The sequence below is a fragment of the Nonomuraea sp. NPDC003214 genome, from assembly GCF_053590035.1.
In genome coordinates this window covers 778,743-833,271 of sequence record NZ_JBSFSX010000002.1, presented here as the reverse complement: position 1 = coordinate 833,271, position 54,529 = coordinate 778,743, and the positions used below count along the sequence as shown (strand labels likewise).

Annotated in this window: 55 protein-coding genes and 1 pseudogene (2 of these 56 only partly in view); 29 read left to right on the top strand and 27 right to left on the bottom strand. The window is 73.9% G+C overall.

Annotated elements, in window-relative coordinates:
- The 8 genes in view from ACWDXC_RS08935 to menC are tightly spaced (at most 54 nt apart) and all read left to right on the top strand, a layout consistent with a single transcriptional unit that may run on beyond the window.
- Nucleotides 1-276: the final stretch of an ABC transporter substrate-binding protein gene (locus ACWDXC_RS08935; RefSeq protein WP_449979740.1), read on the top strand. It extends 1,272 nt beyond the left edge of the window; only the last 276 of its 1,548 coding nucleotides appear in the window; its start codon lies off the left edge, out of view; it ends in the stop codon at nt 274-276.
- A 1-nt stretch (nt 277) separates the two neighbouring features.
- Nucleotides 278-1,231 carry an ABC transporter permease gene (locus tag ACWDXC_RS08930; RefSeq protein ID WP_219503696.1) on the top strand — a complete coding sequence of 318 codons (954 nt, stop codon included), beginning with the start codon at nt 278-280 and terminating at the stop codon, nt 1,229-1,231.
- Complete coding sequence (locus ACWDXC_RS08925) at nt 1,228-2,022, top strand: ABC transporter permease (protein ID WP_364178372.1); 795 nt, start codon at nt 1,228-1,230, stop codon at nt 2,020-2,022. The genes ACWDXC_RS08930 and ACWDXC_RS08925 overlap by 4 nt, the downstream gene beginning before the upstream one ends.
- Nucleotides 2,019-3,707 carry an oligopeptide/dipeptide ABC transporter ATP-binding protein gene (locus ACWDXC_RS08920; RefSeq protein WP_449979737.1) on the top strand — a complete coding sequence of 563 codons (1,689 nt, stop codon included), beginning with the start codon at nt 2,019-2,021 and terminating at the stop codon, nt 3,705-3,707. The genes ACWDXC_RS08925 and ACWDXC_RS08920 overlap by 4 nt, the downstream gene beginning before the upstream one ends.
- 14 nt (nt 3,708-3,721) lie before the next feature.
- A complete protein-coding gene (locus tag ACWDXC_RS08915; RefSeq protein ID WP_449979734.1) occupies nt 3,722-5,266 on the top strand; it encodes an N-acyl-D-amino-acid deacylase family protein in 1,545 nt (514 codons plus the stop codon).
- Nucleotides 5,263-6,831 (top strand): PucR family transcriptional regulator, encoded by a 1,569-nt coding sequence (locus ACWDXC_RS08910; protein ID WP_449979731.1) that lies wholly within the window; start codon nt 5,263-5,265, stop codon nt 6,829-6,831. Before ACWDXC_RS08915 ends, ACWDXC_RS08910 begins: the two co-directional genes overlap by 4 nt.
- Before the next feature lie 54 nt (nt 6,832-6,885).
- Nucleotides 6,886-7,668 carry a GNAT family N-acetyltransferase gene (locus ACWDXC_RS08905; protein WP_449979729.1) on the top strand — a complete coding sequence of 261 codons (783 nt, stop codon included), beginning with the start codon at nt 6,886-6,888 and terminating at the stop codon, nt 7,666-7,668.
- Nucleotides 7,665-8,777: an o-succinylbenzoate synthase gene (gene menC, locus ACWDXC_RS08900; RefSeq protein ID WP_449979727.1), complete on the top strand. Its 1,113-nt coding sequence runs from the start codon at nt 7,665-7,667 to the stop codon at nt 8,775-8,777. The genes ACWDXC_RS08905 and menC overlap by 4 nt, the downstream gene beginning before the upstream one ends.
- 27 nt (nt 8,778-8,804) lie before the next feature.
- Here the strand turns inward: menC and ACWDXC_RS08895 are convergent, their stop codons facing one another.
- From ACWDXC_RS08895 to ACWDXC_RS08885, 3 genes are read right to left on the bottom strand one after another with little or no spacing between them, the layout of a single operon-like run.
- Nucleotides 8,805-9,995 (bottom strand): cytochrome P450, encoded by a 1,191-nt coding sequence (locus tag ACWDXC_RS08895; RefSeq protein WP_449979724.1) that lies wholly within the window; start codon nt 9,993-9,995, stop codon nt 8,805-8,807.
- 34 nt (nt 9,996-10,029) lie between these two features.
- Entirely contained in the window at nt 10,030-10,785 is a 756-nt protein-coding gene (locus ACWDXC_RS08890) for an SDR family oxidoreductase (RefSeq protein WP_449979721.1), read from the bottom strand.
- A 14-nt stretch (nt 10,786-10,799) separates the two neighbouring features.
- Complete coding sequence (locus tag ACWDXC_RS08885; protein ID WP_449979718.1) at nt 10,800-11,297, bottom strand: carboxymuconolactone decarboxylase family protein; 498 nt, start codon at nt 11,295-11,297, stop codon at nt 10,800-10,802.
- Between the two features lie 205 nt (nt 11,298-11,502).
- Between ACWDXC_RS08885 and ACWDXC_RS08880 the strand changes: the two genes are divergently transcribed.
- Nucleotides 11,503-12,426, top strand: a complete 924-nt coding sequence (locus ACWDXC_RS08880; RefSeq protein WP_449979715.1) for an RNA polymerase sigma-70 factor — start codon at nt 11,503-11,505, stop codon at nt 12,424-12,426.
- A 15-nt stretch (nt 12,427-12,441) separates the two neighbouring features.
- On the opposite strand, the gene ACWDXC_RS08875 is transcribed toward ACWDXC_RS08880, so the two are convergent.
- Entirely contained in the window at nt 12,442-13,344 is a 903-nt protein-coding gene (locus ACWDXC_RS08875; RefSeq protein ID WP_449979712.1) for an aminoglycoside phosphotransferase family protein, read from the bottom strand.
- 123 nt (nt 13,345-13,467) lie between these two features.
- Nucleotides 13,468-14,211, bottom strand: coding sequence for a DUF4184 family protein (locus ACWDXC_RS08870; protein ID WP_449979709.1), 744 nt, complete (start codon nt 14,209-14,211; stop codon nt 13,468-13,470).
- Nucleotides 14,212-14,318: 107 nt separating this feature from the next.
- Between ACWDXC_RS08870 and ACWDXC_RS08865 the strand changes: the two genes are divergently transcribed.
- Together ACWDXC_RS08865 and ACWDXC_RS08860 are read left to right on the top strand one after the other, a co-directional pair.
- Entirely contained in the window at nt 14,319-16,037 is a 1,719-nt protein-coding gene (locus ACWDXC_RS08865; protein ID WP_449979706.1) for a SpoIIE family protein phosphatase, read from the top strand.
- 89 nt (nt 16,038-16,126) lie between these two features.
- Nucleotides 16,127-16,666 (top strand): DUF892 family protein, encoded by a 540-nt coding sequence (locus ACWDXC_RS08860; protein ID WP_219503665.1) that lies wholly within the window; start codon nt 16,127-16,129, stop codon nt 16,664-16,666.
- A gap of 10 nt (nt 16,667-16,676) precedes the next feature.
- Here the strand turns inward: ACWDXC_RS08860 and ACWDXC_RS08855 are convergent, their stop codons facing one another.
- A complete protein-coding gene (locus tag ACWDXC_RS08855; protein ID WP_449979703.1) occupies nt 16,677-17,294 on the bottom strand; it encodes a TetR/AcrR family transcriptional regulator in 618 nt (205 codons plus the stop codon).
- Between the two features lie 109 nt (nt 17,295-17,403).
- On the opposite strand from ACWDXC_RS08855, the gene ACWDXC_RS08850 reads away from it, so the two are divergent.
- Together ACWDXC_RS08850 and ACWDXC_RS08845 are read left to right on the top strand one after the other, a co-directional pair.
- The gene (locus ACWDXC_RS08850) at nt 17,404-18,006 is read left to right on the top strand and encodes an NADPH-dependent FMN reductase (RefSeq protein WP_449979701.1); all 603 of its coding nucleotides are present in this window, start codon (nt 17,404-17,406) and stop codon (nt 18,004-18,006) included.
- Between the two features lie 72 nt (nt 18,007-18,078).
- Nucleotides 18,079-18,345, top strand: a pseudogene (locus ACWDXC_RS08845) (LLM class flavin-dependent oxidoreductase); the annotation flags it as partial.
- A gap of 108 nt (nt 18,346-18,453) precedes the next feature.
- Here ACWDXC_RS08845 and ACWDXC_RS08840 read toward each other — a convergent pair.
- The 3 genes from ACWDXC_RS08840 to ACWDXC_RS08830 all read right to left on the bottom strand — a co-directional run bounded on the left by ACWDXC_RS08840 (nt 18,454) and on the right by ACWDXC_RS08830 (nt 21,241).
- Nucleotides 18,454-19,242, bottom strand: a complete 789-nt coding sequence (locus ACWDXC_RS08840) for a hypothetical protein (protein WP_449979699.1) — start codon at nt 19,240-19,242, stop codon at nt 18,454-18,456.
- A gap of 127 nt (nt 19,243-19,369) precedes the next feature.
- Nucleotides 19,370-19,942, bottom strand: coding sequence for a DUF6461 domain-containing protein (locus ACWDXC_RS08835; protein ID WP_449979697.1), 573 nt, complete (start codon nt 19,940-19,942; stop codon nt 19,370-19,372).
- Between the two features lie 39 nt (nt 19,943-19,981).
- Nucleotides 19,982-21,241, bottom strand: coding sequence for a 5'-nucleotidase C-terminal domain-containing protein (locus ACWDXC_RS08830; protein WP_449979694.1), 1,260 nt, complete (start codon nt 21,239-21,241; stop codon nt 19,982-19,984).
- Nucleotide 21,242: 1 nt separating this feature from the next.
- Between ACWDXC_RS08830 and ACWDXC_RS08825 the strand changes: the two genes are divergently transcribed.
- The 3 genes from ACWDXC_RS08825 to ACWDXC_RS08815 all read left to right on the top strand — a co-directional run bounded on the left by ACWDXC_RS08825 (nt 21,243) and on the right by ACWDXC_RS08815 (nt 24,202).
- Nucleotides 21,243-21,461, top strand: a complete 219-nt coding sequence (locus ACWDXC_RS08825; RefSeq protein ID WP_449979692.1) for a hypothetical protein — start codon at nt 21,243-21,245, stop codon at nt 21,459-21,461.
- Between the two features lie 176 nt (nt 21,462-21,637).
- Nucleotides 21,638-22,780: a serine hydrolase domain-containing protein gene (locus tag ACWDXC_RS08820; RefSeq protein ID WP_219503636.1), complete on the top strand. Its 1,143-nt coding sequence runs from the start codon at nt 21,638-21,640 to the stop codon at nt 22,778-22,780.
- Between the two features lie 12 nt (nt 22,781-22,792).
- Nucleotides 22,793-24,202, top strand: a complete 1,410-nt coding sequence (locus ACWDXC_RS08815; protein ID WP_449979688.1) for an MFS transporter — start codon at nt 22,793-22,795, stop codon at nt 24,200-24,202.
- A gap of 27 nt (nt 24,203-24,229) precedes the next feature.
- Here the strand turns inward: ACWDXC_RS08815 and ACWDXC_RS08810 are convergent, their stop codons facing one another.
- Nucleotides 24,230-24,511 (bottom strand): hypothetical protein, encoded by a 282-nt coding sequence (locus ACWDXC_RS08810; RefSeq protein WP_449979686.1) that lies wholly within the window; start codon nt 24,509-24,511, stop codon nt 24,230-24,232.
- Nucleotides 24,512-24,627: 116 nt separating this feature from the next.
- Between ACWDXC_RS08810 and ACWDXC_RS08805 the strand changes: the two genes are divergently transcribed.
- Nucleotides 24,628-24,912 (top strand): hypothetical protein, encoded by a 285-nt coding sequence (locus ACWDXC_RS08805; protein WP_449979683.1) that lies wholly within the window; start codon nt 24,628-24,630, stop codon nt 24,910-24,912.
- A gap of 5 nt (nt 24,913-24,917) precedes the next feature.
- Here the strand turns inward: ACWDXC_RS08805 and ACWDXC_RS08800 are convergent, their stop codons facing one another.
- Nucleotides 24,918-25,343: a MarR family winged helix-turn-helix transcriptional regulator gene (locus ACWDXC_RS08800; protein ID WP_449979680.1), complete on the bottom strand. Its 426-nt coding sequence runs from the start codon at nt 25,341-25,343 to the stop codon at nt 24,918-24,920.
- Between the two features lie 112 nt (nt 25,344-25,455).
- On the opposite strand from ACWDXC_RS08800, the gene ACWDXC_RS08795 reads away from it, so the two are divergent.
- Nucleotides 25,456-26,334 (top strand): MBL fold metallo-hydrolase, encoded by an 879-nt coding sequence (locus ACWDXC_RS08795; protein ID WP_449979677.1) that lies wholly within the window; start codon nt 25,456-25,458, stop codon nt 26,332-26,334.
- Nucleotides 26,335-26,351: 17 nt separating this feature from the next.
- Here ACWDXC_RS08795 and ACWDXC_RS08790 read toward each other — a convergent pair whose 3' ends face one another.
- Complete coding sequence (locus ACWDXC_RS08790; protein ID WP_449979674.1) at nt 26,352-26,729, bottom strand: hypothetical protein; 378 nt, start codon at nt 26,727-26,729, stop codon at nt 26,352-26,354.
- Between the two features lie 73 nt (nt 26,730-26,802).
- Nucleotides 26,803-27,174 (bottom strand): DUF1622 domain-containing protein, encoded by a 372-nt coding sequence (locus ACWDXC_RS08785; protein ID WP_308126223.1) that lies wholly within the window; start codon nt 27,172-27,174, stop codon nt 26,803-26,805.
- A 140-nt stretch (nt 27,175-27,314) separates the two neighbouring features.
- Between ACWDXC_RS08785 and ACWDXC_RS08780 the strand changes: the two genes are divergently transcribed.
- Entirely contained in the window at nt 27,315-27,947 is a 633-nt protein-coding gene (locus ACWDXC_RS08780) for a DUF1345 domain-containing protein (protein WP_449979670.1), read from the top strand.
- Between the two features lie 9 nt (nt 27,948-27,956).
- Here the strand turns inward: ACWDXC_RS08780 and ACWDXC_RS08775 are convergent, their stop codons facing one another.
- Complete coding sequence (locus ACWDXC_RS08775) at nt 27,957-28,523, bottom strand: TetR/AcrR family transcriptional regulator (RefSeq protein ID WP_357585884.1); 567 nt, start codon at nt 28,521-28,523, stop codon at nt 27,957-27,959.
- A 106-nt stretch (nt 28,524-28,629) separates the two neighbouring features.
- Here ACWDXC_RS08775 and ACWDXC_RS08770 point away from each other — a divergent pair, with 106 nt between their 5' ends.
- Nucleotides 28,630-29,460, top strand: a complete 831-nt coding sequence (locus ACWDXC_RS08770) for an SDR family NAD(P)-dependent oxidoreductase (RefSeq protein WP_449979667.1) — start codon at nt 28,630-28,632, stop codon at nt 29,458-29,460.
- Between the two features lie 25 nt (nt 29,461-29,485).
- Nucleotides 29,486-30,388, top strand: a complete 903-nt coding sequence (locus ACWDXC_RS08765) for an SDR family NAD(P)-dependent oxidoreductase (protein ID WP_449979665.1) — start codon at nt 29,486-29,488, stop codon at nt 30,386-30,388.
- 23 nt (nt 30,389-30,411) lie between these two features.
- On the opposite strand, the gene ACWDXC_RS08760 is transcribed toward ACWDXC_RS08765, so the two are convergent.
- Nucleotides 30,412-30,876 (bottom strand): MarR family winged helix-turn-helix transcriptional regulator, encoded by a 465-nt coding sequence (locus tag ACWDXC_RS08760; RefSeq protein WP_449979663.1) that lies wholly within the window; start codon nt 30,874-30,876, stop codon nt 30,412-30,414.
- An 85-nt stretch (nt 30,877-30,961) separates the two neighbouring features.
- On the opposite strand from ACWDXC_RS08760, the gene ACWDXC_RS08755 reads away from it, so the two are divergent.
- The 3 genes from ACWDXC_RS08755 (at nt 30,962) to ACWDXC_RS08745 (ending at nt 36,047) form a co-directional block, all read left to right on the top strand.
- Nucleotides 30,962-32,503: an amidohydrolase family protein gene (locus ACWDXC_RS08755; RefSeq protein WP_449979660.1), complete on the top strand. Its 1,542-nt coding sequence runs from the start codon at nt 30,962-30,964 to the stop codon at nt 32,501-32,503.
- 151 nt (nt 32,504-32,654) lie between these two features.
- Complete coding sequence (locus ACWDXC_RS08750) at nt 32,655-34,976, top strand: polysaccharide lyase 8 family protein (protein WP_449979658.1); 2,322 nt, start codon at nt 32,655-32,657, stop codon at nt 34,974-34,976.
- A 90-nt stretch (nt 34,977-35,066) separates the two neighbouring features.
- The gene (locus tag ACWDXC_RS08745; RefSeq protein WP_449979656.1) at nt 35,067-36,047 is read left to right on the top strand and encodes a glycosyltransferase family 2 protein; all 981 of its coding nucleotides are present in this window, start codon (nt 35,067-35,069) and stop codon (nt 36,045-36,047) included.
- Here the strand turns inward: ACWDXC_RS08745 and ACWDXC_RS08740 are convergent.
- From ACWDXC_RS08740 to ACWDXC_RS08705, 8 genes are all read right to left on the bottom strand, one after another.
- Nucleotides 36,028-37,272 carry a glycosyltransferase family 4 protein gene (locus ACWDXC_RS08740; RefSeq protein WP_449979653.1) on the bottom strand — a complete coding sequence of 415 codons (1,245 nt, stop codon included), beginning with the start codon at nt 37,270-37,272 and terminating at the stop codon, nt 36,028-36,030. The two genes, ACWDXC_RS08745 and ACWDXC_RS08740, sit on opposite strands and share 20 nt — an antisense overlap.
- Nucleotides 37,269-38,537, bottom strand: coding sequence for a hypothetical protein (locus ACWDXC_RS08735; RefSeq protein WP_449979651.1), 1,269 nt, complete (start codon nt 38,535-38,537; stop codon nt 37,269-37,271). The genes ACWDXC_RS08740 and ACWDXC_RS08735 overlap by 4 nt, the downstream gene beginning before the upstream one ends.
- Entirely contained in the window at nt 38,525-39,277 is a 753-nt protein-coding gene (locus tag ACWDXC_RS08730; RefSeq protein WP_449979649.1) for an NTP transferase domain-containing protein, read from the bottom strand. The genes ACWDXC_RS08735 and ACWDXC_RS08730 overlap by 13 nt, the downstream gene beginning before the upstream one ends.
- Nucleotides 39,270-39,992, bottom strand: a complete 723-nt coding sequence (locus tag ACWDXC_RS08725) for an HAD family hydrolase (RefSeq protein ID WP_449979646.1) — start codon at nt 39,990-39,992, stop codon at nt 39,270-39,272. Before ACWDXC_RS08725 ends, ACWDXC_RS08730 begins: the two co-directional genes overlap by 8 nt.
- A gap of 7 nt (nt 39,993-39,999) precedes the next feature.
- On the bottom strand, nt 40,000-41,154 hold the full coding sequence (locus ACWDXC_RS08720; protein ID WP_449979643.1) for a 2-phospho-L-lactate transferase CofD family protein: 1,155 nt from the start codon (nt 41,152-41,154) through the stop codon (nt 40,000-40,002).
- Nucleotides 41,154-41,909, bottom strand: coding sequence for a glycosyltransferase family 2 protein (locus ACWDXC_RS08715; RefSeq protein WP_449979641.1), 756 nt, complete (start codon nt 41,907-41,909; stop codon nt 41,154-41,156). Before ACWDXC_RS08715 ends, ACWDXC_RS08720 begins: the two co-directional genes overlap by 1 nt.
- Before the next feature lie 30 nt (nt 41,910-41,939).
- Nucleotides 41,940-42,548, bottom strand: a complete 609-nt coding sequence (locus ACWDXC_RS08710) for a hypothetical protein (RefSeq protein ID WP_308126123.1) — start codon at nt 42,546-42,548, stop codon at nt 41,940-41,942.
- A 246-nt stretch (nt 42,549-42,794) separates the two neighbouring features.
- A complete protein-coding gene (locus tag ACWDXC_RS08705) occupies nt 42,795-44,399 on the bottom strand; it encodes an ABC-F family ATP-binding cassette domain-containing protein (protein ID WP_449979638.1) in 1,605 nt (534 codons plus the stop codon).
- A 322-nt stretch (nt 44,400-44,721) separates the two neighbouring features.
- On the opposite strand from ACWDXC_RS08705, the gene ACWDXC_RS08700 reads away from it, so the two are divergent.
- The gene (locus tag ACWDXC_RS08700; RefSeq protein WP_449979635.1) at nt 44,722-47,721 is read left to right on the top strand and encodes an alpha-mannosidase; all 3,000 of its coding nucleotides are present in this window, start codon (nt 44,722-44,724) and stop codon (nt 47,719-47,721) included.
- Here ACWDXC_RS08700 and ACWDXC_RS08695 read toward each other — a convergent pair whose 3' ends face one another.
- The gene (locus ACWDXC_RS08695) at nt 47,722-48,303 is read right to left on the bottom strand and encodes a TetR/AcrR family transcriptional regulator (protein ID WP_449979632.1); all 582 of its coding nucleotides are present in this window, start codon (nt 48,301-48,303) and stop codon (nt 47,722-47,724) included.
- Nucleotides 48,304-48,403: 100 nt separating this feature from the next.
- Between ACWDXC_RS08695 and ACWDXC_RS08690 the strand changes: the two genes are divergently transcribed.
- Nucleotides 48,404-49,570, top strand: coding sequence for an MFS transporter (locus tag ACWDXC_RS08690; protein WP_449979630.1), 1,167 nt, complete (start codon nt 48,404-48,406; stop codon nt 49,568-49,570).
- A gap of 25 nt (nt 49,571-49,595) precedes the next feature.
- Here ACWDXC_RS08690 and ACWDXC_RS08685 read toward each other — a convergent pair whose 3' ends face one another.
- On the bottom strand, nt 49,596-50,432 hold the full coding sequence (locus tag ACWDXC_RS08685; protein ID WP_449979627.1) for an SDR family oxidoreductase: 837 nt from the start codon (nt 50,430-50,432) through the stop codon (nt 49,596-49,598).
- 480 nt (nt 50,433-50,912) lie between these two features.
- Here ACWDXC_RS08685 and ACWDXC_RS08680 point away from each other — a divergent pair, with 480 nt between their 5' ends.
- From ACWDXC_RS08680 to ACWDXC_RS08670, 3 genes are all read left to right on the top strand, one after another.
- On the top strand, nt 50,913-51,890 hold the full coding sequence (locus tag ACWDXC_RS08680; protein WP_449979624.1) for a hypothetical protein: 978 nt from the start codon (nt 50,913-50,915) through the stop codon (nt 51,888-51,890).
- Nucleotides 51,891-51,984: 94 nt separating this feature from the next.
- Nucleotides 51,985-52,506, top strand: a complete 522-nt coding sequence (locus ACWDXC_RS08675; protein ID WP_449979621.1) for a DUF6653 family protein — start codon at nt 51,985-51,987, stop codon at nt 52,504-52,506.
- Nucleotides 52,507-52,508: 2 nt separating this feature from the next.
- Nucleotides 52,509-53,126 carry a TetR/AcrR family transcriptional regulator gene (locus ACWDXC_RS08670; RefSeq protein ID WP_449979619.1) on the top strand — a complete coding sequence of 206 codons (618 nt, stop codon included), beginning with the start codon at nt 52,509-52,511 and terminating at the stop codon, nt 53,124-53,126.
- Between the two features lie 223 nt (nt 53,127-53,349).
- On the opposite strand, the gene egtD is transcribed toward ACWDXC_RS08670, so the two are convergent.
- Complete coding sequence (egtD, locus tag ACWDXC_RS08665) at nt 53,350-54,345, bottom strand: L-histidine N(alpha)-methyltransferase (protein ID WP_375074556.1); 996 nt, start codon at nt 54,343-54,345, stop codon at nt 53,350-53,352.
- Nucleotides 54,330-54,529 carry the end of an ergothioneine biosynthesis protein EgtC gene (gene egtC / locus ACWDXC_RS08660; RefSeq protein ID WP_449979615.1) on the bottom strand. The gene runs 556 nt beyond the window's last position, so the window shows 200 of its 756 coding nt (coding positions 557-756); the start codon falls outside the window, past its right edge; its stop codon occupies nt 54,330-54,332. The genes egtD and egtC overlap by 16 nt, the downstream gene beginning before the upstream one ends.

Genomic DNA, 54,529 nt, shown 5'->3' with positions numbered 1-54,529 from the left:
GACATGGTCAGCCGTGCCTCCGCCGAGCCGCAGGGCTTCAACTTCTCCGGCTACGGCTCGGCCGCCACCGACGAGAAGCTCGACGCGCTCGTCTCGGCCACCGGCGAGGCCCGCACGGCCCAGGTCACCGAGCTGCTGAAGGAGATCGCCGACCAGGTGCCGTACGTGCCGCTGTTCCACACCGACAACGCGGCGGCGCTGAACGAGAAGTACACCGCCTCGCTCCACACGTGGACCATGAACCTGTTCGCGGCGATCCGCCCGGCGGGCCGTTGACATGGCGCTGCTCAAGCTCCTCGGCCGCCGGCTCGGCGCCGCCGTCCTGCTGCTGGGCGTGCTGTCGACGCTCACGTACGGGCTGCTGCTGGCCTCGCCGGGCGGGCCGGAACAGGTGCTGCTCGGCGGGCGGCCGTCCACGCCGGAGACCCGGGCGGCCATCCGCGAGCAGTACCACCTGGACGACCCGTTCCCGGTCCGGTACGCGCGCTGGCTCGGCGACGCCCTCCAGGGCGACTTCGGCACGTCGATCTACTCCCGGGAGCCGGTGGTGAGCGTCATCGCCGACCGGCTGCCGGTCACCGCGAGCCTGGCCGCCTACGCGCTGGCGCTCACCGTCGCCGTCGGAGTCCCGGCCGGGCTGCTGGCCGCGATGCGCCGCGGCGGGCGGCTCGACCAGGGCATCACGCTCGGCGCGCTGGCCGCGCTGTCGATCCCGTCGTTCGCGCTGAGCATCCTGCTGCTGTACGGGTTCGCCGTCCAGCTCGGCTGGTTCCCGGTGTTCGGCGTGGGCGACACGTTCGCCGAGCGGATCACGCATCTCACGCTGCCCGCGATCGCGCTGGCGGCGGCGCAGGCCGCGCTGGTGGTCCGGCAGATGCGGGCGGCGGCGCTGGACCTGGCCGCCTCCGACTTCCTCACCTTCGCCCGCGCCCGCGGCCTGCCCAGGCGGCGCGTGTGGACGAGTTACGCGCTGCGCAACGCGGCCCTGCCGGTGCTGACCGTGGGCGGGCTGCTGCTGGCGGCCAACCTGACCGGGTCGGTCTTCGTGGAGCAGGCGTTCGGCCTGCACGGGCTGGGGTCGCTGCTGATCGGCGCCGTCGGCCAGAAGGACATCCCGGTGGTGCAGGCGCTGGTGCTGCTCGGCGGCGTCATCGTGGTCGTCGTCAACCTGCTGATCGACCTGGCCTACCTGGTGGTCGACCCGCGCGTGCGGCAGGGGGCCGCGTCATGAGGGCCGTGCTGGTGACGATTCTCGGCCTGGCGGCGGTGGCCGCGCTGGCCGGGCCTTGGCTGGCGCCGTACGACCCGGCCGCGCAGGACCTGGCGCTGAGCGCGGCCGGGCCGAGCGCCGCCCACTGGCTGGGCACCGACGACCTGGGCCGTGACGTGCTGTCGCGGCTGCTGACCGGGGCCCGCTCGGCGCTGTTCTGGCCGGTGCTGGTCGCGCTGTTCACCACCGTGCTCGGCACCGCGCTCGGGCTGGTGAGCGGCTACCACCGGGGCTGGGTGGACGCGGTGCTCATGCGGGTCGTGGACCTGGCGATCGCCATGCCGGGCCTGCTCGTGCTGATCGTGCTCGTGGGCGTGCTCGGCGGCGGCTACGGGTGGGCGGTGCTGGCCATGGCCGTGCTGTTCACGCCGGGCGACATCCGGGTGGTGCGCAGTCTGACGCTGGCCCAGCGGGAGCTGGCCTACGCCGAGGCGGCGCGCACGCTCGGGCTGCGGCCTGGCCGGATCATGTTCCGCCACCTGCTGCCCAACCTGGCGCCGACCGTGGTGGCCAACGCGCTGCTCAGCTTCACCGGGGCGCTGGTCGCGCTGGCCGGGCTGTCGTTCCTGGGCATCGGCCTGCCGGCCGGCACCCCGGACTGGGGGCTCATGGTCGAGGAGAACCGGCAGCTCCTGGACCTCAACCCGTGGGCCTCGATCGCCCCGGCCGCGCTCATCACCGTGGTCGCCTGCGCGGCGACGCTGCTGGGCGACCGGGCGTTCGAGTCGATGTCGAAAGGAGCCGGCCGATGAAGGTGACCGGCCTGCGCGTCTCCGGGACCGGGCTGATCGTCGACGGGGTGGACCTGGAGGTCTCGCCGGGCGAGACCGTGGGCCTGGTCGGCGAGTCCGGGAGCGGCAAGTCGCTGACCGCCCGCGCGATGGCCGGGCTGCTGCCCCGGGGGCTGCGGGCGACGGGCTCCATCACGCTCGACGGCAGGGAGCTGATCGGCGCGCCCGAGCGGGTGTGGCGCGCCGTGCGCGGGCGGCGGCTGTCGCTGCTCATGCAGGACCCGTTCGCCATGCTCAACCCGCTGCTGACGGCGGGCGCGCACATCGCCGAGTCGTCGCGCTCGCGCGTGCCGATCGCCGAACGGCTGGCCGAGGTCGGCATCGACGACCCGTCGGTGGCGCGGCGGCACCCGTTCCAGCTGTCGGGCGGCATGCGGCAGCGGGTGGCGCTGGCCGCCGCGCTGGCCGGCGACCCGGAGCTGCTGATCGCCGACGAGCCGACGACCGCGCTCGACGCCACCACCCAGCACGAGATCCTGCAGCTCGTCCGGCGGGTGCAGCGGGCGCGCGACATGGGCGTGCTGCTCATCACGCACGACCTGCGGGTGGCGTTCGAGCTGTGCGACCGGGTGGCCGTCATGTACGCCGGCCGCATCGTCGAGCACGGCCCGGCCGCCGAGCTGGGCCGGGCCGCGGCGCACCCGTACACGGCGCGGCTGCTGGCGGCGGTGCCGACGGTGGAGCGGCGGCTGGCCCGGCTGGAGGGCATCCCCGGCGGCGTGCCCCCGGCCGGGGAGGTGACCGGGGCGTGCGCGTTCGCCGCCCGGTGCGACCAGGCGGAGGCCGCCTGCGTGGAGGCCAGGCCGCCGCTGCGCGCGCTGCCGTCGGGGCGGCTGACCGCCTGCGTCACGCAGGTGCGCCCCCGGCCGGCCCCGCCCGGTACGGGCGCCCGCCGCCAGGCGGCCGGCCCGCCGGTGCTGCGGGTGTCCGGCCTGCGCAAGGCGTACGGCTCCCACGTGGCGCTCGGCGGCGTGAGCCTGGAGGTGCGCCAGGGCGAGACGGTCGGCGTCGTGGGCGGTTCGGGGTCGGGCAAGACCACGCTGGCGCGCTGCGTGCTGGGGCTGGTCACGCCCGACTCCGGCACGGTCGAGCTGGCCGGTGACGGGCCGCGCCACCGGCTGGTGCAGTGCGTGTTCCAGGACCCGTCCACGTCGCTGAACCCGGCGATGACCGTGGGCGCGGCGCTGGCCGAGGCGGCGGGGCAGGGCGCGCCGGAGACCCGGCCCACCGTGGCCGAACTGCTGGAGGAGGTCGGGCTGCCCGCCTCCTACGCCGGGCGGCGGCCCGCGGCGCTGTCGGGCGGCGAGCGGCAGCGGGTGGCCATCGCCCGCGCGCTGGCCGTGCGCCCGTCGCTGCTGATCTGCGACGAGCCCGTGGCGTCGCTGGACGTGTCGGTGCAGGCGCACGTGCTGGAGCTGCTGCGCCGGATCGGCACGGCCATGCTGTTCATCACCCACGACCTGGCCGTGGTGCGGCAGATGGCCGACCGGCTGGTGGTGCTCTCGCGGGGCGAGGTGGTGGAGGCCGGGGAGGCGGACGCGGTGCTGGACGCGCCCGCGCACGACTACACGCGCCGGCTTCTGCGATCGGTGCCCCTTCTTACGGATTCTCATACTTCGGTAGCTAGCGCCAGCGATGGTGGATAAGGGAGCCTTCGATCATGCATGACCTGCTGCTTCGCCACGGAACGGTCCACGACGGGCTCGGTGGCCGCGCCAGGACGGCGGACGTCGCCATCCACGACGGCCGCGTGGTCGCCGTCGGCACCGGCCTCGGGCCCGCCCGGCGGGAGCTCGACGTGACCGGGCTCGTCGTGGCCCCCGGCTTCGTCGACCCGCACAGCCACTCCGACACGGTGCCCTTCCTGTCCGAGCCGCAGCCGTTCAAGCTGCTCCAAGGGGTCACCACGGAGATCATCGGCAACTGCGGGTTCTCCTGCGCCCCGGTGCGCGGCGACGCGAGCGGCTTCACCCCGTCCGTGCTGGCCGGCGCGGCGTTCTCCACCATGCGCGAATACCTCGACGCCGCCGAGGCCGCCGGGACGGCCAACAACCTCGCCGTGCTGACCGGCCACAACACGCTGCGACTGGCCGCCGCCGGCATGTCCGCCGAGATCACCGCGACGCAGCTCGACCGGATGCGCGCGATGGCGGCCGAGGCGTTCGAGGCGGGCGCGTACGGCCTGTCGAGCGGCCTGGAGTACGTGCCCGGGGCCTACGCCGGGGTGGACGAGCTGGTCGCGCTCGCGCTGGTGGCCAAGCGGTGGGAGCTGACCTACGCCACGCACATGCGCAGCGAGAGCGAGGGGCTGGCCGACGCGCTCGACGAGGCGATCGCCGTGGCCGCCGGGGCGCGCATCCGGCTGCACGTCTCGCACTGCAAGGCGTCGGGCCGGGCCGTGCACGGCGCGTCCGCGCTGGTGCTGGAGAAGCTCACCCGGGCCCGCGCCGCCGGGGTGGACGTGCGCGCCGACGTCTACCCGTACCTGGCGTTCGGCACCGGGCTGGTGGCCGTGCTGCCGCCGGTCGCCTGCGAGGGCGGCGAGGACGCGCTGCTGGCGCGGCTGGCCGACCCGGGCGAGCGGGTCAGGCTGCGCGCGCTGGCCGAGAGCCCCGGCACCGGGATCGGCGTCGGCCTCTGGCGCGAGCTGCACCCGGCCGACGTGCAGATTCTCACCCACCGCGACCCGCGCGTGGCCGGGAAGCGGCTGGCCGACCTCGGCGGCGATCCGTGGAACGCGCTGTGTGACCTGCTGGCGGCCGACCCGGCGGCGGCCGGGGTCTTCCACACGATGCACGAGGGTGACCTGCGCGCCTTCCTGGCCGACCCGCTGGTGTCGATCGGCTCCGACGGCGGGCCGCCCGTCGGCCCCAACCACCCGCGCACGTTCGGCACGTTCCCCACCTTCCTCGGCCGCTACGTCCGCGAGGAGAAGGTCGTCCCCCTGGAGACCGCCGTGCGCAAGGTGACCTCCGCCGCGGCGGCGCAGTTCGGCCTGGTGGGACGCGGCTGGCTGGGCCCCGGCGCCGTCGCCGACGTGTGCGTGTTCGACCCGGAGACGATCGGCCACGCCGGCACCTACGAGCAGCCGGACGTGCGCCCCACCGGCGTCGTCCACGTGTTCCTGGCCGGGCGCCAGGCCGTCGCCGACGGCGAGCCGACCGGTGGCCGGCTCGGCCGCGTGCTGCGGCGGGGCCGGCCGTGACCGCCCGCGGCCGGGTCACCCTCGGCGTGCTGATCGACAGCCTCGGCCCGGACGTGATCCGGCCGCTCGTCCTGCCGAACGGGCGGCGGCCCCTGGCCGGGGCCCCGGTCATCTACGAGCCGGAGGAGCAGATGGCCGGCCTGGACGGGGCCGTCCTGCTGGTGACGGGCCGCCCGTCGGCCGAGACGGTGGCCCGCGCGGGCGAGAGCCGCGTGGCCGCCGTCGTCGTCAAGCCCGGCGGCGCCGACCTGGAGGCGCTGACCGCCGCCGCCTCCGCCTCGGGGGCCGCGCTGCTGGCCGCGCCGCCCGAGCTGTCGTGGGGGCAGCTCTACACGCTGGTCGACGCGCTGCTGGCCGTCGTCGCCCCGGCCGGCGACCCCGGCGGCGCGCGGGCCGGTGACCTGTTCGCGCTGGCCAACGAGGTGGCGATCCGGGTCGGCGGCGCGGTCGCCATCGAGGACGTGGCCATGCGCGTGCTCGCCTACTCCACCGTCGAGGGCCAGCCGATCGACGAGCTGCGCCGCGAGGGCATCCTCGGCCGCCGGGTGCCCGAGCACCCCACCAACACCGAGGAGTACGCCGCCGTCATGCGCGCCGACGGCGCCGTCTGGAGTTACGAGCCGCGCGAGTACTACCCCCGCCTGGCCATCGCGGTCCGCTCCCACGGCGAGGCGCTCGGCACGATCTGGGCCGTCCAGGCGGAGGAGCCGCTCACCTCCGACGCGGCGGCGGTGCTGGCCGAGGCCGCCACCGCCGCGGCCCCCCATCTGGCGCGCATCAACCTGGCCGCCGACGAGGCGCGGCGGCGGCGCGACGAGTGCCTGGGCTGGCTGCTGCGCGGCATGGGCGCGGTGGACGAGCTGGCCGCCTCCTTCGGGCTGTCGCCGGGCGAGCCGCTGACCGTGGTGTCGCTCGGCCCGGCCAACGGCACCGCCGACGTGTTCGCCGCCTCGCACGCCGCCGACCTGCTGCGCACCACGTACCTGGCGTACCGGATCCGGGCCGTCACCGGCGTCGTGGACGGGCGGGCGCACGCGGTGGTGGCCGCCGAGGCGTGCACGCCGCTGCTGCGCCGCATCACCGCCGACACGCTGGCCCGCGTCGGCGAGCGGCTGGGCGGCGGCTGGAAGGCCGGCATCGGCCGCACCTCCGACGGCGTCGCCACGCTGCGGACCAGCGCCCGTCAGGCCGAGGAGGCGCTGCGCGCGCTGTGCGGGCGCTTCGCCGACGAGCCGGTCGGCACCCACGAGGAGCTGTCGGCGGCGCTGTTCCTCACCGACCTCGACGGCGCGCTGCGCGCCAACGGCAGCCTGCGCGGCGAGCCCCTGGCGCTGATCGCCGCGCACGACGCCCGGCACGGCACCCGGTTCGTGCACAGCCTGTCGGTGTGGATCGGCGCCCACTACGACGTGCCCCGCGCGGCCGAACTGCTGTCGGTGCACCCCAACACGCTGCGGTACCGGCTGCGCCGCATCGGCGAGCTGGTCCCGCTCGACGAGCCCGACACCCGCCTGGTCCTGGCCCTGCAACTCCGGCTGAACGGCGACACAAAACCGGTGCCGTGAAGTTCGGCGTCAGCGCCAACGCCGCGCGCCCCGGCGGGCGCGATGCTGTGGGCCATGGCCGAACTTCTGACCACCGCCCCCACCGGGGTGCGGGTCCGCACCCTGCACGGCACCCCCGAGCTCCAGCGCGCCGCCAGCCTGCTGCGCGGCGTCTGGGAGACCCGTCCCGGCGACGACCCGCCGATCGCCCTCGACCTGCTGTGCGCCTTCTCCCACGCCGGCTGCTACGTGGGCGGCGCCTACCTCGACGGCGAGCTCGTGGGGGTGGCGGCCGGGTTCCTGGCCGCCGAGAGCAGCCTGCACTCCCACGTCGCCGGCGTGGCGGCCCCGGCGCGCGGGCACGGCGTCGGCCGGGCGCTGAAGGAGCACCAGCGCGCCTGGGCGGCCGACCGCGGCCTGACCACCGTCTCGTGGACCTTCGACCCGCTCGTGCGCCGCAACGCCTTCTTCAACCTGGCCCGGCTCGGCGCCCGCGTGACCACGTACCTGCCCGACTTCTACGGCCCGATGAGCGACGGGCTCAACGACGGCGGCCCGTCCCACCGGCTGTTCGTCACCTGGCCCGTCAGCGGGGGCGCGCCGCACGAGCCGCCCGGCGCGACGTTCCGGACGATCGTCGACGAGACGGGCGCCGTGCGCGAGCCCGGCGGTGCGCCGCTGCTGCGCTGCGCCACGCCGCCCGACATCGAACGGCTGCGCGCCGCCGACCCGGCCGGGGCGCGGCGCTGGCGCGAGGCCCTGCACGCGGGCCTCGGCGGCGCCCTCGACCTGGGCTACCGGGTCACCGGCTTCACCCGGACCGGCTGGTACCTGCTGGCGGAGGGGGAGACGCGATGAGGCTCGACGGCATCGAACTGCGCCAGGTCGCGCTGCCGCTCGTCACCCCGTTCCGCACCTCGCTCGGCACGCAGACCACCCGCAACGCGCTGGTGCTGCGGGTGGTGAGCGACGAGGGCGAGGGCTGGGGCGAGTGCGTGGCCGAGGACGACCCCACCTACTCCGCCGAACACCTGCACGGCGCGGCCGACTTCGTCCGGCGCTTCGTCGTCCCCGCCCTGGCCGGGGGCGACCTGCGACCGGCGGACGTGGCCGAGGCGCTCGCCCACCTGCGCGGCCACCCGATGGCCAAGTCCGCCGTGGAGATGGCGGTGCTCGACTGCTGGCTGCGCGCCCGGAACACCGCGCTCGCCGACCACCTGGGCGGGGTGCGCTCCCGGGTCGCCGTCGGCGTCTCCGTGGGCATCGTGGACGGCCTCGACACCCTGCTCGAAACCGTGGACAAGCACCTGACCAGCGGCTACGCCCGGATCAAGCTGAAGATCGAGCCCGGCTGGGACCTGGAGCCGGTCCGCGCGGTCCGCGAGACGTTCGGTCCGGCCACCATGCTCACGGTCGACGCCAACACCGCCTACTCCCCTGCCGACCTGCGGCACCTGGCCCGGCTGGACGCCTTCGAGCTCGCGCTCATCGAGCAGCCGTTCGCGCCCGGCGACCTGCGCGCGCACGCCGCGCTCGCCGCCCGCGTGGACACCCCGATCTGCCTGGACGAGAGCATCACCAGTGCCGCCGAGGCGGCCGAGGCCATCCGGCAGGGCGCCTGCTCGATCATCAACATCAAGCCCGGCCGGGTGGGCGGCTACCTGGAGGCGCGGCGGATCCACGACGTGGCCCGCGCGAGCGGGGTGCCCGTGTGGTGCGGCGGCATGCTGGAGACGGGGCTGGGCCGGGCGGGGAACCTGGCGCTGGCCTGCCTGCCGGGGTTCACGCTGCCGGGCGACATCTCGGCGACCGAGCGCTACTACCGGCGCGACATCACCGCGCCGTTCACGCTCGGCGACGACGGGACGATGGCGGTGCCGACCGGCCCCGGCCTGGGCGTCACGCCCGACCCGGACGACCTCGGCGCCGCCACCACGGCCTCGGAGTGGATCCCGGTGCCCGCCTGACTCACCCGGACGGCCCGCGCCGCCCGTTCACCAGGTCACCGGCAGCGCGTTCAGCCCGTACACGACGCTGAACGCCCGGAAGGACACCCCGTCGTACGGCCCGGCCAGGGCGAGGCCGGGGAAGCGGCGCAGCAGGGCCGGGAAGGCGATGCGCATCTCCATCCGCGCCAGCGGCGCCCCGAGGCAGTGGTGCACGCCGTGCCCGAAGGCGACGTGCCCGGCGGCCTCCCGGGTGACGTCGAGGGCGCCGGGGTCGCCGGCGAAGGCGGGGTCGCGGTTGGCGGCGGGCAGCGAGCAGATCACCAGCGAGCCCGCCGGGACGACCTGCCCGGCGATCTCCACGTCCGTCGTGGTCGTGCGCGGCGGCAGCGCCTGCACGATGGACAGCCAGCGCAGCAGCTCCTCGACGGCGGGCTCGACGTGCGCGGGATCGTCGCGGACCAGGGCGAGCTGGTCCGGGTGCCGCAGCAGGGCGAGGGTGCCCAGGGCGAGCATGTTCGAGGTCGTCTCGTGCCCGGCGACCAGCAGCAGCGAGGCGATGCCGACCAGCTCGTCGGTGCCGAGATCGCCGCCGTGCTCGCGCACCAGCATGCCGAGCAGGTCCTCGCCCGGGTCCGCCTGCGCGCGGGCCACCAGGGAGGCCATGTACGCGCGGTCCTCGCGCTGCGCCGCGACGCGCTCCTCCATCGGCAGAGACGTGTCCAGCATGCGCACGGACCGCTCCTGGAAGTCGGCGCGATCGGCGTACGGCACGCCCAGCAGCTCGCAGATCACCAGCGACGGCACCGGCAGCGCGAAGTGCGCCACCAGGTCGGCCGGTTTGCCGGCGTTCTCCAGGTCGTCCAGGGCCGCCTGGACGATCTCGGTGATCCGCGGCTCCAGCCTGCGCATGCGGCGCACCGTGAACTCGGGGGTGAGCATCCGCCGCAGCCGCGTGTGCTCCGGCGGGTCGAACCCGATGAGCTGCCCGGCCCGCATCCTGGCCGGCTCGTCGGCGTCCAGCTGCCCGGCGCCCGGGAACGGCGTCAGGGCGCTGCTGAACCGGGCCGGGTCCGACAGCACCCGGCGGACGTCGTCGTGGCGGCAGACCAGGTACGCGGGCGGGCCGAACGGCGTCTCGACCAGCGTCACGCCCTCGTCGCGGGCCTTGGCCAGCTCCTCGGCCGGGTCGAACCCGTTCCGCCGCATGTGCGGCGGCAGTTGTGGTGCTTGCGTCATCGTGTGTCCCTTCTTCGGATGATCGCCTGGCGGCTCAGGGCTGGGCGCCGAGCCATTCCTGGAAGGTGGGCCCGGCGAGCTTGGCGTGCGGGCCGGGCAGGAACGCGCCCTCGGCGGCGATCTCCGCGTCGGGCATGCCCGCGCCGTCGACGCCGACGACCTTGACGCCCCGGCGGGCGCCGAGGAGCGCGGCCGCCTCCGCCAGAACCTCCTTGCGGGGCCCGGCGATCTCGGGGATCGGCGCGCCCCGCTCCGGCTCGGGGCCGAGGGCGAGGCCGGCCAGCTCCTCGGCGACGGCGCGGCAGGCCACGAGCTGGGTGGGCAGGGCCGGTACGTAGGCGACGTCGCCCTGCCGCCAGTCCAGGAGCTGGCCGACGAACTCGTGGAACTGCGCCGCGCGCAGGATCCGGACGGGGAGCGGGCCGGACAGCAGCAGCTCCTCGTGCGTCTTCTTGGCGGCGAGGAAGCCGGCGGTGGCCCTGTCGACGCCGATGATGGACGCCACGGCGATCCGGGCGACCCCCGCCTGCCGCCCGTACTCGTGCAGGTTGCGGGCCGAGACGCGGAAGAACTCCGTCGCCGCCTCCTCGTCGGAGGCGTGCCACGAGGCGACGTCGACGACGACCTCCACCCCGGTGAGCGCGTCGGCCAGACCGGCGCCGGTGATCACGTCGACGCCGGTGGCCCGGGACATCGGCACGACCTCGTGCCCCCGTTCGGTGAGCACGTCGACGACGTGGCGGCCCAGCCGCCCGGTCGCCCCCGCCACCGCGATCCTGGTGATGCTCATGCTGTACGCCTCTCTCACACGTGGTAGTTCTGGCCGGGGGGCATGCCGGGGATCGGCTTGGCGATCAGGGCGGCGGGGGTGAAGAAGCCGATGTGGGCGATCGCCATGACGAGCGTCCACAGCGCCTTGTCGTCATAGAGGGCCGCCGCCCTGGCGTACAGCTCGTCGGGGACGCGCTCGCCCGACGGGTTCGGCGTGAGCACGGCCTCGACCAGCTCCAGCGCGACCCGCTCGGCGTCGGTGAAGCAGGTGGCGTCCCGCCAGGTGGCCACGGCGGTGATGCGCTCCTCCGGCTCCCCCTCCCGGCGCAGGTTCCCGGTCTCCCTGATCGTGAAGTACGTGCTGCCGAGCAGCTGCCCGGCGCGCAGTTGCAGCAGGTGGACGGTGACCTGCGGGATCGACCCGTTCTTGATGACCTTGTGCAGGGCTCCGCCGACCTCCGCCATCTCGGGGACGAACGGCAGCGGGTTGGGCATGCGCGACCGGAGATCGGTCGTCGTGGGTTCGGACATGGTGAGGCTTTCCCTTCGCGGACTCGGCTCGCGTGCCGCACGGCTCGCCCGTACGGCGTCCTGACGACCACGAGACGCCGGCCGCCCGGGCTCCGTAACAGCGCCGGCCTGTGACCTGGACCACCGCCCGCGGGTGTTACGGAACGGCCTTCGGCGGCGTCCTGTGCGTGTGGTAGAGCTGAGTGCGGACAGGCGGGGGCCAGGCATGAGCGGACGGACGGCGGCAGGGCGGCCCGGCGGGCCCGACCGGGTGGAGCCCGCCACCGAGGTGTTCGTCGCCCACCGCAACCTGCTGTTCACGGTCGCGTACGAGATGCTGGGCTCGGCCGCCGACGCCGAGGACGTCCTCCAGGAGACCTGGCTGCGCTGGGTGGACGTCGACCTTGACAGCGTGCGAGAGCAGCGCGCCTACCTGGTGCGGATCGTCACCCGGCAGGCGCTGGACCGGCTGCGCGCGCTCGGACGGCGCAAGGAGTCCTACGTCGGGCCGTGGCTGCCCGAGCCGTTGCTGACCGCGCCCGACGTGGCCGAGGACGTCGAGCTGGCCGACAGCGTGTCGATGGCGATGCTGCTGGTGCTGGAGACGCTGCAGCCGGTCGAACGGGCGGTGTTCGTGCTGCGCGAGGTGTTCGACCTGGACTACGACGAGATCGCCGAGGCCGTCGGCAAGAGCCCGGCCGCGGTCCGGCAGCTCGCCTACCGGGCGCGGGCGCACGTCGCCGCGCGGCGACCGCGTGGCGCCGGCTCCCCCGCCGAGCATCGGGCCGCGCTCCGGGCCTTCCAGCGGGCGGTCGAGACCGGCGAGCTGCAGAGCCTGCTCGACATCCTCGCGCCGGACGTCGTCGCGCTGAGCGACGGCGGCGGCGTCAGGCACGCCCTGCTGCGCCCCGTCGTGGGGGCCGGCAAGGTGGCCCGCCTGCTGGCCGGCGGCTGGTGGCGGCGCGACGCGGCCAGGACGGCCGAGCTGGTGCAGATCAACGGCGGCCCTGGGCTGCTCATCCGGCTCAACGGCGAGATCGACGGCGTGGTGGCGGTGCGGCTGGAGAACGGCTACGTCACCGGCGCCTACCACGTGCGCAACCCGGAGAAGCTGTCCCGGATCGAGCGGCAGACGATCGTGAGTCGCTGAGCCGGGAGGCGCGCGTCAGACGCCCTTCAGGACGCGGTCGAGCGCCGCCCGGCCCGCGGGTCCCCAGTGCGGCTTGCCGCCGGGCAGGCCCCGGTCCCCGTTCTGCCCCATAAGCATCAGAAAGAGGCTCTTGGCGGCGGCCAGGCCGCGGGCGCGCCGGACCGCCGCCTCGTCGGCACGCCCGTAGCTGTCGAAGAAGCGTGCGGCGGCGCCCGAGGGCAGCAGCACCCACGCGGCGGCGAGGTCCCAGGCCGGGTCGCCGGCGAACAGGTCACCGAAGTCGATGACGCCCGAGAGCGTGCCGTCCGTGACGACGACGTTCGCGGGATGCAGGTCGCCGTGCACCCACACCGGCGGGCCCGCCCACTCCGGGGCCGCGACGGCGTCGGCCCAGACCTCCCGCACGGCGCTCGCGTCACCGACGGCATCGGGGTCGAGGGCCTGCAGGAACTCCTCGAAGCCGGCCGTGCGGTCCCGGGGATGGGCGCGGCGGTCCGTGGCCATCGGCGCGTCGGCGGGCGCCTCCACGTGGAGCGCCCGCAGGAAGCCCGCCAGCGCGTCGGCCGCGTGGGCGCCGCGGCTGATCGTGCCGTGGTCCAGCGGCTCGCCGGGAACCCACGTCATCACGGTCCAGTGCTTGGGGAAACGCTCGGACGGCTCGCCGGACCGCACCGGGGCCGGCACCGGGAGCGGCAGGCGCGGGGCCAGCACGGGCAGCCATCGCCGCTCCTTGAGCTGGAGCTCCGGAGTGGGGTCCATCCGCTGCATGCGCACGGCCAGCTCGTCCCCGAGACGCCACATCTGGTTGCCCCAGCCGCCCGCCACCTCGCGGACAACCAGCCCCGCCAGGTCCGGATGCTGCTTCCGCAGCAGGTCGCGGACCAGGTCCGCGGTGATCTCGAGCTCCGTTTCCGTCATGCGCAGCCACAGTACTCAAACACCGCATCGGTTCCGCCGTCGCGCCGCCGTTCCCGGCGGCTGCGAACCGCTCCAGGTGGTGCGCCCGGCCGGGCCGTGACATCAGCGGCCGGGGCGCCGGTGTCACCGGCGGCTGAACGCGGCCCAGCCGTGCCAGGCGAGCACGTAACAGGCGAGGGCCAGCGCCGCGCCGTCGGCGCCGCCCAGGATCGTGCTCCGTACCAGGTCGTAGTCGCTCACCGCGGCACGCTCCGACGTCGCGCCGGCCACGGCGCCGACGGCCGTGGCGAGAACGGCCGCGGCCAGCACCGCGCCGCGCGCCCGGCCCGTGACCCGCGGCCCCCGGTCGGCGTGCTCGTCCTGGGCGACCGGCGCCCGCCGGTACCACCGCAGGAGCCAGCCGCCCAGGACGAGCAGGCCGCCCGCCGAGCTGACGTACATCAGCACGTTGAACACCCGGTGCGCGCCCGCGACCGGCTGCCGCAACGCCTGCCAGTGCGCCACGGCGTAGCCGCCGACCTGCGTGAACGCGTCCCAGACCAGGTGGGTGGCCATCCCGGCGAGCAACGCGGCCAGCACGGCCGCCGGCGCCGGCCGCACCGCGCCGGGCAGCCGGGCCCGCAGCGCGGCGGGCGCCAGCGCGGTCAGCGGCTTGCGCAGCCCCAGGTGGAACAGCAGGAGCAGCGCGACCCCCACCGGCACGCCCAGGAGCAGCGCCCCCCACCAGGTATGCGTGTTCGCCGACGAGAAGGGCAGAGGCAGGTAGTAGGGCGCATCAGGCACCACCGCCCCGATCGCCAGCGCCGACGCGGGTAACCACCGCCGCACCGGCAGGATCGCCACCATGTGGCTCAACGTGAAGGGCACCCGCCATTATCGACACACGCCCCCCGCCGGCCAACCACGGCGGTGCTCCCCCGGCTTGCGCACAACGTATTTGTCAACCCCCGGCACTTCTGGGTAGTGGCCGGTGCATGAACGAGGGCAGGAGTGCCGGTCACGCGGCCGCCGGAGACGGCGGGCCGTCCGTGACGGTGGACGGCGCGCGCCGCCGCCACCTGGGCGATCTGTCCGACGCGGGCGCGCTCGTGGTCGACGCCCAGGGCCGGATCGTCGAGGTCAACCGGCGGGCCGCGAACCTGCTGCGCCGCCCCGCCGAGGAACTGCTCGGCCGTGACGCCCACGACCTGCTGCACCGAGGGAGGAGCGGCGAGACGCTGCCCCCGAGCGTGTGCGTGATGCGGGAGCCGTTCGTCGCGGGCCGCACCGCGCAGGGCGAGGAGGAGTGGTTCGAACGCGGCGACGGCTCGCTGATGCCGATCTCCTGGGTGGTGACCGCCTGCCGGACCGGCACCGAACGGCGGGGCGCGCTGGTGCTCTTCCACGAGGTCACCGCGTCCCCGCCCGCCGAGCCCGCGCACCCGTCCCCGGCCATGTCGGAGCTGGACCGCCTGGCCCTGCTGGCCGAGACCACCACGAGGCTCACCTCCACGCTGGACGCCGACGAGACGCTGCGCCAGCTGATCCGCCTGGTGGTGCCGCTGCTGGCCGACTGGGTGGTGGTCGACCTGCTCACCGAGGAGGGCGGCGTGACCCGCGCCGCCGTCGTCCACCACGAGAACGGCGCGCTGCGGCACCGCCGGGACCTCGAAGGCCCGATGCCGCCGGTGCCGCAGGAGTCGTCCATGCCGCTGTCGCGGGCGCTGCGCGGGGTCACGGCCGCGCTCATCGGACCGAGCACCTACCAGGGGGAGCCCGACTCCGACGTCGCGGTCATGCAGCGGAAGCTCTTCCAGGCCACGGGCATGCACTCGGCGTGCATCGCCCCGATGCGCACCGTACGTGAGGTCGTCGGCGCCATGACCCTGGGCCGTTCCGAGCGGCCCGTCCCGTTCACCGGCGCCGACCTGGTCCTGCTGGAGGACATCGCCCGCCGCGCCGGCATCGCGCTGGACAACGCCCGCCTGTACGAGCGGCAGCGCCGCGTCGCCGAGACCATGCAGCGCCACCTGCTGCCGCAGTTGCCTCGGGTGCCCGGCCTGGAGCTGGACGCCTGCTATCTGCCGGCCCCGCACGCCTCCGACGTGGGCGGCGACTGGTACGACGCGTTCGCCCTGCCCGACGGGGCGATCGGCCTGGTGATCGGCGACGTGGTCGGCCACGACCTGGACGCCGCGGCGGGCATGGCGCAGGTCTGCAACATGCTGCGCGCCTACGCCGCCGACCTGGAGGAGCGGCCCAGCAAGATCCTGAACCGGCTCGACCAGGCGGTGACCCGCATCACCGAGACCACGATGGCCACCGTCATCTTCGCCCGGGTCGAGCCCCTGGACGGCGGCTGGCGCCTGCGCTGGTCCAGCGCCGGGCACCCGCCGCCCCTGCTGATCGAGTCCGACGGCCGCTCCCGCTATCTGGAGGAGGCGGGCGGCCTGCTGCTCGGCACCGGCATCGGCACCGAGCGCCAGGACGCCGTCCTCGACCTGCCGCCCCGCGCCACCCTGCTGTTCTACACCGACGGCCTGATCGAGTCGCCCGGCCACAGCCTCGACGAGGGCATGGACCGCCTGCGGCAGCACGCCGTCTCCCTCTCCCACCACCCGCTGCCCGGCCTGTGCGACCTGCTCCTGGCCGCCGTGCGCCCCGCCAACAACGAGGACGACGTCGCCATGCTGGCCCTGCGCACGCCGGGCTGAATCCCGGCCGGCACGTGTCGCAACCCAGGTGGGGGCCCCGGCGAAGTTACCTTCGAACCGAGAAGGCACCGGGGGAAACGGGGAAGCACATGACGCAGACGGATGACTTCGTACTGGATGTCACCAGAATTCGTGACCAGGTACGCCAGAAGATGGACGAGGGGCCGATCACGCAGACGTTCGGCCATGACCCGAGCAAGGTCGTCGAGGTCCTCAACGACGTGATCGCCACCGAGGTGGTGTGCTGGCTCCGCTACACCAGGCATGCCATCTCCGCCAAGGGCATCGACCGCGCGCAGGTGGCGGAGGAGTTCACCGAGCACGCCAAGGAGGAGCTCAACCACGCCCTGCGCGCGGCCGAGCGCGTGAGCCAGCTCGGCGGCGAGCCCGATCTCGACCCGGCCAAGCTGGTCCAGCGCTCGCACACCGACTACCAGGTCCCGGAGGACACCGATCTGCGGGCCCTGCTGCAGGCCAATCTCTGGGCCGAACGCATCGTCATCTCCACCTACCAGGAGATCATCCGCTGGCTCGGCGACGGCGACCCGACCACGCGCCGGCTCATGGAGTCGATCCTCGAAGAGGAGGAGGAGCACGCCGACGACCTCACGGACCTGCTCGGGGTCTAGCCGCGCCCGCTCATTCGGGGCGGGCGCGCAGGTGGCCGTACAGGAAGGCGCGGACGCCGGCGGTGACGGTCCGGGTGATCTCGGCGTCGGTGGGCTCGGCGCCCCGGTAGGACGGATCGTGGACGGAGATCAGGAGCAGCAGGTGGACGGCCGCCCGGTCGGGGTCCTCGGCGTGCAGGAGCCCCTGCTCGTTCCAGCGCCGCAGGTGGGCGGCCAGCGCCCGGCGCACCCGTAGCGGCCCGGTCTCCTGCCAGGCGTCGATCGCGGCCTGGGGGATGTGCCCGGCTTCGGCGTTGATCTGCCGGACCAGGGCGAAGTGCCCGGCCTGCCCGTCGCCGGTGGGCGCGGTGAGCTCGCGGCCGAAGTCGACGAGGTCGGCCTCCAGGTCGGTGATCTTGCGCAGGTGGCGGTCGATGACGGCGATCTGGGCGTCGGCCGCCCGGGCGGCGCTGTCCTGGATGACGGCCTGGAACAGCTCGGCCTTGTCGGTGAAGTGGTTGTAGATCGTGCGCGTGGACACCCCGGCCGCGCGGGCGATCGTGTCGATGCCGGCGCGGGTGTAGCCGTCGCGGGCGAACACTGTCAGCGCACCGGCCAGGATCGCCCTGCGCCTGTCTTCCCGGGTCATCCGGAACCCTTCCCAAAGTGCAATACACGTTTTACTTTTTGCCATGCCCGTTGTACTTTACCGGAGGTCCGGCCACCGGACCGCCGTACCGGAGCATGAGGAGACAGACGTGATCAGGATCGCCGTCGTCGTCGGCAGCACCCGCCCCCACCGCCGCACCGCCGTCGCCGCCCGCTGGGTCGCCGAGGCCGCCGCCCGCCACCCCGCCGTCGCGGCGGGCGAGGCCGCCTTCGAGGTCGTGGACCTCGCCGAGTACGACCTGCCGGTGCTGGACGAGCCGGCGCCCGCCCTGTTCGGCGACTACCGGCACCCGCACACGCACCGCTGGGCCCAGACCGTCGCCTCCTTCGACGGGTTCGTGTTCGTCACCCCGGAGTACAACCACTCCGCCCCCGCCGCGCTGAAGAACGCCATCGACTTCCTGTACGCCGAATGGGCCGACAAGGCGGCCGGCTTCGTCAGCCACGGCGTCCACGGCGGCGTACGCGCGGTCGAGCACCTGCGGCAGGTCATGACCGAGCTCGGCGCGGCCAACGTGCGCACCCAGGTAGCGCTGTCGGCGTTCACCGACTTCGAGACCACCGGCCCCACCGACCCCGGCGTGATCGCCCCCGGCCCGCACCAGGAGTCCACGCTGATGGAGCTGCTGGACGAGGTCATCGCCTGGTCCGGAGCGCTCAGGACCCTGCGCGCACCGGCCACGGCGGCCTGACCGGCTCCCTGACCTGCTCCCCGGCCGCGCCCCGGCTGGGATCATCCGTCGCCGCGGAAGGCGGGCCGTCCGATGCGCTGGGGGCTGTACCTGCCGCCCTTCGGGGAACTGGCCGATCCTCGGGTGCTGGCCGAGCTGGGGGCCCGGGCGGAGGCGGCCGGGTTCGACGGGGTGTTCCTCTGGGATCACGTGGTACGGCCCGAGCGTCCCGGGCTGGAGGTGGACGACGCGTGGATCGGGCTGGCGGCGATCGCGGCGGCCACCCGGCGGCTGATCATCGGGACCAGGATCACGCCGCTGTCGCGGCGCGGGCCGCAGGTCGTGGCGCGGCAGGGGGTGGCGCTCGACCAGCTCAGCGGCGGGCGGTTCGTGCTGGGGGTGGGCCTCGGGTCCCGAGCATCACCCGCCAGCTCGCCCCCGTGTAGGCCCGCCGCCCGTGCCGTCAGGTCAGCAGCCCACCCTCCGGCTGCTCAGCGCGATGTCGTCGAGCCACACGTCGTAGCCGGAGGGCTCCGGGTCCGCCTGGTAGAGCTGCCAGCCCAGCTTGACCGTGTCGAAGCGGGGGAAGACGAAGTCCACCGGGTTGCCGCCGTGCTCCCGGGTGGACACGGTGAGCTCCGGCTTGGCCACCCCGTCGAACCAGAGCGAGACACGGTTGTCGCCGGCGTCCAGGTGCCACTCGACGCACGTCCACCTCCCAGCGACGGAGGGCGCGGTGGTCCGCCAGTTCGTCCAGTCCCCGGTGGGGCCGCCGTCCGCGCCGACGCCCCAGTAGGCGGCTCCCCCGTGCGGCGGCGGCGCGTACTGGCCGCCGAGCGGGCGGACGATCTCCGGCCCGTCGCCGGTCGCCTCGACCAGCGTGTAGTGCGCCCAGTCGGGCGCGACCGGGAACGCGCCGACCCGCAGCCGTACGCGCCCGTAGAAGCTGTTGCCCGGCGCGGCGAAGTCGTCCACCTTCAGGAACGCCCGGCCGTTGCCCTCGGTGTGCACCCGCAGCACCTTCTGCCCCCGCCGCCCGGCGCGCTCGACGGTGAGCGTGCCGTGCCTGGTGTCGATCCCCCAGCGGAGACTGCTCGCGCCGCCGACGGGCATGGCCTGGAAGTCCTCGCAGAACAGCAGGTCCGCCTTCGCGCACGTACGCGCGTCCGGGTGGGCCGAGGCGGAGGAGGCCACCAGGGCGGCCGTCAGCGGCACCATCGACAAGGACACAACGGCGCGGGCCGGCCAGCTACGCACGAGGACTCCCTTTGACGCGGACGTGGGGCGAGCGGGAGTAAAGTACGCCATCCGGCGCCCGGAAGCGGGCGCCGAGCAGCCTCCCCGGGCAACGGCCCTGGTGACGAGGCCGCAGCCGGAGAAACTTTCAGCGGCCGGGCAGAGTGGGACGCTCCTGGCGGATCCACTCCTGATCCAGTCGCACCCCGCTCTCCGACTCGATGACCGCCAGGCAGACCGCGTGGCGATACCGGGCATCCTGGGCGTCGTCGTCGAGGTCGTAGGCGTGGAACAGCCCGGCGTGCGGGGCCATCGGCCCCAGCCCGGCGGTCCAGCCCTCCCGGGGCTCGTACGGGTCCCAGCCACCGATCACCTCGCCGTCGGCCCAGAGCAGCATCGTGAAGCCGGCGTTGACGTCCCAGCTGACCACCCAGACGCGGGCACCGGCACTGAGCGGCTCCATCAGCTCAGGCAGCAGGCCGGCGAAGCCTCCGATCTGGAGGATCGCGACACAGTCCGCCGCCTGGCCGAGCGACAGGGCCTCGTCGGCCGCGTCCAGCGCAGGCATCCGGCGCAGCTCCTCGGGGCGGCCACCTAGCCTGGTGACCGCCTCCTCCACGGTGAGCGTTCCGGTCAGGGGCTGGACCACGATCCAGCAGACGTCGTCGGGCAGGACGGTTTCGGCGATCTCGGTGTAAAGAGCGATGAGCTCCGCGGCCATGGTCTCTCCTGTCCCTCTGACGGTCTCCGGTGGGGCGGGCTAGCCGCGGATCGTGACGCGGTCACCCTTGGGGGCGCGGACCGGTGAGTGGTCGGCGAAGTACGACGCCAGCGCGCCCCGGTCGTCGGGGCCGTTGTGGGCGACGCTGTTGTCGGGCCAGTTCCACTGCGGGAAGCCCTCCCAGCCGCCGGCCAGGATGTAGTTGGCGGCGACCTTGATCACCTGCGTGTCGGTCACCGGCGCGCCGTTCAGCGTGAGCGCCGTGACCTCCCCGTTCGCCAGCGTGTAGCGCAGCCCGGCGGAGGGGGTCAGCACGCCGCGCTCCTTGTTCGCGTGGCCCAGGAGCCACTTGAGCTGGGAGCCGTTCATGGACCAGGTGTCGACGTGGAGGCCCCTCGGCTGCGTGGCGTACAGCTGCTCGTACGTGACGGGCCCCTTCTTGATCTCGGCGCCGGGTGAGCGGACCGCGTGCTTGCTGACCAGGGCGATCTGCGCGCCGGACACGGGCTGGACCGCTTCGAGCATGGCGTCGGCCACCAGCTCGGCCACCGGGCCGCCGCCCCAGCTGTCGCGCTTGATGTCGTCGGCGGCGACGCCGATCTGCTTGCTGCCCTTCGGCCCCGCGCACTCGAAGTAGTAGATGATGTTCGTCCTGAGCCGGTCGGCCTGGTTGAACTCGATCTGCAGCGAGTACGTGGTCGACTCCTGGTCCAGGCTCAGCGTCTCCAGCACGGCGTTGTGGACCGGGCCGTGGTCGGCCGGGACGTCGAGCTTCTTCCACTCCTTGGCGCCGACGAGGCGGTACTGGATCGACTGCGCGCCCGCGGGTATGCCTTCGAGCCGGCCGTGGAGCTTGAAGGTCAGCGGGCACTTGGACGCGGTGGTGCGCTCGAAGGCGATGCGGGCCTTGCCCACCAGATTCGGGAGCGGGCTCTCGGTGCCGGTCGGGGCCGGGCTCGGGGCCGGGCTCGACGTGGGCGCAGGCGTGGCCGTGGGGGTCGGCGCCGGTGTGGCCGTCTCGTACTCGGCGGAGGTCTTCACGCTGTGCCAGACGTCGCCGGTGTACGTGTCGCCGCCGGTGCAGGTGACGGCGAACGGCGCCTTCCCGGAGGTCTTCCTCGCCGGGCCGAGCACCCGGACGGCGCCCCAGCCGGAGGCGTCGCCGGTGACCTTGAGCGACGTGGACAGCCGGACGGTCCTGATCCCCTTGCCGCCGACCCGGTATGTCCTGACCTTGCTCCTGTCGCCGTCGCTGAACGTCCACTGATACTTCAGCGCGACGGGGGCCTTGACTTTCACCGTGGTGGACATCGTCACGGTCACCGGACAGGCGCCGGTCTGCGTTTTCGGCGTCGCGGAGACGGGCCCGAACACTATCGATTTCGGCGCTGCCGGCGCACTGGTGGCGAGCACTCCGGAAGCCAGGGCGACCACGGCCGCGACCGCGCCGATCCGGCGTCCGGCTCTGGTTAAGAATTTCACAGGATTCCTCTCATTGATCATGACTGGAGAATCCTGACAGAGGTTTATCACTGCGAAATAACAATGGCGTTCGGCCGAAATTGAGTCTTGTATGGTTTAACAATTCCGGGGCCAATCACGTGTGACAGTGCGCCGCGAGCCGGGGCGGCTCGGTCACCTTTGCCGGGCGCCGTCCGTCATGCCGGGGACTGAACACCTACGAAAGGTTCTGGCATGAGCAACACGGACGTTCACGGAACGGTCGCGGACGGCTTCGAGCAGGTGCGGGAGACGTTCGCCCGGGTCGTGGCCGAGCATGACATCCCCGCGCAGCTCGCCGCGTACGCGCACGGCCGGCAGGTGGTGGATCTGTGGGCCGGGGACGACGAGGCGGGCGGCGACGCGCTTACTGCGGTCTACTCCTCCACCAAGGGCGCCGCGTCGCTGGTGGCGGCGCTGCTGGTGCAGGAGGGGGTCCTGGACCTGGATGAGCCGGTGGCCGCGCGGTGGCCGGAGTTCGCCGCCGCCGGGAAGGGCGGGATCACGCTGCGGGACGTGCTGACGCACCGTTCCGGCGTGATCGGCGTGGACGGCGGGCTGTCGGCGGCCGAGCTGGCCGACGACGCGGTGATCGCGCAACGCCTGGCCGGGCAGCGCCCGTACTGGCGGCCGGGCTCGGCCTACGGCTACGGCGGGTTCGTCACGTTCGCCCTGGTGAACGAGGTGATCCGGCGGGCGACCGGCCGGTCGTTGCAGCAGGTCTACGAGGAGCGCGTGCGGGCCCCGTACGGGCTGGACCTCTACCTGGGACTGCCCGAGGAGCAGGAGAGCCGGTTCCGGCCGATCGAGTGGTGGACCGCCACGCCGGAGCAGGAGGCCGCGTTCTGGTCGAACGTGCCGGGGCCGCACAGCATCCTCGGCATCGGGTACGGGCTCAACAGCACGCCGCCGCTGGACCAGGCCGCCTTCGTCAACACCCGCGCGGTGCGCGCGAACGGCCAGGCGTCGGCCGGCGGGGTGGGCAGCGCCCGCGGCCTGGCCGGGCTGTACGCGGCGGCGATGTGGGGGCTGAACGGCCGGCCGCCGCTGCTCAAGCCGGACACGATCGGCGCATTCGCCCAGCTCCACTCCGTCGGCGCCGACCTGGTCCGCGGCGACCAGGGCAACTACGCGGTCGGCTTCCAGGCCAAGGGCCTGCGGTACGGGTTCCTCAGCGCGAACGCGTTCGGCCACGACGGCTCGGCGGGCTCGGAGTCCTTCGCCGACCCGATGAACGGCATCGCCTTCGGCTACACGCGCCGCCGCTTCGGCTTCGGCTGGTCCTACCCCGAACATGATCTGCTCGCCGCCGCGCTCCACCGCGCCGTCACCGCCTGAGGTCCCCGAGAAATGACTACGCGAACCGCCCCCCGGACCGAGACGCGCGGCCTGGCCCTGCTGGTCATCGCCGCCGCGCAACTGCTGATGGTGATGGACGGCACCATCGTGACCGTGGGCCTGCCCGTCATCGGGGCCGGGCTCGGCATCGCCGAGACGGACCTCGACTGGGTGCTCACCTCCTACGCCCTGGCCTTCGGCGGCCTGCTGCTGGCCGGCGGGCGCGCCGGTGACCTGTTCGGGCGGCGCAGGCTGTTCCGCGCCGGACTGGTCGTGTTCCTGGCCGCCTCCCTGCTGGGCGGCCTGGCCGGCAACGCCGCCGTGCTGATCGCCGCCCGGGTGCTGCAGGGCGTCGGCGCGGCGATCGTCGCCCCGGCGGCGCTGTCCCTGCTCACCGACACCTTCCCCGCCGGGCCGGAGCGCAACAAGGCGCTCGGCGTCTACGGCGCGATGGGCGGCCTGGGCTCCGTCGCCGGCCTGCTGCTCGGCGGCGCGCTGACGGAGTATCTGGGCTGGCGCTGGATCATGTTCGTGAACGTGCCCATCGCGCTGCTGGTCCTGGCCGGCACGTTCGCCCTGATGCCGGGCACCCGCGAGCGCGGCGGCCTCGACCTGCCCGGCGCGGTCACCGTGACGCTCGCCCTCGGCTCCCTGGTGTACGCGATCAACCGGGCCGGCTCCCACGGCGTCGGCGACGGACTCACCCTCGCCTTCGCCGCGGCCACCGCCGCGCTGCTGGCCGCGTTCGTGCTCATCCAGCGCAAGGCCCGCGCCCCGATGCTGCCCCCGGGCGTGCTCGCCGACCGGGGCAGGCTCGGCGCCAACCTGGTCATGCTGCTCATGGGCGCCGGGCAGCTGGCCACGTTCTACTTCCTCACCCTCTACATGCAGGCGATCAACCAGTACTCGCCCATGATCACCGGGCTGGCGTACCTGCCGTTCGCGATCGGCATCGGCCTCGGCTCCGGCGTCGCCGGGCCCCGGTTGCAGGCCCGTGCGTCCACGCGGACGGTCCTGATCACCGGGATGGCCGTGGCCGCCGTGGCGATGGGCTGGTTCAGCCTGCTGACCCCGGGCCAGAACCCGCTCCTGGTGCTCCTGCCCGCCCAGCTCGTCGCCGGGATCGGCCTCGGCATCGGCTTCGTCGCCGCCACCATCGGCGGCGTCCACGGCGTCACCGCGAGCCATTCGGGCATCGCCTCCGGCCTGGTCAACACCAGCCAGCAGATCGGCGGCGCCCTCGGCCTGGCCGTCCTGGCCGGCGTCGCCGTCGCCGCGACCGCGAGCCGGCCGGCGGGCACTCCCCTGCACGACGCGCTGACCAGCGGCTACACGGCCGGGATGCTCGGCGCGGGCGGCTTCTACCTGGCCGCCATCCTCACCGCCGCGCTCCTCCTCCGGCCCCGTACCGCGCCGGACTGAAGCGCCGTGCCGGAAGGCGCCGGGACGTCAGGACATCAGGGTGCAGTTGTCGGCGCCGAGCTGGCTGTTCCACAGGAACGTCCACCCGCAGTCGTACGTCCCGGCCGCCTCACCGAAGCGGATCGTGACGCTCGTGCCGCTGTGGCCGTCGCACCCGTATCCCGACACTTCGTAGTATCCGCCGCCGGTCGGCGTGCGGCCCCCCGAGAAGCAGACGGCGTCGGCGGCCACCGCGTGGCCGGGGACGGCCCCCAGCGCCACGGTGAGGGCCGCCGCACCCAGGGCGGCCGCCAGATTGGCTGATCGCATGGTGGTGCCTCCTTTTTTGTCCGCCATTCCTGTTCCGCCAGGAACGGTAGTCAGCCGGGAGCGGCCCGCCCAGAGGCATCCGTCACCAGTGCGCGTGGATTCGTCACAATCCGGGCGTGGCCCCGGTGAGCTGGGCGTGCAGGCCCCTGCACGCGTGGACGATGCGGGTGTACGGCGGCGCGGTCGGCAGCGGCCTCCTGGTGGTGCCGCCGTATCCGGAGGCGGGCGACAGCGGGGCGCTCGGGCCGCTGCCCGACCTGGCCGTCGGCGGTCCCGGGCGTTATCGGCTGCGCGTCCACGCGCGCACGCGGGAACGGGACGAGGACGATCCCGGCGCTCCGGTCGAGGATCACCTGCTCGTCGCCTTCCCGCTCCGGTCACCGGGGAAGCTCGCCCGCTGACCGGGTCAGGTGACGACGGCGCGGGCCAGAAGGCGTTGCAGGGCGTCCTGCTCCTCGGCGGACAGCGGCGCCAGCGGGGACTCCTCGGCGAGCAGGCCCAGCAGGCGCTCGCGCAGCTCGGCGCCCGAGGGCGTCAGGACGAGCTGCTTGGCTCGGCGGTTGCCGGGGTGCGGATGGCGTTCGAGGTAGCCCTGTTCTTCTAGGCGGTCGGCGACGAAGGTGGCGTTGGAGGGCTCGCAGCTCATGCGTTCGGCCAGCTCGCGCAGGGTCATGGGGCCGGTGAGCTCGCGCAGCGCGACGCCCTGCGAGGCGGTGAGGCCGAGGGCGGCCGCGCGGACCCGGACGTGCGCCTCGATCTGCTTGGCCAGGCCGCTGATCAGGCCGCACAGCTCGCGGTCGGCCTGGGCCTGCGTCTCGGGGTCGCCGGTCATGGCGCAACTCTACTACAACTCGAATGATTGCAAATAGAACCGTTCTAGTTGTAACTTTCTGTCGGCGCCGCCGTCCAGGGCGGCGTTCCCCCTGAGCACCGAGGCAGGAATCATGGTGACGACGACCGCTTTCGACCGCGCACGGCTGAGCCGCGCGCCCCGCGTCCGTTCGCTCGACCTGGGCGGCCTGACGGTCACGTACGTCCCGGACGGGCTGGTCCGGCTCAAGCCGGGCGGCTGGCTGCCCGCCGCCACCGACGCCGACTGGGCCCGCCACCGCGACCACCTCGACGGCGACGGCCTCCTCGTCGCGGGCATCGGCGCCCTGCTCGTCGAGCGCGGCGACCGCGCGATGCTCGTCGACGCCGGGTTCGGGCCCGAATCCCGCCCCGACGACCCGGACAACCCGCTGCTGGGCAAGCTGTACGGTGGCGGCCTGCTGGACAGCCTGCGCGACCTGGGCCGCGACCCGGAGCGGATCGAGGCCGTCGCCATCACCCACCTGCACAGCGACCATTTGGGCTGGGCCTGGAGCAACGCTCCCGGCCGGGACGCGCCTCCGTTCGCGCACGCCGCCCACCTGGTCGCGGCGCCGGAATGGGCGCGGCGCGACCTCGCCGGCGACCCCCGGCTCGCCGTCCTGGAACCCCGGGTGCGCCCGGTCGAGGACGGCGAGGAGATCTTCCCCGGCGTCCGCGCCTCGTTCGCCCCCGGGCACACCGTCGGGCACACCGCCTACACGATCACCGGGAGCGACCGGCGGCTCATCGCGTTCGGCGACGCCCTGCACGCGCCCGTCCAGGTCACCCACCCCGAATGGTCGTGCGGGATCGACCACGACCCCGTCGAGTCCGCCCGGCACCGCCGCCGCCTCGTCGAGGAGCTGAGCCGCCCCGGCACCATCGGCTACGGCGGCCACTTCGCCGACGTGGTCTTCGGCCGGGCCGAGCCGGGCCCCGGCGGCCGGTTCGGCTGGGTCCCCGTCGCCTGACACTCAGCCCGGGCGGGTCAGCCTCCGACGAGCGGGACGAGCTTGATGAACGACACCACCGGGTCGGCGGTGAGGTCGACGACCTCGGCCAGGTCCTCGACCTGGCGGTCCCCGACCAGCAGCACGAACCCGTTGCGCAGGAAGGCCCGCTCGGCGGCGTCCGCCTGCTTCTCCCAGTCGAGCCGGCGCGGCCCGTTCAGCTCCGCCTCGGCCGCCGACGGGCGGACCAGGCCGGTGAAGCGGGCCTCCGGGCGGGCGTTGTGCCGGGCGACCTCCTCCCTGACACGCAGCCGCAGCAGCTCCCGGGCCGGGATGCTCTCCGGCAGGCCGGGCAGCTCGAACTCGGCCAGCGGTCTCCCGGCTGCCGTCTCGTCGCGAAAGGTGACCGTCGCCATCCCGCAGCTCCATGCGTCGAGGGAACCTTGCGAGATCATCGATATCAGCCGGGGCCGACAGGAACGGGACCGCTCACGTCCCGGGGTCCCGTGGCGGTGACGGGTTGCGCCACGGCCAGTGGCCCTCCAGCTCGACCTGGAGGGAGAGGCTGAGGAAGGTCCGCACGAGGACGACGGCGGCCAGGACGCCCACCGACTGGAACGTGGGCGCGATGGCCACGGTCTTGATGATGTCGGCGGCGACCAGCAGCTCCAGGCCGAGCAGGATGGTCCGCCCGACGGCACGGCGGTAGGCGGGGTAGGCGGTGGCGGCCCGCTGGCGTGCCGCGCGCCGCCAGAAGGAGACGCTGGCGATGACCGTCCCGGCCACGATGACGAGCACGCCGAGCAGGTCGAGCAGCGTGCCGGACGCCTCGATGAACTGCTTGACCGGCTGCAGCTCCACGATCTCCCCCGTCGTTCACGCGCCATCGTACGGACGAGAAGACGGCAGATCCGGGTGCCGTCGCGCCACGGGACGCAAATTCGCGGTCAAGCCACGACACCCCGGCTGACCTGCGGCGATGCTGGCTAGAGTGGTGACGCATGAGCATCTGGTTGCCGCTGGGGGCCGTGCGCCGGCTCGCGGGCGCGGTGGTCATCGGGGTGGCAGCGGGCGTCGCCGTCGGGGTGCCGGCCGACGCCCCGCTGGGGATCCTGACCGGCATCGCCGTGACGGAGCTGATCTTCGTGCTGGCGGGCTGGGCGGTGATGTGGCCGATGGACGCGGCGGCCACCCACCGCAACGCGCGGCGCGAGGACTTCCTGCCCATCGTGGAGGAGATCGTCGTGGTCACGGTGGCGCTGTGCGGGCTGGTCGCGATCGTGCTGCTGCTCGTGCGCGGGGAGCCCGACGCCGGCCACGCCGCCGCCGCGACCGCGCTGTTCGGCGTCTTCCTGGCGTGGGCGGCGCTGCATCTGATGTACGCGGCCCGCTACGCGTACGTGTACTACACGGCGTCGGGCGGGATCGACTTCAACTCGGAGCAGCCGCCGGCCTACCGGGACTTCTTCTACTTCAGCTACAACCTCGGCATGACCTATCAGGTGTCGGACACCGACGTGTCGAGCTCGGCCATCCGCTCGATCGTGCTGCGGCACACGCTGCTGTCGTACGTGTTCGGCACCAGCATCCTGGCCACCGCGATCAACCTCGTCATGGGCATGGTGACAGGCTGAGAGTCAGGGTCAGGGGCGCAGGCCGTCGAGGACGAGCGCCAGGTAGCGGCGCCAGGGCTGCGTGCCGCCGGTCGACGGCAGGTCCATGACGGAGTCGATCATCGTCACGATGGGCGCGATGTCGTCCACCGTGAGGTCGGCGCGGATCGTGCCCTGCTCCCGGGCGCGGGCGATGAGCAGGCCGCAGGACTCCGCGATGCCCTCGCGGGCGCGGGCGATCTGCTCGCTGTCGCCGGCGCCCTGCCGCATCAGCTCACGCAGCCCCCGGTCGGTCGCGGCCAGCTCCAGCGCGTGTTCGAGGAACGCGGTGAGCGCCCGGCCGGCGTCCTGGCCGGTCAGGGCGTCGCGCGCCGTGGCGCGGAGCTCGTCGAGCTTGCCCGCGTAGACGGCCTCGGCCAGGACCTCCTTGTTGGGGAAGCGCCGGTAGACGGTGCCGACGCCGAGCCCCGCGTGGTGGGCGACATCGTTGAGCGTGGCCTGCAGCCCGCGCGCGGCGAACACCTCCCGTGCCGCCGCCAGCGTGCGCCGCCGGTTGTGCTCGGCGTCGCGGCGCAGTGGCGGTGTCTCTTCGCTCATGGCATCCCGTCCGTCGACTAACTGGATACATCATATCCGCTTCGTGTTAGGCTGCCGAACATAAGCGGATATGTCGTATCCACTTCCGAGCGGAAGCAGGTGAAGCATGCAGACCGTGGTCATCACCGGAGGCACCGACGGGCTCGGCAAGGGGCTGGCCCTCCACTACCTCCGGCAGGGCGCCCACGTGATCGCCGTCGGCAGCACCCCGGAGAAGGGCCGGGCCCTGCTCGCCGAGGCCGCGGCCCTGCCGGCCGGGCGGGCCGCCTTCGTCCGTGCCGACCTGACCTCGGTGGCCGCCACCCGGGACCTGGTGAGCCGGCTGGCCGGCGAGCACCCGGTGGTGGACAAGCTCGTCCTCTGCGCCCAGCGCTACCGGCTCTTCGGCGGCCGGGCGGTCACCCCGGAGGGCTTCGAGCACAGCTTCGCGCTCGCCTACCTCAGCCGTCACGTGCTGAGCCACGGCCTGTACGACGCGCTGCGGGCCGCCCCGCGTCCGGTGATCATGAACGTGGGCACGCCCGGGGTGCCGCTGGGCCGGATCCACTGGGACGACCTGCAGCTCGCGCGCCGCTACAGCGGGGCCAGGGCGACCCTGCAGTCCTTCCGGGCCAACGACCTGCTCGGGGTCGCGTTCGGCGTCCGTCATGCCGGGGGTGGCGTCCCGTACGTCGGCTACAACCCCGGCGTGGTCTCCACCGGCATGCCCGCGAGCCTGCCGCAGCCGCTGCGGGCGGTGGCGAAGGCGTTCTTCGCACTGTTCGCCACCTCGGTGCCGAAGGCGATCGCGCCCATGACGGCGCTGCTGGACGACCCTCCGGGCGAGCCCTTCACCGCGCACTGGCAGAGGCGCCGGCTGCCGCTGGACGGCCGCGCCTTCGACCGGCAGGACGCGCTGCGCCTGCACGACCTCACCCGCGACCTGATCCCGGCCTGACGCCGCCCTGCCAAGGAGGACACCGATGGCACCGAACGACCTGACGGGGAAGACCGCGCTGATCACCGGCAGCACCGGCGGGATCGGCCTGGAGACGGCACGCGGCCTGGCCGCACGGGGGGCGTCCGTCATCCTGGCCGGGCTCGACGAGGGCCGCGCCCGGCGGGCCGAGCGCGAGGTGCGCGCCGGGGCCGGGCACGACCGGGTGACCGCGCTCACCGCCGACGTCACGACCCTCGGCGGGATGGTCCGGCTCGCGGCCGGGGTCGCCGAGCGCTGCGACTCACTGGACGTGCTGGTCAACAACGTCGGCGTGAACACGCCGCGCCGGGAGCTGACCGCCGACGGCGTGGAGAAGATGTTCGCCGCGCACGTCCTGGCCCCCTTCACCCTCACCCACCTGCTGCTGCCCCGGCTGCGGCGGGCCGGCCGGGCCCGGGTCGTCAACCTGACGGGCGGCATCCCCGGCGGCCCCGTCGACCACGGCAACCTCCAGGGCGAGCGCCGGCTCCTCGGGTGGACGTTCAGCCACTACAACCACACCAAGACGATGACGATGGCGCTGACGGCCCGGCTCGCCCGGGAGCTGGACGGGACGGGGGTGACGGCCAACGTGGTCTATCCGGGGCACGGCTACACGCCGATGAACCGGTCGACGCCGATCGCCGCCTTCCCGGTGCTCTACCGGCCGATCGCGCCGCTGGTGCTGAAGGTGATCGCGCCGCTGTTCCTGTCGGACCTGACCCGCTCGGCCCGCTCCAGCGTCCACGCCGCGGCGAGCCGGGAGGTCGAGGGCGTCACCGGCGCGTACTTCGACGACCGGTGCCGCCGCAAGCCGCTGCCGTCGAGCGCGCTCGACGAGCGCAACCAGCGCGCGGTGTGGGACCTGTGCGTCCGGCTGAGCGCGGACGCGCTCGCCCAGCCCTGACCGGTCCCGGCCCCCCTCCGCCGTCACGGGCGGGGCGGCTGCTCGGCCTCCAGGCTGTCGAGAACCTTGGCGGCCAGGGCGGCGAACCGGTCGAGCTCCTCCGGCGTGAGACGGTCGACGAACAGGCGGCGGACCTCCTCGGCGTGCCCCGGCGCGGCCTTCCGGAGCGCGGCGAGCCCGTCCTCGGTGAGCACGGCCTCGATGCCGCGCGAGCCGCACGGCTCCCGGACGACCAGGCCGCGCCCGCTCATCCGGGTGAGCTGGTGGTGCATGCGGCTCTTCTCCCAGCCGGCCACGCGAGCGAGCTCGTAGGAGCGCATGCGCCTGCCGGGCGCCTCCGAGAGCAGCGCGAGCACGGTGTAGTCGGCGTTGGACAGGCCGCCGACGGCCTGGAGCTGCTGCTCGATGCGGGCCCGCAGCAGCTCCACCATCCGGAACGAGGTCCGCCACGCGCGGAGTTCGCGTTCGGTCAATCCCAGCTGCGCCATGACGTCCACCCTACCAGTGAGTTGACATGTCCACTCGATGACGTACGCTCCGGTTGATACATCAACTCACTGTTGGAGCAGCCTTATGACGAGCCGGAAGAACCACGCCGGGCGGCGCGCCTTCCTGAAGACCTCGGCCGCGGTGGCGGGCACGGGCCTGCTGGCCGCGTCCCCTGCCTCCGCCGCCGAGCCGCCGCCGCCGAAGGACAGCGGCCGCCGGGGGCGCCGCTATGTCGTCCGGGGCGGGGCCGTGATGTCGATGGACCGGGCGGTGGGCGACTTCGAGACCGCCGACGTCCTGGTCGAAGGCGAGAGGATCGCCGCGGTCGCGCCCCGTGTCGACGCGCCCGGCGCGGACGTGATCGACGCGCGCGGGCGCATCGTCATGCCGGGGTTCGTCGACACGCACCACCATCTGTTCGAGACGGCCGAGCGCGCGTTCCTGGCCAACGGCCTGCTGCTGGACGACGGCTCGGGCTCGCCGAGCGCCCGGCCCAACTACGGCGAGCACATCCTGCAGGGGTTCGCGCGGGTCTACCGGCCGCAGGACGTGTACGTCAACGCGCTGTTCGGCGGGCTCTCGCAGCTCGACGCGGGGGTCACCACGGTCCTCGACGTCTCGCAGATCCACCACTCCCCCGAGCACTCCGACGCGGCGGTCCAGGCGCTGATCGACACCGGGCGGCGGGCCGCGTTCGGCTACTTCGAGGGCGACGGCCGCCCCGGCGCCCGCTACCCGGAGGACGCCCGCCGCATCCGGGAGCGCTGGTTCCCCTCCGACGACCAGCTCGTGACCCTGGTCATGGGCGGCGAGCTGCACCTCGGCCGGGAGACGTACACCCGGTCCTGGGCGATCGCCCGCGAGCTCGGCGTGCGGATCGCCGCTCATTCGGTGGGCTCGTGGGGGATGCGGCCGGTCTTCGACGAGCTCGCCGCGGGCACCGCCGGGGTGCGGGTCGGGCCGGACAACCTCTTCATCCACATGACCGGCATGTCCGACCGGACGTGGAAGACGTTCCGGGACGCGGGCGCGCAGGTCTCGCTCGCCTTCCCGATCGAGATGGTGATGCGGCACGGCACCCCGCCGATCCTCAAGATGCAGGAGCTCGGCATGGAGCCCTCGCTGAGCTCCGACGTCGAGACGACGATGGCCGCCGACCCGTTCACGCTCATGCGCTCGGCCATAATCATGCAGCGGATGGTCGTCAACCAGCTCGTCCTGGACCAGGGCGACCTCGTCCCGCCCGGCAACTGGCCGACCCCGGCCGAGGGCACGCCGGAGCTGCTCACGGTCCGCGACGTGCTGCGTTACGCCACCGTCAACGGCGCGGCGCACCTCGGGCTCGGCGCGCGCACGGGCACGCTCACTCCCGGCAAGCAGGCCGACCTCGTGCTGCTCGACGCCACCGCGCTCAACGTCGCCCCGCTCAACAGCGTGCCCGGCGCGGTCGTGTCGCTGATGGACCGCACCAACGTGGAGACCGTGATCGTCGCCGGCCGGGTCCGCAAGTGGCGGGGGCGGCTGCTCGGCGCGGACCTGGGCCGGCTGCGCCGCGAACTCGAAGCGTCACGCGACCACCTCTTCCGGGCGGCCGGCGTACCGCAGGACCTGTTCGCATACAGCTGAGCCCGGCACGGGCGGCCCGGAAGGCGGCGGTCGGACACCAGGTGATCGAGACCGATGTCAGGGCAGGGGAGCTCGCGGAGCCGGAAGGCCGCTCCCCTGTCGACATATGATCCTTTCGTTTGGTATTTGGCCCGATTGTCGGAAGGCGCCCATGTCCCACCCCCTCAGCCGGCGGGCCGCCCTGCTGGGCGCCGCGGCCGTGGCCGGAGTCGCCCTCTGGGACGAACCGGCCAGTGGGGCAGCCCGGCGGGCCGCGTTCGACGCCGCTCGTGAGCGGTGGGTGAGCCTGCTGGCCGGCGGGCGGTTCGACGCCGACTACGCCGCCGAGACGCGGGCCGTCGAGGGCTCGGCCAACGCGGTGCTGCGCAAGCTGAAGCCGTCGGGCGGCCGCCGCCCCAGCCTCTGGCCCGACCTGCCGCTGGACGACCCCCGCACGGGCAACTTCAACCGCGCCTACAACCGCATGCGCACGCTGGCGCTGGGCTGGGCCACGCCGGGCACCGCCATGCACCGCGACGAGCGGGTCGCCGAGACCGCGGTCAGGGCGCTGGACTTCCTGTACGAGCACGCCTACCACGAGGGGCTCGACCGGCGGGGCAGCAACTGGTTCTGGTGGGAGATCGGCGTGCCGCGCTCGCTGACCGACACCTGCGCCCTGCTGTACGACGGCCTGCCCGGCGACCGGCTGAGGCGCTGGCTGCGGCCGGTGCGGCGGTGGTGCCCCGACCCGGAGCGGCGCGTCAGCCATCCCGGCGTCGTCGAGACCGGCGCCAACCGGGCGGGCAAGGCGATGGCGGTGGCGATGCGCGGCCTGCTCACCCATGACGCGCGCCTGGTCAGGCGGGCCAAGGACGCGGTCTCCGACCTGCTGCGGACGACCCGGGGCCCGGGTGACGGCTTCTACCGTGACGGGTCGTTCATCCAGCACGACGTGTACCCGTACAACGGCAGCTACGGCGTGGACTACCTGGAGAGCGTGGCCAAGCTGATCGCCATGCTGGCCCGCTCCCCTTGGGAGATCCCCGACATCGGGAACGTCTACGACATCGTGGACCGCTCCTTCCTGCCGTTCGTCGTCGACGGGCTGATGATGGACTGCGTGCGCGGCCGGGCGATCTCGCGGCAGGGCCACCGCGACTACCACGCGGGCCAGAAGACCGTCGAGGCCGTCCTCACCCTGCTGGAGGCGGCCCCCGAACGCCACGCCCGGCGCTGGAAGCCGCTGGTGAAGGGCTGGCTGACGCGCAACCGGGCGATCCCGTACGAGTCGCTCGCGCCGCTGGCGAGCATCGCCAAGGCCCGCGCCCTGCTGGAGGACCCGTCGGTGCCGGTCGGCCCGCGCCTGACGGGCACGTACGTGTTCGCCGACATGGACCGGGTCGTGCACCACCGCCCCACCTGGGCGTTCGCGATCGCGATGAGCTCGGAGCGGATCGGCGCGGCCGAGGCCATGAACCGGGAGAACCTGCGCGGCTGGTACACCGGCGACGGCATGACGTACCTCTACACCGACGACCTCACGCACTGGAACGACGAGCTGTGGCCGACGATCGACCCGTACCGGCTGCCGGGCACGACGGTCGACAGGCGCAGGCGCGGCGAGCTGCGGCACGGCGAGCGCCGCCTGCCGCCCACGCCGTGGGCGGGCGGGGTGGCGCTCGACGGCGAGTACGGCGCCGCGGCGATGAAGCTGGTCGCCAAGGGCTCCTCGCTGCGGGCCAAGAAGGCGTGGTTCCTGCTGGACGACGCGGTCGTCGCGCTCGGCACGGGCATCGCCGCCTCCGACGGCCGCCGCGTCGAGACCGTCGTGGAGAACCGCAACACCCACGACCGCCATCCGCCGCTGACCCGGGGCGACGGCTGGGTGCACCTGGCCGGTGTGGCCGGCTACGCGCTGCTCGACGACGCGAAGCCGAAGGTGGTCCGGGAGAAGCGCACCGGCCGCTGGCGCGACATCGACCGGGGCGCCACCACGGGCGGCGACGGCACCCCGGTCACCCGGCACTACACGACGATCGTGATCGACCACGGCGAGGACCCGGACAAGGCGCGGTACGCCTACGCCGTGCTGCCCGGCGCACGCGTCACGCAGACCGCGGCCTACCGGGGCCGGGTGGAGGTCCTGGCCAACTCCGGGCCGGTGCAGGCGATCGCCCGCGACGACCTGCTCGCCGCCGTCTTCTGGCGGGCGGCGACGGTCGAGACCCCGTACGGGCCGCTGAAGGCCGACGGTCCGTGCGCGCTGGTGCTCCGCCGCGACCACGACCGGCTGCGGCTCGCGGTCTCGGACCCGTCGCGGACCGCCGACGAGGTGCGGATCACGCTGCCGTGGGAGGTGCGTTCGGTCGCGGCGGCCGACCGGGGCGTGCGCAGGGCCGGGAAGTCGGTCAAGGTGGAGCTGCGCGGCGCCCGGGGCCACACCCGTACGGCGGCGCTGCGGCTGCGCGTCGCCGGGCAGCACTTTCCCGCCTGACAAGTCCTGACAGATCACATATAACCAGGACGTACGCGGCGGCCCCTGTGCCATCCTTGATCGACAGTCGCGTCCCGGCCGGGAGCCACCATGACCACCGTGTCCCTGATCGTGCCCTGCTACAACGCCGCCAAGACCCTGCGCCTGTGCCTGGAGGCCGTGCTCGCGCAGACCCGGCTGCCCGACGAGATCGTCGTCGTCGACGACGCCAGCACCGACGGCTCGGCCGAGCTGGCCGAGGAGCTCGGCTGCCGGGTCGTGCGGATGCCCGTCAACCGTGGCGTGTCGGCCGCCCGCAACACCGGCGCCGACGCCACCACCGGCGACGTGATCTTCTACCTGGACTCCGACGTGGCGCTGCGGCCCGACGCCGTCGCCAACGCGCTGGCGATCCTCGACGGCGACCCGGACGTGGGCTGCGTGCACGGCGTGTACGACACCGAGCCGCTCATCGACGACGGCCCCGCCGAGTGGTACCGCATCCTGCACGCCGTCCACTGGCGGCGCCGCCACCTGGGCGAGGTCAACAGCGTCGTGTTCGCGCTGGCCGCCATCCGCCGCGACGTCCTGCTGGGCGCCGGCCGCTTCGACGAGAGCCTGCGCGACTGCGAGGACGTCGAGTACAGCAGCCGCCTGGCCGTCCGCAGCCGGATCGTGCTCACCGACACCGTGGTCGGCCGGCACGACGACGGCAGCGACCTGCTGCCGATCCTCGGCGAGCAGTGGCGGCGCGCGCTGCCGCTGATCCCGCTCGCGCTGGCCACCAACCGGCGCGGCGCCGCCAAGCCCGAGCACGCCAACCGGCCCACCGGCATTCTGGCCTGCGCGCTCGCGCTGGCGTGCCTGCCGCTCGGCCTGCTGTCGCCCGCGCTGCTCGCCGTGCCCGCCGCGCTGGTGGCCGGGTTCGTGCTGGCCGACGTGGAGCTGGTCCGGTTCGTGCACGGCAGGCGCGGCCCGGCGTTCACCGCGTACTTCATGGGCGTGCACCTGGCCGTGCACGTGGTGCTCGTGACCGGGCTGGCCGTCGGGTCGCTGCGGGTGCTGCCGGGGCTCAGGAAGAGGTACGCGTGAGCCGCCCGAGCGCGGCCTCGTAGCACGCCACGGTCTCGCGGGCGGCCCGCTCCCAGCTCAGGCCCTCGCTCACCAGCCGCCTGCCGCGCTCGGCCAGCTCCCCGGCGAGCCGCGCGTCGGTCATGACCTCCAGCACGCCGCGCGCGATGTCGGCCGGATCACCGGCGCGGACGAACCGGCACGCCGGCCGGTCCGGGTCGCCGAGGAAGATCCGCGAGAACCCGTCGCCCAGCACCACCGGCCTGCCCAGCGCCATCGCCTCGGTCGCCACCAGCCCAAACGGCTCGAACAGCGACGGGAACACGCACGCGTCGGCCATCGCGTAGAACTCCAGCAGCTCCCGCCCGCCGACGAACCGGCCCGGGGCCAGCACGGTCAGCCCCGACGCGGCGGCGATCCGCTCGACGCCCGCCACGTCCCCCTCGCCGACCAGCACCAGCCGTACGCCCGGCAGCCCGGCGGCGATCTCCGGCAGCGCCTCCAGGAGCTGGTAGACGCCCTTCTGCCGTTCGATCCTGCCGACGAACAGCAGCACCGGATCGCCCGCCGCGATCCCCAGCCGCACCCGCAGGCCCGCCGCCGCCTCGTCCAGGCCGGCCCGGTCGAAGCCCGGATCGGCGACCAGGTGCTCGAACGTGCCGCCCAGCGGCACCACGTCGATCGGCGTGCGGTCCCACCCGGCCGCCACGAGCTGATCGCGCACCTCCGGCGTGGCCACCACCACCCGGCGGGAGATCCGCGCCAGCCACCGCTCCAGCGCCGCGAACAGGCCCAGCGGGTCCGGGATGCTGCGCTGCTCGGCGACCCCGTACTCGGTCGTGTGGACGTGCAGCACGACCGGCAGCCGCAGCGCGTAGTGGCACAGCAGCGCCGCCAGGAAGTTCGTCGAGTCGTGCACCGCGACCAGGTCGGGGCGCGCCGACCGGCGCAGCCGCAGGAAGTAGCGCCAGTTGCTCGCCACCACGGTCAGCGCCAGCAGCAGGAACTCCACGCCCTTGGTGCGGTTGAGCCGCCTGCGCCGGCCGATCGCGCCGAGGAGGCGGCCCAGCGGCCGGTGCACGGTGATGCCCGGCAGCCGCTCCTCGGCCGTCTGGCTGCCGTCGTTCAGCGTGAAGACGGCCAGCCGGTGCCCGCGCGCCAGGTACGGGGTGATCAGCTCGGCGTAGCGGCCCAGCCCGGCGGTGATGTTGGGCGGGAACTGGTTGACGATGTAGGCGATCCTCATCGTTCGGCCTCCGGGCGACGGTAGAGCCGCGCGGCCACGACGCCGACGACGGCCACGAGGATGACATTGGACAGCGCGAACGCCAGCAGCCCGCCGGTCAGCCCCCACCAGGCGATGCACGCCACCTGGACGGCCAGCGCCGCCGGCGACCCGGCCAGCAGGCAGCCGACGAGCACCCGGGCGCCGCGCACCCCGTCCATCTGCAGGGCGACGGCGTAGAGGTTGAACACCATGTGGGCGCCGATCCCGGCCGCCGACAGCGCCATGAGGCCGACGGCGTACGGGTACCCGTCGCCCATCAGCAGGAAGAACACCGTGCTCGCCGCGAACGCGAACACCGCCGTGGCGGCGCCGACCAGCGGGGCGATCCGGGCGATGCGCCGCATGACGGCGGGTTTGTCGCTGGTGGCGAGCGCGGGCAGCAGCACCAGGCCGATCCCGTCGGTGAACACCACGCCGAGCAGCCGCTTGGGGAAGCCGTTGTAGACGGAGTACACGCCGACGTCGGCCGGGGCCGACCAGTGGTTGAGGAAGATCACGTCCACGCCGAACAGCACCGAGGTGAGCGCGGCGATGGCCGTCACGTACGCGCCGTGCCGGTAGAGCGCCCTGGCCAGCGGCGCCGACCAGGCCCGCGGCCGCACCCCGGCGGCGGCCACGGCGACGGCGGCCAGGAGCAGGTTGGTGGCGATCAGCGCCACCAGGTACGGCTCGGCGTCGCGCACGCCGAGCACGAGCAGGCAGAAGCCGGCCGCCGCCAGGTAGGCGAGCGCCACGCCGAGCTTGAGCCAGGCCACGAACGCGTAGCGGGCCAGCCCGCGCAGCAGGCTCTCGGTGAGCTGGTTGAGCGTCATCGACAGCGCCAGCGCCAGCGCGAACCCGAGCGTGCGGACGTCGACCCCGAGCAGGCCCGTCAGCAGCGGCGCGGCCAGCAGGCCCGCCGCCGCCAGCGCGACGCTCAGCGCCAGCGTGGCCAGCACCGCGGTGGCGACCAGCGCGGGCCGGTCGGCCGGGTCGGCGCGCGGCAGCTCCTGCAGCATGACGTAGTGCAAGCTGGTGAGCATGGCGACGGTGACGATCAGCGCGATCGTCAGCACGACGGTGAAGTGGCCGAACGCGGCGGCCCCGGCGCCCCGGGCGATGACGAGCGTGGTGGCGGCGGCGGTGCCGCTGGCCACCGTGCTCACCAGCGTGGGGCCCGCCGCCCACCGGTGCCGGTCGAGCAGTCCGGCCAGGCGGGCGCGCGGCGCGGTCAGGTCGCCCACCGCGCGTGGGCCCGGCGGGCGAACTCCAGGTCGGCGGGCGTGTTGATGCCCCGCGCCTCGTCCGGGTCGGCCACCGGCACCACCCGCACCGGCCAGTCCAGATCCTGGGCCAGGTGCGGCAGGAACGGCAGGAAGTTCACCTCGCCGGTCGCCGCGCCGCGCCCGGCCCCCGCCGCGTAGCGGGCCCACGCCTCCTCCAGCCCGGCGGTGGCCAGGCAGAACACGCCGATGTCGCTGAGCCCGCCCGGACGGCACCGGTCGCCCTCACGTGACATCAGCACCCGGGTCAGCCCGGCGGGCCCGAACTCGTACTCCACGTACGGGTCGGCCATCGCCACCAGCGGGAGCGTCACCCCCGGCCCGGTGTGGGCGGCGGCCACGGCGCGGACGGTGACGGGCGACAGGTTCGCCTGGTCGCCCCAGACGACGAGGATCGCGTCGTGGCCGCGCCAGTGCGGGGCCGCGCCGAAGATCGCGTCGCCCATCCCGGTCGGCTCGCGCTGCACGCTCACCGACACCGCGCCGGTGGCGAGCTCGGCGGCGGCCAGCTCCCGGAACGGCCCCACCCCGTCCGGGGAGAGCACGACGTGGACGTGCCCCACGGACGGCCGCAGCCGCCGGTGGAGCAGGTGCCAGACGGTGACGCCGTCCGCGACCTCGATCATGATCTTGGGGATGGCCTGGCCCAGCCTGGTCCCCCGGCCGGCCGCCGGGATCACCGCGCAGATCCGGTCACTCACCGGCACTCACCTCTCGTTCGACGGCCTCTTCTACGGTCTGTTGCACGACGGTCACGAGCTCGCGCAGATCGCGTACGGCCACCGCTCCCGGGGCCGGCGCGGCCGTGTGGACGTGCAGCGTGACCAGCCCCGCGCCGGTCGCGGACGCCACCCCGTGCGCCGAGTCCTCCACCGCCACCGCCTCGGCCGCCTCGACGCCCCACAGGCGGCAGGCGTGGGCGTAGAACTCCGGGTCGGGCTTGGCCGAGGCGACGTCGTCGGCGGTGAGCACGCCGGCGAAGTGGCGGCCCAGCCCGCTCGCCGCGAGGACGCGCTCGACGGAGCCCCGGCTGCCGCTGGTCACCAGGTAGGCGGCCAGGCCCGCGCGGGCGAGCGCGCCGAGGAGCCGGTGCGCGCCGGGGAAGACCGCGACCCGGCCCGCCGCCACCTGCTCGCGGTAGCGGAGCTGCTTGCGCCGGGCCAGCTCGGCGGCCACCTCCGGGTCGGCGACCAGCCGGGCGGCCACCTCGGCGGTGCTCGCCCCGGCGTGCGCGGCGTAGCGGAAGGAGGCCAGCGCGGCGGGCGCGAGCTCGGCGATCGCCTGCCGGAACGCGGCCTCGTGGGCCGGGCCGGAGTCCACCAGCGTCCCGTCGAGGTCGCACAGCCAGACCCGCCGTCCGGTGACGGCGGCCCGCACGGCGGTGTTCATCGGGTTCATCGGGTTCATCGGGCTCATCGGGCGCTCATCCGGCCCGCGCCAGGCTCGTCCCGGCCCGCACCGCCGCCAGCGCCTCCACCGTGCGGGCGCCGCTGTGCGTGCCCGGCCTGCGCTCGTCCTCCAGGTCGGCCGCCACCCAGCGGGCCCCGAGCAGCCCGGCGCGGGGCGGGAGCGTCCGGCCGTGGCACAGCACGTGGGTGACGGTGCCGCGCTCGTTGCCCGGGTCGCCCAGGTACGTCAGCGTGCGGCCGACCAGGTCGGCGGCGGTCAGGCCCTGGCTGTCGTGGTCGTCGCGCAGGTTCACGACGAACACCTTGGCCGCCGCCCGGCTGCCCGCGATCGCCTCGGCGATCCCCGGCGTCAGGTAGCTCGGCAGCAGCGACGAGTGCGGCGTGCCCGGCCCGTACACGATGAGGTCGGTGTCGCGCAGCGCGGCCAGCGCGCGCGGGTTCGGCGTGATCGTGGCGGCCCGCCGGGCCAGCTCAGGGCCGGTGAGCGGGCCGGTGAGCGGGCCGGTGAGCGGGCCGCTGATCGGCTCCCTCAGGAGGAACAGCCCGGTGATCGGCTCGGCGCTCTGCGGGCCGACGATGTCGGCCTCGTCGGCCAGCAGCGTCCCGTCGGCCTTGACCGCCGCCAGGTAGGCGTTCTCGCCGCCGGTCACGTTCTCCAGGGCGACAGGCGAGCCGAACATCTCGGCGCAGGCGCGCACGGCCGCGTTGAAGTCGCGGTCCAGCCGCAGGTACGCCCCGGCGAGCACGAGGTTGCCGAGCGCGCAGTCGGCCAGGTCGAGCCCGTCCGGGCGGGCGGCCAGCCGGGCGGCGAACACCTTCAGGTCGCGCACGATCGGCTCCAGGCCGGGCCCGGCCGCCGCCAGCTCGTCGATCAGGCGGCCCAGGTCGGCCGGGGTGGCGCCGCCGGGCAGCCGGCGCTCCAGCAGGGCCAGGCGCGGGTCTCCGGCGTCGAGGTGGAGCAGCAGGTTCTTGCGGAAGTCCGACGGGCCGAGCATGCCCGGCAGGTAGCGGCGCAGCGCCCCGGTGGACAACCCGTTGTCGTAGCCGTTGATCAGCAGGGTGAGCGCGGCGCCGGGCGTGGCGAGCAGCCGGCGGGCGATGCTGGCCGCGCCCCGGCCGCCGCCGAACATCGTGACCCGCCACGGGGCCTGCTGCTGCGGGCCGGCCATCAGCGCTCCTCGGCGGGCAGCGGCGCGCGCAGCACCCCGCGGCGTAACAGCCGGTGCCGGAAGCCGAGGTAGGCGACGAACAGGGCGCGGTCGAACGCGCCGCGCGCGAACCGCCAGCCGCGCCGGCCGCCGCCGCGTGCGCGGTGCCGGATGGGGATCTCCACCCAGGTGTGGCCGAGCTCGGTGACGCGGGCGGTGATCTCGGTGGAGCAGTTCATGCCGCCGGATTCGAGCGGCACCGAGCGCAGCAGCGGGCCGCGTACCAGCTTGAAGATGGAGTTGAAGTCGCGGAAGCGGGTGCCGTGCAGGGCGTTGCTGACGGCGCCGCTGGCGGCCGACCCCCACCGGTAGGGAAGGCTGTCGGCCTTCCTGAGCCGGGCCCCGGAGAACGCCACGCCGTCGCCCGCCAGCGCGCGGGGCAGGAAGCGGTCCAGCTCGGCGATCGGGAACTGGCCGTCGGAGTCGAGCAGCACCACCCAGTCCAGGCGGGTCGCGGCGATCGCCGCCGCGATCGCGGCCCCCGCGCCCCGGTTGCGGCCGAACGTGACGACGACCAGCTCCGGCACGTCCTTGCGCAGGTCGCGCAGGATGGCGCCGGTCCCGTCGGAGCTGCCGTCGTCGCACACGACGATCTCCCACGCGCCCACCGCCGGATGGCCGCGCAGGTAGTCGCGCCACTCCCGGACGGAGGCCGCGATGTTGGCCGCCTCGTTGTAGGCGGGCGCCGCGACCGAGACGTCGATGGTGCGGGGCAAGGGTCACCTCCGTGAAGTCGTACGCCTGCCTCAGGGCCGGGGCGCGAGCAGGCGGCCGATCCAGCGGTCCAGGGGCAGCAGGTTGATCACCACGACGATCGGGACGTGCGCGAGCGTGAAGACGATCGCCGCGCCGAACGAGATGGGACCGCCGGTGAACAGGTTGATGTGCGGGGCGTCGATCAGCTCGGGGATCTCGACGGGGTTGACCACCTGCCACATGACGTCCAGGAACCCCGAGAACACGATGACGACGCCGCTGGCCATGATCTTCAGCGTGCGGCCGGGGCTGCCGCCGGCCAGCCGGTAGGCGGAGGCGACGGTGAGCACGATTCCCGGATAGAGCAGCAGATAGAGATGGGTGTAGAAGCTGTCGCCCTGGAGCCGTGCGCCGTCGCCGTAATAGAACCAGCTGACGCGCGGAATGAGATAGCCGGTGAAGAACAGGAACGGCACGCAGAGCAGCCAGTGCAGGCGCGGCGACACGTACGGGAAGAACGCGATCGCGACGCACAGGCAGACGAAGGCGGCGAGCCGGGCGACGAGGTCCCAGGTGTTGCCGATCTCGCGGGCGTGCGGGGTGGCGAGCCAGACGAACACGAAGCCGCCGGCGCCCACGGCCAGGGCGATCCACCACACGTGAGCTGCCCACCGGCGTGACGGGGGCCCGTCGTAGGCCGTCATTCGGATCGCGCGCCTCTCGTCAGACCTCCTCATGGGAGCGCTCCCACGAGCTTGCCAGTGCCCAGTATGGCACCGGCAAGCGGAATTCGGGGCGCAGATATCGGATATTAAGCATTCCGAAAATAGTCAGGCGTTGTCTGGAATTTCAGTAAACAGAGGAAATAGGAGGTAGTGGGGATATGGAACGGTCCGAGCGAGTCGTCACCCGGTCAGGTCGCGGCGTTGCCGCATGCGGCCCTCCGCGTCGAGCTCGACGATCGTCCCGGCGCCGATCCGCTCCAGGAACGCGACATCGTGGCTGACGACGAGCAGCGCGCCCCGATAGGCGTCGAGCGCCTCGGCGAGCTGCTCGACGCTGGCGAGGTCGAGGTTGTTCGTCGGCTCGTCCAGGATCAGGAGCTGGGCGGGCGGCTCCGCCAGCAGGAGCCGCGCGAGCGCGACGCGGAACCGCTCGCCGCCCGACAGCGTGCGCACCGGGCGGTCGGCGCTGTCGCCCCGCAGCAGCAGCCGGGCGAGCTGGTTGCGGATCGTGCCCTGCGCCGCCCCGGGGGCGACCGCGCCCACGTTCGCCATCGCGCTCGCCTCGTCGTCGAGCCCGTCGAGCCGCTGCGGCAGGTAGCCGACGAGCTCGGTCAGCAGCCGCCCGTACGGCCTGCCGGGCACGGGCTCCGAGCCCCGGAGAAGCTGCTCGACCAGCGTCGACTTGCCGCTGCCGTTGGCCCCGACGAGCGCCACCCGCTCCGGCCCCTGGATCACCACGGTCAGGTCCCCGTCGTGCAGCTCGGCGATCCGCCGCCCGCGCGGCACGCCGGGATCGGGCAGCACCAGGCTGATGTGCTCCTCGTCGCGCACCCGCGCGTCGGCGGCGTCGGCCGCCGCCTGCGCGGCCTGCACCTTGTCGTCGAGCGTCGAGCGCAACGACCCGGCCGACGCCTGCGCCCGGCTGGCGCGGTTGCCCGCCAGGATGCGCGGGATGCCGCCGTCCTTCTGGGTCTTCTTCGCGGTGCGCTCCCTGCGCGCCAGCTTCGTCTCGGCCTCGATCCGCTGCCGCTTCTCGACCTTGAGCGCCTGCTGAGCCGACCGCGCCGCCTGGACGGCCGCCGCCTGCTCCTGCTCCCGGTGCTCCTTCCAGGCGCTGTACGGGCCGCCGAAGGTGTCGAGGGAGCCGGCGTGCAGCTCGGCGGTGTGGTCCATGCGCTCCAGCAGTTCGAGGTCGTGGCTGACCACGACGAGCGTGCCCGGCCACTGGTCGACGAAGCCGGCCAGCTTGGCGCGGGTCGGCCGGTCGAGGTTGTTGGTGGGCTCGTCGAGCAGCGTGATCGGGGTGCGGCGGACGCGCAGCCCGGTGATGGCGATGAGCATCGCCTCCCCGCCGGAGACCTCGGCCACGCGGCGGCCGAGGTCCGCGGCGGTGAACCCGATCTGGTGCAGGGCCTCGTCGGCGCGGGACTCGATGTCCCAGTCGTCGCCGATCGTGTCGAAGTGGCGCTCGTCGACGTCGCCGGACTCGACGGCCCTGATCGCGGCGATGACCTCGTCGATGCCGAGCAGCTCGGCGATCGTCGTGTCGTGCCGGAGCGTGAGCGTCTGCGGCAGGTAGCCGACCTCGCCGGCGGTCTCGACGTGTCCCGAGGTCGGCTTCAGCAGGCCGGCGATCAGCCGCAGCAGCGTCGACTTCCCGGCGCCGTTGCGGCCGATCAGGCCGGTGCGCCCGGCGCCGAACGTGCCGGTGACGCCCGAGAGCGCGACGGCGCCGTCCGGCCACTCGAAGGACAGGTCGCGGAAGGTGATGACAGACTTGGACATGGGTGAAGTGCTCTTCCCGTCAGCTACGGAGGGGATTCGCGCGTTCGCGGGCACGAATCGGGGACCGGAACCGGTGCGAGCGTGCCGGAGAGCCCGGACGCAACGGGTCGACACCCCACAGGGCGGACACACGCTCCCGCGTCGGGAGAAACGGTCATGCACCGGCGCGGGCACCCGCCCTGCGCCGATGGAAGCCACCGGCAGCTCGGTGGCTAGATTCTGTCGACCTCGATCTCCATGACGGCCATGCTAACCCATGCGGTCGCCCTGCCCGCCGGGGACCGTACGCGCCGAGCCCCGTCACCCCACCGAGGAGGTCCCCATGCATGACGACCGCGCGCTGGTCGAAGCCCGGCTCCAGCGGGTGCTCGACGAGCGCATCCGCCCCGCGGTGTACCCGGAGTCCGTGCCTTTGGACGTGGCCGTGTGGCACGCGCCCGGCGAGCCCGTGAGCGTGGCCGAGGGGCTGGCCGCCGTCCCCGCCGCGATCGCCGCCGGCGACGCCTGGGGCGCGCCGTGGGGCACGAGCTGGTTCACCGTCACCGGCACCGTCCCCGCGGCCTGGCGCGGCCGCATCGTGGAGGCCGTCCTCGACCTGGGCTTCGACGAGAACATGCCCGGCTTCCAGTGCGAGGGGCTCGTCCACCTGCCCGACGGCAGCCCGGTCAAGGGGCTCAACCCGCGCAACCAGTGGGTGCGCGTCGCCGCGCCCGCGCGGGGCGGCGAGAGCGTGCGGCTGCACGTCGAGGCCGCCTCCAACCCGGTCATCCTCGGCCATCCCCTGTTCCGGCCCACCGCGCTCGGCGACCGGGACACCGCCGGGACCGCGCCGCTGTACCGGCTGGGCCGCATGGACCTGGCGGTCTTCGACCGGACCGTGTGGGACCTCGTCCTCGACCTGGAGGTGCTGGGCGAGCTGATGGCGGAGCTGCCGGTGGACGGCGCCCGCCGCTGGGACGTGCTGCGCGCCGTGGGCCGTGCCCTGGACCGGATCGACCTCCAGGACGTCAACGCCACGGCCGCCGCCGCCCGCGCCGAGCTGGCCGGGGTGCTCGCCGTGCCGGCCGCGCCGTCCGCGCACCGGATCAGCGCCGTCGGGCACGCCCACATCGACTCGGCCTGGCTGTGGCCGCTGCGCGAGACCGTCCGCAAGGTGGCCCGCACCGCCGCGAACATGACCGCGCTGCTGGCCGACGAGCCCGGCTTCGTCTTCGCCATGTCGCAGGCCCAGCAGTGGGCCTGGATCAAGGAGCACCGGCCGCAGGTGTGGGCCCAGGTCGTCAAGGCCGTGGCCGAGGGGCGGTTCGTCCCGGCGGGCGGCATGTGGGTGGAGTCCGACACGAACATGCCCGGCTCGGAGGCGATGGCCCGGCAGTTCGTCCACGGCAAGCGCTTCTTCATCGACGAGTTCGGCATCGACAACGAGGAGGCCTGGCTGCCCGACACGTTCGGCTTCGCCGCCGGGCTCCCCCAGATCATCAAGGCCGCCGGGGCCAGGCGCCTGCTCACGCAGAAGATCTCGTGGAGCCGGGTCAACAGGTTCCCGCACCACACGTTCCTGTGGGAGGGCATCGACGGTACGCGGATCTTCACGCACTTCCCGCCGGTCGACACCTACAACTGCTCGATGAAGGGCGGCGAGCTGGCCCACGCCGCGCGCAACTTCCGCGAGAAGGGCGCGGCCCGTCACTCCCTGGCGCCCACCGGCTGGGGCGACGGCGGGGGCGGCACCACGCGCGAGATGGTCGGCAAGGCGGCCCGCCTGCGCGACCTGGAGGGCTCCCCCACCGTCACCTGGGAGACCCCGGCCGCGTTCTTCGCCAGGGCCGAGGCCGACTACCCGAACCCGCCCGTGTGGGTGGGCGAGCTCTACCTGGAGCTGCACCGCGCCACGCTGACCAGCCAGGCCGGGACCAAGCAGGGCAACCGGCTGTGCGAGGCGCTGCTGCGCGAGGCCGAGCTGTGGGCGGCCACCGCCGCCGTCCGCACCGGGGCGCCGTACCCGTACGAGCAGCTCGACCGCGTGTGGAAGACGGTGCTGCTGCACCAGTTCCACGACATCCTGCCCGGCTCGTCCATCGCCTGGGTGCACCGCGAGGCGCGCGACACGTACGCGAGGCTGGCGCGCGAGCTGGAGGGGATCGTGCTGGCGGCGCAGCGGACGCTGGCGGGCGACGCCCCGGCGGGCGGGCGGCTGGTGTTCAACGCGGCCCCGCACGCCCGGCGCGGCGTGCCGGCGGGCGGCGCGGCCCCGGCCGAGCCCGCGCCGGCCGTGACCGTGCGCCCGCGCGACGGCGGCGGGTACGTGCTCGACGACGGGCTGGTCCGGGCCGAGATCGACGGGCGCGGCCTGATCGTCTCCGCCTACGACCACCGCGCCCGCCGCGAGAGCCTGCCGCCCGGCGACGCCGCCGCCCTGCTCCAGCTCCACCAGGACCTGCCCAACAGGTGGGACGCGTGGGACGTGGACGAGTTCTACCGCAACACCGTCACCGACCTGACCTCCGTGGACGATCTCACGGCCGACGGCCGGGCGGTCCGCGTCACCCGCTCCTTCGGCTCCTCCTCCGTCACCCAGACATACTCGCTGGCCGCGGGCCGGATCGAGGTGCGGACGGAGGTGGACTGGCACGAGACGGAGAAGTTCCTCAAGATGGCCTTCCCGCTCGACGTGCGCGCCGACCGCTACGCCGCCGAGACCCAGTTCGGCCACGTCCAGCGCCCCACGCACACGAACACGAGCTGGGAGGCGGCCAGGTTCGAGGCGTGCAACCACCGGTTCGTCCACGTGGAGGAGCCCGGCTGGGGAGCTGCGGTGGTGACCGCGTCCACGTACGGGCACGACGTGACCCGGGCGGTGCGCGACGACGGCGGCACGACCACGACGGTGCGGGTGTCGCTGCTGCGCGCGCCGCGCTTCCCCGACCCCGAGACCGACCAGGGGGCGCACGCCTTCGTCCACGCGCTGGTGCCGGGCGCGGCGATCGGCGACGCGGTGCGCGAGGGCTACTTCCTCACGCTGCCCGAGCGCGAGCTGCCCGGCGACGTCCCGGTGGCGCCGCTCGTCACGGTCGGCGACGACGCCGTGGTGGTCACCGCGGTGAAGCTGGCCGACGACGGCAGCGGCGACGTGGTCGTCCGCTTCCACGAGTCGCGCGGCGGCCGGGCGGCGACGACGCTCAGGGCCGGGTTCCCGGTCGGCACGGTGACGGCGACGGACCTGCTGGAGCGGCCGCTGCGCGAGCTGCCGCACGAGGACGGGACTGTCGCGCTGACGCTGCGCCCGTTCGAGCTGGTCACGCTGCGCCTGACCCGCCGCTGATCAGCGGTCGGCGGCGGAGATCGTCCTGATGGCGTAGTCGATGGCCGTGGCGAGACGCCGGGGGTCGTGCCCGGCGCGTTCGCGCAGGCGCAGCCCGAGCACGGTGGTGAACAGCAGCTCCACGGCGGCCTCGACGTCCAGCGCGGCGGGCAGGTCGCCGTCGTGGACGCCGCGCCGCAGCAGGGACGCCAGGGTCTCGCGGGTGACGTCGAAGGCGGCCTCGGTCTTCTGCCGCACGCCGGGGTCGGCGGTGCCGAGCTCGGCGGCCGTGTTGACGACGAAGCAGCCCCGGCCGGCGTCGTGGCCGACCATCCAGTGGAGCCAGTCGCGCAGGACCTCGACGCTCGCGCCGGGCGCGTTGAGCCGCTCCTCGGCCTGCGTGGACTCGGTGGCCCGGTAGTGGTCGAGCGTGCGCAGGAACAGCGCGCGCTTGTCGGTGAAGGTGCGGTAGAGGCTGCTCTGCTTGAGGTCGAGCTCGGCGCCGAGGTCGCGGACCGACGTGGCGTTGTAGCCGCGACGCCAGAACAGGTCCGTCGCCTTGGCGATCACCTCTTGCTCGTCGAACTCCCTGGGTCGCGCCATGGCCGTCATCCTACCCCGTGTTGTGGAGCGATCGCTCCCGTATTAGGGTCTGCGGTCATATGGGAGCGATCGCTCCCAAATGAGGAGAGGAAGACCCGACATGACCGTGACGCGCACGGCGAGGAGCTGGACCGCGGTGTCCGCGGTGTCCCTCGGCACGTTCCTGCTGGTGACGGCCGAACAACTGCCGATCGGGCTGCTCGCCCCCGTCGGATCGGCGCTGGCGGTGTCCGAGGGCGCGGCGGGCCTGATGGTCACGGTGCCGAGCGTCGTCGCCGCCGTCGCGGCCCCGGTGGTGCCGCTGCTCGTCGGCCGGATGGACCGCAGGCTCCTGCTGGTCGCCCTGATGGGGCTCATGACGGCGGCCAACCTGGCCTCCGCGCTGGCCCCCGGCTATCCGCTCCTGATCGCCTCCCGGGTGCTGGTCGGCGTGGCGATCGGCGGGTTCTGGGCCGTCGCCGGCGGCCTGGCCGTACGGCTCGTGCCCGCGCCGCTCGTGCCCCGGGCCACGGCCGTCATCTTCGGCGGCGTCGCGGCCGCCAACGTCTTCGGCGTCCCCATCGGCACCGTGATCGGCGGGCTGGCGAACTGGCGGATCGCCTTCGGCGCGCTGAGCGCGCTCGCGCTGGTCGTGCTCGTCGCCCTGCTGGCCGTGCTGCCGCCGCTCGCCGCCGCGCGTCCCGTCGGGCTCCGGCGGCTGACCGGCCAGTTCCGCGACCCGGGCGTACGCGCCGGCATCCTGGCCACCTTCCTGATCGTGACCGGGCACTTCGCCGCCTACACGTTCGTCACCCCGGTGCTGCGGGACCTGTCGGGCATCGAGGCGCGGTTCGTCGGGCCGCTGCTGTTCGCCTTCGGCGTGGCCGGCGTCGCGGGCAACTTCGTCGCCGGGGCCGCCGTGGCCGGGCGACCGCGCCGGACGATCCTCGTCATCGCCGCCGCCCTGGGGACGACCGTGCTGCTCTACCCGGTGGCCGGGGGCGGCGCTGTGGGCGGGGTGGCGCTGCTCCTCGCCTGGGGCCTGTCCTACGGCGGCGTCTCCACCAGCCTCCAGACGTGGATGATCAAGGCGGCGCCCGAGGCGGTGGAGGAAGCCACCGCCCTGTGGGTGGCGGTGTTCAACCTCGCGATCGGGCTCGGCGCGCTGGCGGGCGGCACGATCGTCGACGCGCTGCCGCTCCAGGGCGTCCTCTGGCTCGCCGCCGCCCTCGTCCTGGGCGCGGGGGCGACGATGTGGCGCGCCCGGCCGGGCGAGGCACGGGCCTGAGGCGCTCCCAGGGGGCGCGGCCGGGTCAGGAGTCGCCACCGGGCGCGGGCACGGCGTGCTCGGCGGCGCGGCTGACCTGCTCCCAGGCGCTCCAGGTGTCCATCCGCCGCCGCGAGATGTCGAAGGCCAGGTCGTACACCATGCTGCCGAGCAGCAGCCGCAGCGGCGGGTCGTCGCTGTCGACGAGCTTGAGCAGCGCCTCGGCGGCCAGCCTCGGCTCGCTGTCGATCGAGCCCTCGGCCCACTGCTTCTCCAGCTCGGCGCGGAGCGGGCCGTACTCCGGCTTCGGCGCGGTCGCTGTCATGCTGGTGTAGAGGTCGGTCCAGTAGCCGCCTGGCTGGACGATGCTGACCTTGACCCCGAAGGCCGCCGCCTCCATCGCCAGCGCCTCGCTCATGCCCTCCAGCGCGAACTTGCTCGCGCTGTAGAGGCCGGTGCTGGGGAAGCCGCCCAGGGCGGCGATGCTGGAGACCTGCACGATGTGGCCGGACCCCTGGGCGCGCAGGTGCGGCATGACCGCCTGGCAGACCCACATCGCCCCGAAGAGGTTGACGTCGAGCTGGGCCCGCGCCTCGGCCTCGGTGAACTCCTCGACCATGCCCGAGGACATGATCCCGGCGTTGTTGACCACGATGTCGAGCCCGCCGAAGTGCGCGGCGGCGGTGTCCACGGCGGCGAACACGGCGTCGCGGTCGGTCACGTCCAGCGGCAGGGCGAGCACCCGGTCGCCGAAGCGGTCGTCGAAGTCCTGCCGGGTGATGGTGCGGGCGGCGGCGGCCACCCGGTCGCCGCGCTCCAGGGCGGCGAGGGCGAATGCGCGGCCGAGGCCGCGGCTGGCTCCGGTGATGAACCAGGTGCGCATGTACGGGACTCCGATCGGTCAGTGACGAGACGGTTCGTCTCGCTTCGATGTGATGACTGTACGGGCCGCCGGAGCCGTCGTCAAGACGGACCGTCTCGTCTTGTTGCAGTTCCCGCCTTCCAGGGATTTGACGGCCATGCGGGAGCGGCTGATGATCGACACATGCTTTCGCGCGCGGCGGTCGCCATGTCGGGGTTACTCGTGCTGGCGTGCCTGGGCGGGTGCGGAGAGCAGCCCGGCTCCGGGCGCGTCGCCCTCCTGCCCGCCGCCGCGCAGGACGAGGCCACACAGGGCGGGGCCGCACAGGAGGGGGCCGGGCTCCCCAGCGCGCCGCCCACTCCCCCGACCGGACCCACGGGCCCCTCGAGCACGCCGCACTTCGCGGCACCCCCTTCCGAAGCGCCTCCGGTACGACCCTCCGGCTCGACCCCGGTACGACCCTCCGGCTCGACCCCGGTACGGCCCTCGGGGTCGCCGCCGATGTCGTCCCCGATGACGCCGCCGGGCAAGCCGGCCCTCGTGTCGTCGCTGACCGAGGCGGCGGCGACCGGTGAGGCGCTGCCGGTGACGGGGCCGCCGCGCTTCTTCGTCGCCGCCAACCTGCCGGCCGCCCGCTTCCCGGAGGGGTCCAAGGAGGCGGTCATCACGCCGGTGCCCCCGTCCGTCCACGACGCCGGCACCGGCAGGTTCATCGCGGCGGTGCCGCTCCCGCCGGGGGTCGAGTCGTCGTGGAAGCTGGGGGCCGCGGCGCCCGACAACCGGACGTTCCTGTTCTCCGGCACCAGCCCGGCGGGCACCCGCTTCTTCCGGGTCCGGCTCGGCGACGACGGCCGGCCCGGCGCGCCCGAGCTGGTGCCGGACACCGGGGCGCGCGTGCCCGGGGTCGTGCCGGTGCTGGCGCTGAGCCACGATGGGAGCCGGTTCGCGTTCGCCGACCTGGTGCCCGGCGGGAGCGTCGTGTCGGTCGTGGAGGTCACCACGGGCAGGCGGCGCGACTGGCACGCCGGCGACGCCTTGGTGACCGGCCTGTCGTGGGCGCCGGACGGGCGCAGCCTCGCCGTCGTGTCGTCGCCCCAGGGGCTCGGCGTCCTGGACCTGACCAGCCCGGCAACAGATCTGTTCGCCGCCACCCGGATTCTCAGACCGGCGTCGGGCGTGCCGCCCATGACGTCGGTGGCGTACACCCCCGACGGCGACGCGCTGGTCTACGCCGTCGGCTACGCGGTCGAGCGCATCCCCGCCGACGGCGGGATCCCGGCGCTGCTCGCCAAGCCGGAGCCGCCCAAGGGCGCCTCGCTCGCCATGCGGTTCGACGTCGACGGCACCGGCCGCCACCTGCTCTTCACGCACGCCTGGCGGATGCACCGGCTGGACCTGCGCGACGGCACGACCAGCTCGGTCCGCATCGACCGCGGCGACCTCCCGCGCGGCGGCGTGTCGCCGGACGCCGCCTGGTAGCACCCACGCAGGCAGACGTCACCTTCCGCACCACCCCTTGAAAACGTTTGACGAATTTGGTTTTATGGATGCAACGCAACCCAAGGGAGCAGTCATGAAGCTGACTCAGGCCGCCGCCGCGACGTTCGGTCTCGACGAGGAGTCCTGGAAGAGGCACGCGAACGCCTGGAGCGTGTGGACCCGCATGGCCGGGGTCCTGCCGATCCTGGCCCCGATCTACTTCCGCGAGCAGCTCGGCTGGTGGGCCCTGGCCCCGATCGCCGCCGGGGTGATCTGGATGTGGATCAACCCGCACGCCTTCAGGCCGATCCACGAGCCGCGCCGCTGGGCGGAGAAGGGCATCTACGGCGAGAAGATGTACGCCGCCGACCACTCGCTGGCCGCCGAGGCGCACCGCCCGGCGATCCGCTGGCTGATCGCGCTGGCCGCCGTGGGGCTGGGGATCATGGTGTACGGCCTCGTCAGGATCGAGGCGTGGCCGTCGGTGTTCGGCCTGGCGCTGATCTTCGTCTCGCAGCTGTGGCAGATCGACCGGTTCGTCGCCATCTACGAGGAGGGCCTGCGCCGCGCCTCCGTGAAACCATATGTCCCGAACGTTCAGACGAAGGAAGGTTGACGATGCCGCCCGCGTTCTCCGCCGAGGAAAAGGCCCGCATCACCGCCGTGCTGCTGGAGACCGGGCAGCGCCTGTTCACCAGCCAGGGCCTGCGCAAGACCTCGCTGGAGGAGCTGATGGCCCCCACCGGCGTGGCCAAGAGCAGCTTCTACGTGTTCTTCGACTCCAAGGAAGCGCTCTACCTGGAGCTGATGCTGCGCCAGACCGGCGAGGTGAAGCGCCGCGTCATCGACGACGGCCTGCTCGGCGCCCGCGACACCCGCGAGGGCCTGCGCCGCTTCCTCCGCGCGACCCTGGCCGAGCTGTCGGCCAACCCGCTGTGGCGCCGCCTGATGACCCACCCCGAGGAGATGCAGGCGGTCGCCCGCAAGCTGGACCCCGCCCGCGTCTCCGCCATCGCCGACAACCCGGCGACCGCGCTGGGCGCGTACGTCACGGCCAGGCAGGCGGACGGCGAGCTCGTCGCCGCCGACCCGGCCGTGGTCATCGGGGTGCTCCAGTGCGTGCTGCTGGTGCCGATGTTCGCCGACCGGCTCGGCGACCCCGATCTCCAGGCCAGGGTCCTCGACCTGCTCATCGACCTGGTCACCGCGGGCCTCACCCCGCGTCCCGCCGATTGACGGCGTCCCGGCGGCGACGGCATGACCTCCGCCCCTGCCCCGGCAAGGGAGACCCCATGCGGCTCGACGTCCCCGTGCTGGCCGGTGACCTCGTACGGCTGGAGCCGCTCGGCACGCGGCACGTGGCCGGCCTGGCGGAGGCCGCCGAGGACTGGCCCGGCGTCAAGGCGGTCCTGCGCGCCCGACTCACCGCCGCCCGCCCCGGCCGTGAGCTGACCTGCCCTCATCCCGCCGGACGCGCGGCCTCCGGGGAGGGGACGGCGAGGCAGAGGGCGAAGTCGCCGGGCAGGTCGGTCCACCAGCGGACCGGGTCGAACCCGGCCAGGCGCAGCTCCTCGCGCACCTCGCCGCGCCGGAACTTGTCCGAGATCTCGGTGTCGATCTCCTCCCCGGCGGCGAAGCGCACCTCCAGGTCGAGGTCGCGGATGAGGACCTGCTGGTCGGTGCTGGCGCGCAGCCGCCTGCGGACGCACTCGGCGTCCGGGTCCCACAGGGAGACGTGCTCGTACAGGTCGGGGACGAAGTCGGCGTCCAGCTCCCGGTTGATGACGTGCAGCAGGTTGCGGTTGAACTCGGCGCTGAGGCCGAGGGCGTCGTCGTAGGCGGCGTCCAGCCGGTCGGGGTCCATCACCAGGTCCAGGCCGAGCAGCAGGGCGTCGCCGGGGCGCATGGCGGTGCGCAGGCGGGAGTAGAAGGACAGCCGTTCGACGGGCGACATGTTGCCGGCGGTCGAGCCGAGGAAGGCGACGAGCCGCCGGCCCTCGTCGGGCAGGACGCCCAGGTCGCCCTCGAAGTCGGCGACGATGGCCCGGACCGAGAGGCCGGGGTAGTCGGCGCCGATCCGGCGGGCGGCGTCGGCGAGGAAGTCGCCGCTGACGTCGACCGGGACGTAGCTGCGCAGGTGCCCGGCGTCGCCGAGCGCGTCGAGGAGCAGCCGGGTCTTCTCCCCTGATCCGGCGCCGAGCTCGATCAGGGTGTCGGCGCCGGTGAGCGCGGCCAGCTCGGCGGCCCTGGCGGTCAGGATGGAGCGCTCGGCGCGGGTGAGGTGGTACTCGCCCAGCCGGGTGATCTGCTCGAACAGCTCGCTGCCGCGCTCGTCGTACCCCCATTTGGGCGGCACGCTCCTGACGGGCCCGGTGAGCCCGTCGCGGACGTCGCGGCGCAGCGACTCGACGAGGTCGCGGGCGGTCAGGTGGCGTTCGATCACAGGTTGAGGCATGAGGTCTCCTGAAGTGGTCGGACGGCGACTCCGGCGCTGCCGGCGGTGACGAGCGATCCGTCGGGGATCTCCGTCCAGCCGGGGCCGTCGTCGTACGGTTCGGACGCGATGAGCACGGCCTGGCCGGTCCGGCGCAGGTAGAGGCCGTCGCCGCAGGCGGTGGCCGCCAGCCGGACGCCGTCCG

Bases quoted from the DNA above. Each gene is read 5' to 3' on its own strand.
- ACWDXC_RS08930 (WP_219503696.1), top strand. From the start codon at position 278: ATGGCGCTGCTCAAGCTCCTCGGCCGCCGGCTCGGCGCCGCCGTCCTG.
- ACWDXC_RS08925 (WP_364178372.1), top strand. From the start codon at position 1,228: ATGAGGGCCGTGCTGGTGACGATTCTCGGCCTGGCGGCGGTGGCCGCG.
- ACWDXC_RS08920 (WP_449979737.1), top strand. From the start codon at position 2,019: ATGAAGGTGACCGGCCTGCGCGTCTCCGGGACCGGGCTGATCGTCGAC.
- ACWDXC_RS08915 (WP_449979734.1), top strand. From the start codon at position 3,722: ATGCATGACCTGCTGCTTCGCCACGGAACGGTCCACGACGGGCTCGGT.
- ACWDXC_RS08905 (WP_449979729.1), top strand. From the start codon at position 6,886: ATGGCCGAACTTCTGACCACCGCCCCCACCGGGGTGCGGGTCCGCACC.
- menC (WP_449979727.1), top strand. From the start codon at position 7,665: ATGAGGCTCGACGGCATCGAACTGCGCCAGGTCGCGCTGCCGCTCGTC.
- ACWDXC_RS08895 (WP_449979724.1), bottom strand. From the start codon at position 9,995: ATGACGCAAGCACCACAACTGCCGCCGCACATGCGGCGGAACGGGTTC.
- ACWDXC_RS08890 (WP_449979721.1), bottom strand. From the start codon at position 10,785: ATGAGCATCACCAGGATCGCGGTGGCGGGGGCGACCGGGCGGCTGGGC.
- ACWDXC_RS08885 (WP_449979718.1), bottom strand. From the start codon at position 11,297: ATGTCCGAACCCACGACGACCGATCTCCGGTCGCGCATGCCCAACCCG.
- ACWDXC_RS08880 (WP_449979715.1), top strand. From the start codon at position 11,503: ATGAGCGGACGGACGGCGGCAGGGCGGCCCGGCGGGCCCGACCGGGTG.
- ACWDXC_RS08875 (WP_449979712.1), bottom strand. From the start codon at position 13,344: ATGACGGAAACGGAGCTCGAGATCACCGCGGACCTGGTCCGCGACCTG.
- ACWDXC_RS08865 (WP_449979706.1), top strand. From the start codon at position 14,319: ATGAACGAGGGCAGGAGTGCCGGTCACGCGGCCGCCGGAGACGGCGGG.
- ACWDXC_RS08860 (WP_219503665.1), top strand. From the start codon at position 16,127: ATGACGCAGACGGATGACTTCGTACTGGATGTCACCAGAATTCGTGAC.
- ACWDXC_RS08855 (WP_449979703.1), bottom strand. From the start codon at position 17,294: ATGACCCGGGAAGACAGGCGCAGGGCGATCCTGGCCGGTGCGCTGACA.
- ACWDXC_RS08835 (WP_449979697.1), bottom strand. From the start codon at position 19,942: ATGGCCGCGGAGCTCATCGCTCTTTACACCGAGATCGCCGAAACCGTC.
- ACWDXC_RS08820 (WP_219503636.1), top strand. From the start codon at position 21,638: ATGAGCAACACGGACGTTCACGGAACGGTCGCGGACGGCTTCGAGCAG.
- ACWDXC_RS08815 (WP_449979688.1), top strand. From the start codon at position 22,793: ATGACTACGCGAACCGCCCCCCGGACCGAGACGCGCGGCCTGGCCCTG.
- ACWDXC_RS08810 (WP_449979686.1), bottom strand. From the start codon at position 24,511: ATGCGATCAGCCAATCTGGCGGCCGCCCTGGGTGCGGCGGCCCTCACC.
- ACWDXC_RS08800 (WP_449979680.1), bottom strand. From the start codon at position 25,343: ATGACCGGCGACCCCGAGACGCAGGCCCAGGCCGACCGCGAGCTGTGC.
- ACWDXC_RS08795 (WP_449979677.1), top strand. From the start codon at position 25,456: ATGGTGACGACGACCGCTTTCGACCGCGCACGGCTGAGCCGCGCGCCC.
- ACWDXC_RS08790 (WP_449979674.1), bottom strand. From the start codon at position 26,729: ATGGCGACGGTCACCTTTCGCGACGAGACGGCAGCCGGGAGACCGCTG.
- ACWDXC_RS08780 (WP_449979670.1), top strand. From the start codon at position 27,315: ATGAGCATCTGGTTGCCGCTGGGGGCCGTGCGCCGGCTCGCGGGCGCG.
- ACWDXC_RS08775 (WP_357585884.1), bottom strand. From the start codon at position 28,523: ATGAGCGAAGAGACACCGCCACTGCGCCGCGACGCCGAGCACAACCGG.
- ACWDXC_RS08770 (WP_449979667.1), top strand. From the start codon at position 28,630: ATGCAGACCGTGGTCATCACCGGAGGCACCGACGGGCTCGGCAAGGGG.
- ACWDXC_RS08765 (WP_449979665.1), top strand. From the start codon at position 29,486: ATGGCACCGAACGACCTGACGGGGAAGACCGCGCTGATCACCGGCAGC.
- ACWDXC_RS08760 (WP_449979663.1), bottom strand. From the start codon at position 30,876: ATGGCGCAGCTGGGATTGACCGAACGCGAACTCCGCGCGTGGCGGACC.
- ACWDXC_RS08755 (WP_449979660.1), top strand. From the start codon at position 30,962: ATGACGAGCCGGAAGAACCACGCCGGGCGGCGCGCCTTCCTGAAGACC.
- ACWDXC_RS08750 (WP_449979658.1), top strand. From the start codon at position 32,655: ATGTCCCACCCCCTCAGCCGGCGGGCCGCCCTGCTGGGCGCCGCGGCC.
- ACWDXC_RS08745 (WP_449979656.1), top strand. From the start codon at position 35,067: ATGACCACCGTGTCCCTGATCGTGCCCTGCTACAACGCCGCCAAGACC.
- ACWDXC_RS08740 (WP_449979653.1), bottom strand. From the start codon at position 37,272: ATGAGGATCGCCTACATCGTCAACCAGTTCCCGCCCAACATCACCGCC.
- ACWDXC_RS08725 (WP_449979646.1), bottom strand. From the start codon at position 39,992: ATGAGCCCGATGAACCCGATGAACCCGATGAACACCGCCGTGCGGGCC.
- ACWDXC_RS08720 (WP_449979643.1), bottom strand. From the start codon at position 41,154: ATGGCCGGCCCGCAGCAGCAGGCCCCGTGGCGGGTCACGATGTTCGGC.
- ACWDXC_RS08705 (WP_449979638.1), bottom strand. From the start codon at position 44,399: ATGTCCAAGTCTGTCATCACCTTCCGCGACCTGTCCTTCGAGTGGCCG.
- ACWDXC_RS08700 (WP_449979635.1), top strand. From the start codon at position 44,722: ATGCATGACGACCGCGCGCTGGTCGAAGCCCGGCTCCAGCGGGTGCTC.
- ACWDXC_RS08695 (WP_449979632.1), bottom strand. From the start codon at position 48,303: ATGGCGCGACCCAGGGAGTTCGACGAGCAAGAGGTGATCGCCAAGGCG.
- ACWDXC_RS08690 (WP_449979630.1), top strand. From the start codon at position 48,404: ATGACCGTGACGCGCACGGCGAGGAGCTGGACCGCGGTGTCCGCGGTG.
- ACWDXC_RS08685 (WP_449979627.1), bottom strand. From the start codon at position 50,432: ATGCGCACCTGGTTCATCACCGGAGCCAGCCGCGGCCTCGGCCGCGCA.
- ACWDXC_RS08680 (WP_449979624.1), top strand. From the start codon at position 50,913: ATGTCGTCCCCGATGACGCCGCCGGGCAAGCCGGCCCTCGTGTCGTCG.
- ACWDXC_RS08675 (WP_449979621.1), top strand. From the start codon at position 51,985: ATGAAGCTGACTCAGGCCGCCGCCGCGACGTTCGGTCTCGACGAGGAG.
- ACWDXC_RS08670 (WP_449979619.1), top strand. From the start codon at position 52,509: ATGCCGCCCGCGTTCTCCGCCGAGGAAAAGGCCCGCATCACCGCCGTG.
- egtD (WP_375074556.1), bottom strand. From the start codon at position 54,345: ATGCCTCAACCTGTGATCGAACGCCACCTGACCGCCCGCGACCTCGTC.